Source organism: Phytobacter sp. RSE-02, assembly GCF_040578655.1.
In the GTDB taxonomy this organism is placed as follows: domain Bacteria; phylum Pseudomonadota; class Gammaproteobacteria; order Enterobacterales; family Enterobacteriaceae; genus Phytobacter; species Phytobacter diazotrophicus.
This window is the reverse complement of sequence record NZ_JBEULY010000008.1, coordinates 57672-115342: the sequence shown is the minus strand read 5'-3', so window position 1 is coordinate 115342 and position 57671 is coordinate 57672. Positions and strand designations below refer to the sequence as shown.

The 57671-nt window shown below is 52.8% G+C and carries 57 protein-coding genes (2 of these 57 cut by a window edge); 23 read left to right on the top strand and 34 right to left on the bottom strand.

Annotation, left to right across the window (positions count from 1 at the left end):
* From ABU190_RS17470 to ABU190_RS17455, 4 genes are all read right to left on the bottom strand, one after another.
* A protein-coding gene (locus ABU190_RS17470; RefSeq protein ID WP_354691964.1) for a sucrose-6-phosphate hydrolase crosses the window boundary here: on the bottom strand, window positions 1–470 show its 5' end (the start). 940 nt of this gene lie to the left of the window's left edge; the window shows 470 of its 1410 coding nt (coding positions 1–470); its start codon is at window positions 468–470; its stop codon lies beyond the left edge, outside the window.
* Window positions 470–1840 (bottom strand): sucrose-specific PTS transporter subunit IIBC, encoded by a 1371-nt coding sequence (locus tag ABU190_RS17465; RefSeq protein WP_039078053.1) that lies wholly within the window; start codon window positions 1838–1840, stop codon window positions 470–472. The genes ABU190_RS17470 and ABU190_RS17465 overlap by 1 nt, the downstream gene beginning before the upstream one ends.
* A gap of 69 nt (window positions 1841–1909) precedes the next feature.
* A complete protein-coding gene (locus ABU190_RS17460; protein ID WP_354691963.1) occupies window positions 1910–3427 on the bottom strand; it encodes a carbohydrate porin in 1518 nt (505 codons plus the stop codon).
* A 152-nt stretch (window positions 3428–3579) separates the two neighbouring features.
* Window positions 3580–4506 (bottom strand): aminoimidazole riboside kinase, encoded by a 927-nt coding sequence (locus tag ABU190_RS17455; protein ID WP_354691962.1) that lies wholly within the window; start codon window positions 4504–4506, stop codon window positions 3580–3582.
* Between the two features lie 274 nt (window positions 4507–4780).
* Between ABU190_RS17455 and ABU190_RS17450 the strand changes: the two genes are divergently transcribed.
* From ABU190_RS17450 to fucR, 4 genes are all read left to right on the top strand, one after another.
* The gene (locus ABU190_RS17450; RefSeq protein WP_110295754.1) at window positions 4781–5335 is read left to right on the top strand and encodes a thioredoxin domain-containing protein; all 555 of its coding nucleotides are present in this window, start codon (window positions 4781–4783) and stop codon (window positions 5333–5335) included.
* A gap of 74 nt (window positions 5336–5409) precedes the next feature.
* Window positions 5410–6279: a glutathione-dependent disulfide-bond oxidoreductase gene (gene yghU, locus ABU190_RS17445; RefSeq protein ID WP_193794375.1), complete on the top strand. Its 870-nt coding sequence runs from the start codon at window positions 5410–5412 to the stop codon at window positions 6277–6279.
* Window positions 6280–6413: 134 nt separating this feature from the next.
* Window positions 6414–7400, top strand: coding sequence for a sensor domain-containing diguanylate cyclase (locus ABU190_RS17440; RefSeq protein ID WP_354691961.1), 987 nt, complete (start codon window positions 6414–6416; stop codon window positions 7398–7400).
* The gene (gene fucR, locus ABU190_RS17435; RefSeq protein ID WP_354691960.1) at window positions 7397–8119 is read left to right on the top strand and encodes an L-fucose operon activator; all 723 of its coding nucleotides are present in this window, start codon (window positions 7397–7399) and stop codon (window positions 8117–8119) included. Before ABU190_RS17440 ends, fucR begins: the two co-directional genes overlap by 4 nt.
* On the opposite strand, the gene hybG is transcribed toward fucR, so the two are convergent.
* From hybG to ABU190_RS17385, 10 genes are all read right to left on the bottom strand, one after another.
* Window positions 8110–8364 carry a hydrogenase maturation factor HybG gene (gene hybG, locus ABU190_RS17430; RefSeq protein WP_071194558.1) on the bottom strand — a complete coding sequence of 85 codons (255 nt, stop codon included), beginning with the start codon at window positions 8362–8364 and terminating at the stop codon, window positions 8110–8112. The genes fucR and hybG overlap by 10 nt on opposite strands.
* A gap of 2 nt (window positions 8365–8366) precedes the next feature.
* Window positions 8367–8711 (bottom strand): hydrogenase maturation nickel metallochaperone HypA, encoded by a 345-nt coding sequence (gene hypA / locus ABU190_RS17425; RefSeq protein WP_071194557.1) that lies wholly within the window; start codon window positions 8709–8711, stop codon window positions 8367–8369.
* Complete coding sequence (hybE, locus tag ABU190_RS17420) at window positions 8704–9180, bottom strand: hydrogenase-2 assembly chaperone (RefSeq protein WP_354691959.1); 477 nt, start codon at window positions 9178–9180, stop codon at window positions 8704–8706. The genes hypA and hybE overlap by 8 nt, the downstream gene beginning before the upstream one ends.
* Complete coding sequence (locus tag ABU190_RS17415) at window positions 9173–9667, bottom strand: HyaD/HybD family hydrogenase maturation endopeptidase (protein WP_039078063.1); 495 nt, start codon at window positions 9665–9667, stop codon at window positions 9173–9175. The genes hybE and ABU190_RS17415 overlap by 8 nt, the downstream gene beginning before the upstream one ends.
* Entirely contained in the window at window positions 9667–11370 is a 1704-nt protein-coding gene (hybC, locus tag ABU190_RS17410; protein WP_039078064.1) for a hydrogenase 2 large subunit, read from the bottom strand. Before hybC ends, ABU190_RS17415 begins: the two co-directional genes overlap by 1 nt.
* A complete protein-coding gene (gene hybB / locus ABU190_RS17405) occupies window positions 11367–12539 on the bottom strand; it encodes a Ni/Fe-hydrogenase cytochrome b subunit (protein ID WP_039078065.1) in 1173 nt (390 codons plus the stop codon). The genes hybC and hybB overlap by 4 nt, the downstream gene beginning before the upstream one ends.
* Entirely contained in the window at window positions 12529–13512 is a 984-nt protein-coding gene (hybA, locus tag ABU190_RS17400) for a hydrogenase 2 operon protein HybA (RefSeq protein ID WP_132438597.1), read from the bottom strand. Before hybA ends, hybB begins: the two co-directional genes overlap by 11 nt.
* Window positions 13513–13514: 2 nt before the next feature.
* The gene (gene hybO, locus ABU190_RS17395; RefSeq protein ID WP_354691958.1) at window positions 13515–14642 is read right to left on the bottom strand and encodes a hydrogenase 2 small subunit; all 1128 of its coding nucleotides are present in this window, start codon (window positions 14640–14642) and stop codon (window positions 13515–13517) included.
* Window positions 14643–14868: 226 nt separating this feature from the next.
* Window positions 14869–15156 (bottom strand): DUF2623 family protein, encoded by a 288-nt coding sequence (locus ABU190_RS17390; protein WP_354691957.1) that lies wholly within the window; start codon window positions 15154–15156, stop codon window positions 14869–14871.
* 65 nt (window positions 15157–15221) lie between these two features.
* Window positions 15222–16871, bottom strand: a complete 1650-nt coding sequence (locus tag ABU190_RS17385; protein WP_354691956.1) for a methyl-accepting chemotaxis protein — start codon at window positions 16869–16871, stop codon at window positions 15222–15224.
* Window positions 16872–17966: 1095 nt separating this feature from the next.
* Here ABU190_RS17385 and ABU190_RS17380 point away from each other — a divergent pair.
* From ABU190_RS17380 to ABU190_RS17370, 3 genes are all read left to right on the top strand, one after another.
* Entirely contained in the window at window positions 17967–19007 is a 1041-nt protein-coding gene (locus tag ABU190_RS17380) for an aldo/keto reductase (protein ID WP_354691955.1), read from the top strand.
* A 214-nt stretch (window positions 19008–19221) separates the two neighbouring features.
* The gene (locus ABU190_RS17375; RefSeq protein WP_354691954.1) at window positions 19222–20448 is read left to right on the top strand and encodes a hypothetical protein; all 1227 of its coding nucleotides are present in this window, start codon (window positions 19222–19224) and stop codon (window positions 20446–20448) included.
* Window positions 20449–20474: 26 nt separating this feature from the next.
* Window positions 20475–21587 carry a phosphoserine transaminase gene (locus tag ABU190_RS17370; protein WP_039078071.1) on the top strand — a complete coding sequence of 371 codons (1113 nt, stop codon included), beginning with the start codon at window positions 20475–20477 and terminating at the stop codon, window positions 21585–21587.
* Between the two features lie 48 nt (window positions 21588–21635).
* Here the strand turns inward: ABU190_RS17370 and ABU190_RS17365 are convergent, their stop codons facing one another.
* Window positions 21636–22142 carry an ESA_00282 family adhesion-associated protein gene (locus ABU190_RS17365; RefSeq protein ID WP_039078072.1) on the bottom strand — a complete coding sequence of 169 codons (507 nt, stop codon included), beginning with the start codon at window positions 22140–22142 and terminating at the stop codon, window positions 21636–21638.
* A 103-nt stretch (window positions 22143–22245) separates the two neighbouring features.
* Here ABU190_RS17365 and ABU190_RS17360 point away from each other — a divergent pair, with 103 nt between their 5' ends.
* Entirely contained in the window at window positions 22246–22650 is a 405-nt protein-coding gene (locus tag ABU190_RS17360) for a hypothetical protein (protein WP_354691953.1), read from the top strand.
* A 1-nt stretch (window position 22651) separates the two neighbouring features.
* Entirely contained in the window at window positions 22652–23113 is a 462-nt protein-coding gene (locus ABU190_RS17355) for a cytoplasmic protein (RefSeq protein ID WP_232034375.1), read from the top strand.
* Window positions 23114–23307: 194 nt separating this feature from the next.
* Here the strand turns inward: ABU190_RS17355 and exbD are convergent, their stop codons facing one another.
* Both exbD and exbB read right to left on the bottom strand, forming a co-directional pair.
* A complete protein-coding gene (exbD, locus tag ABU190_RS17350; RefSeq protein WP_125123857.1) occupies window positions 23308–23733 on the bottom strand; it encodes a TonB system transport protein ExbD in 426 nt (141 codons plus the stop codon).
* Between the two features lie 6 nt (window positions 23734–23739).
* The gene (gene exbB, locus ABU190_RS17345) at window positions 23740–24474 is read right to left on the bottom strand and encodes a tol-pal system-associated acyl-CoA thioesterase (RefSeq protein WP_039078076.1); all 735 of its coding nucleotides are present in this window, start codon (window positions 24472–24474) and stop codon (window positions 23740–23742) included.
* Window positions 24475–24726: 252 nt separating this feature from the next.
* Between exbB and metC the strand changes: the two genes are divergently transcribed.
* Both metC and yghB read left to right on the top strand, forming a co-directional pair.
* Complete coding sequence (metC, locus tag ABU190_RS17340) at window positions 24727–25914, top strand: cystathionine beta-lyase (RefSeq protein ID WP_354691952.1); 1188 nt, start codon at window positions 24727–24729, stop codon at window positions 25912–25914.
* A gap of 131 nt (window positions 25915–26045) precedes the next feature.
* Window positions 26046–26705, top strand: coding sequence for a DedA family general envelope maintenance protein YghB (yghB, locus tag ABU190_RS17335; protein ID WP_039078078.1), 660 nt, complete (start codon window positions 26046–26048; stop codon window positions 26703–26705).
* A 39-nt stretch (window positions 26706–26744) separates the two neighbouring features.
* Here the strand turns inward: yghB and ABU190_RS17330 are convergent, their stop codons facing one another.
* A complete protein-coding gene (locus ABU190_RS17330; protein ID WP_354691951.1) occupies window positions 26745–27644 on the bottom strand; it encodes an AraC family transcriptional regulator in 900 nt (299 codons plus the stop codon).
* A gap of 193 nt (window positions 27645–27837) precedes the next feature.
* Between ABU190_RS17330 and yqhD the strand changes: the two genes are divergently transcribed.
* From yqhD to ABU190_RS17315, 3 genes are all read left to right on the top strand, one after another.
* Window positions 27838–29001: an alcohol dehydrogenase gene (gene yqhD, locus ABU190_RS17325; RefSeq protein WP_354691950.1), complete on the top strand. Its 1164-nt coding sequence runs from the start codon at window positions 27838–27840 to the stop codon at window positions 28999–29001.
* A gap of 101 nt (window positions 29002–29102) precedes the next feature.
* On the top strand, window positions 29103–29930 hold the full coding sequence (gene dkgA, locus ABU190_RS17320) for a 2,5-didehydrogluconate reductase DkgA (RefSeq protein WP_039078081.1): 828 nt from the start codon (window positions 29103–29105) through the stop codon (window positions 29928–29930).
* A 204-nt stretch (window positions 29931–30134) separates the two neighbouring features.
* Window positions 30135–31589: a DASS family sodium-coupled anion symporter gene (locus ABU190_RS17315; protein ID WP_107223709.1), complete on the top strand. Its 1455-nt coding sequence runs from the start codon at window positions 30135–30137 to the stop codon at window positions 31587–31589.
* A 46-nt stretch (window positions 31590–31635) separates the two neighbouring features.
* Here the strand turns inward: ABU190_RS17315 and ABU190_RS17310 are convergent, their stop codons facing one another.
* Window positions 31636–32106 carry a carboxypeptidase-like regulatory domain-containing protein gene (locus ABU190_RS17310; protein ID WP_354691949.1) on the bottom strand — a complete coding sequence of 157 codons (471 nt, stop codon included), beginning with the start codon at window positions 32104–32106 and terminating at the stop codon, window positions 31636–31638.
* Window positions 32107–32211: 105 nt separating this feature from the next.
* Here ABU190_RS17310 and ABU190_RS17305 point away from each other — a divergent pair, with 105 nt between their 5' ends.
* Window positions 32212–32745, top strand: a complete 534-nt coding sequence (locus tag ABU190_RS17305) for a DUF3828 domain-containing protein (protein WP_354035735.1) — start codon at window positions 32212–32214, stop codon at window positions 32743–32745.
* A gap of 97 nt (window positions 32746–32842) precedes the next feature.
* Here the strand turns inward: ABU190_RS17305 and ABU190_RS17300 are convergent, their stop codons facing one another.
* The 5 genes from ABU190_RS17300 to ABU190_RS17280 all read right to left on the bottom strand — a co-directional run bounded on the left by ABU190_RS17300 (window position 32843) and on the right by ABU190_RS17280 (window position 41008).
* Complete coding sequence (locus tag ABU190_RS17300; RefSeq protein WP_354691948.1) at window positions 32843–35131, bottom strand: YgiQ family radical SAM protein; 2289 nt, start codon at window positions 35129–35131, stop codon at window positions 32843–32845.
* A gap of 184 nt (window positions 35132–35315) precedes the next feature.
* Window positions 35316–36728 carry a cell division protein FtsP gene (gene ftsP / locus ABU190_RS17295; protein ID WP_039078083.1) on the bottom strand — a complete coding sequence of 471 codons (1413 nt, stop codon included), beginning with the start codon at window positions 36726–36728 and terminating at the stop codon, window positions 35316–35318.
* 69 nt (window positions 36729–36797) lie between these two features.
* Window positions 36798–37535, bottom strand: coding sequence for a 1-acylglycerol-3-phosphate O-acyltransferase (locus tag ABU190_RS17290; protein ID WP_039078084.1), 738 nt, complete (start codon window positions 37533–37535; stop codon window positions 36798–36800).
* A 174-nt stretch (window positions 37536–37709) separates the two neighbouring features.
* Complete coding sequence (parC, locus tag ABU190_RS17285) at window positions 37710–39968, bottom strand: DNA topoisomerase IV subunit A (RefSeq protein WP_039078085.1); 2259 nt, start codon at window positions 39966–39968, stop codon at window positions 37710–37712.
* Between the two features lie 173 nt (window positions 39969–40141).
* Complete coding sequence (locus ABU190_RS17280) at window positions 40142–41008, bottom strand: AraC family transcriptional regulator (protein WP_354691947.1); 867 nt, start codon at window positions 41006–41008, stop codon at window positions 40142–40144.
* 200 nt (window positions 41009–41208) lie between these two features.
* On the opposite strand from ABU190_RS17280, the gene ABU190_RS17275 reads away from it, so the two are divergent.
* Both ABU190_RS17275 and ABU190_RS17270 read left to right on the top strand, forming a co-directional pair.
* A complete protein-coding gene (locus tag ABU190_RS17275) occupies window positions 41209–41790 on the top strand; it encodes an NAD(P)H-dependent oxidoreductase (protein WP_047373098.1) in 582 nt (193 codons plus the stop codon).
* 30 nt (window positions 41791–41820) lie between these two features.
* Window positions 41821–42135 (top strand): putative quinol monooxygenase, encoded by a 315-nt coding sequence (locus tag ABU190_RS17270; protein ID WP_039078088.1) that lies wholly within the window; start codon window positions 41821–41823, stop codon window positions 42133–42135.
* A gap of 182 nt (window positions 42136–42317) precedes the next feature.
* Here ABU190_RS17270 and ABU190_RS17265 read toward each other — a convergent pair whose 3' ends face one another.
* The 3 genes from ABU190_RS17265 to uxuA form a co-directional block, all read right to left on the bottom strand.
* On the bottom strand, window positions 42318–42656 hold the full coding sequence (locus tag ABU190_RS17265; RefSeq protein WP_354691946.1) for a DUF1869 domain-containing protein: 339 nt from the start codon (window positions 42654–42656) through the stop codon (window positions 42318–42320).
* A 10-nt stretch (window positions 42657–42666) separates the two neighbouring features.
* The gene (locus tag ABU190_RS17260) at window positions 42667–42999 is read right to left on the bottom strand and encodes a DUF1971 domain-containing protein (protein ID WP_354691945.1); all 333 of its coding nucleotides are present in this window, start codon (window positions 42997–42999) and stop codon (window positions 42667–42669) included.
* Window positions 43000–43257: 258 nt separating this feature from the next.
* The gene (gene uxuA, locus ABU190_RS17255) at window positions 43258–44328 is read right to left on the bottom strand and encodes a mannonate dehydratase (protein ID WP_354691944.1); all 1071 of its coding nucleotides are present in this window, start codon (window positions 44326–44328) and stop codon (window positions 43258–43260) included.
* Between the two features lie 325 nt (window positions 44329–44653).
* Between uxuA and uxaC the strand changes: the two genes are divergently transcribed.
* Window positions 44654–46060 carry a glucuronate isomerase gene (gene uxaC, locus ABU190_RS17250; protein WP_354691943.1) on the top strand — a complete coding sequence of 469 codons (1407 nt, stop codon included), beginning with the start codon at window positions 44654–44656 and terminating at the stop codon, window positions 46058–46060.
* A 20-nt stretch (window positions 46061–46080) separates the two neighbouring features.
* The gene (locus tag ABU190_RS17245) at window positions 46081–47613 is read left to right on the top strand and encodes an MFS transporter (RefSeq protein ID WP_354691942.1); all 1533 of its coding nucleotides are present in this window, start codon (window positions 46081–46083) and stop codon (window positions 47611–47613) included.
* Window positions 47614–47661: 48 nt separating this feature from the next.
* On the opposite strand, the gene parE is transcribed toward ABU190_RS17245, so the two are convergent.
* From parE to nudF, 5 genes are read right to left on the bottom strand one after another with little or no spacing between them, the layout of a single operon-like run.
* A complete protein-coding gene (parE, locus tag ABU190_RS17240) occupies window positions 47662–49554 on the bottom strand; it encodes a DNA topoisomerase IV subunit B (RefSeq protein WP_271849769.1) in 1893 nt (630 codons plus the stop codon).
* A gap of 41 nt (window positions 49555–49595) precedes the next feature.
* Window positions 49596–50171 (bottom strand): esterase YqiA, encoded by a 576-nt coding sequence (gene yqiA / locus ABU190_RS17235; RefSeq protein ID WP_039078094.1) that lies wholly within the window; start codon window positions 50169–50171, stop codon window positions 49596–49598.
* A complete protein-coding gene (cpdA, locus tag ABU190_RS17230; RefSeq protein WP_039078095.1) occupies window positions 50171–50998 on the bottom strand; it encodes a 3',5'-cyclic-AMP phosphodiesterase in 828 nt (275 codons plus the stop codon). Before cpdA ends, yqiA begins: the two co-directional genes overlap by 1 nt.
* Window positions 50999–51022: 24 nt before the next feature.
* Complete coding sequence (locus tag ABU190_RS17225) at window positions 51023–51445, bottom strand: DUF1249 family protein (protein WP_039078096.1); 423 nt, start codon at window positions 51443–51445, stop codon at window positions 51023–51025.
* Window positions 51442–52074, bottom strand: a complete 633-nt coding sequence (gene nudF / locus ABU190_RS17220; RefSeq protein ID WP_039078097.1) for an ADP-ribose diphosphatase — start codon at window positions 52072–52074, stop codon at window positions 51442–51444. Before nudF ends, ABU190_RS17225 begins: the two co-directional genes overlap by 4 nt.
* Window positions 52075–52279: 205 nt before the next feature.
* On the opposite strand from nudF, the gene tolC reads away from it, so the two are divergent.
* The 3 genes from tolC to ABU190_RS17205 all read left to right on the top strand — a co-directional run bounded on the left by tolC (window position 52280) and on the right by ABU190_RS17205 (window position 55725).
* Window positions 52280–53725: an outer membrane channel protein TolC gene (gene tolC / locus ABU190_RS17215; protein WP_039078098.1), complete on the top strand. Its 1446-nt coding sequence runs from the start codon at window positions 52280–52282 to the stop codon at window positions 53723–53725.
* A 159-nt stretch (window positions 53726–53884) separates the two neighbouring features.
* Complete coding sequence (locus tag ABU190_RS17210) at window positions 53885–54559, top strand: DUF1190 family protein (RefSeq protein ID WP_039078099.1); 675 nt, start codon at window positions 53885–53887, stop codon at window positions 54557–54559.
* 5 nt (window positions 54560–54564) lie between these two features.
* Complete coding sequence (locus ABU190_RS17205) at window positions 54565–55725, top strand: glutathionylspermidine synthase family protein (protein WP_354692053.1); 1161 nt, start codon at window positions 54565–54567, stop codon at window positions 55723–55725.
* A gap of 51 nt (window positions 55726–55776) precedes the next feature.
* Here ABU190_RS17205 and ygiD read toward each other — a convergent pair whose 3' ends face one another.
* The gene (gene ygiD, locus ABU190_RS17200) at window positions 55777–56565 is read right to left on the bottom strand and encodes a 4,5-DOPA dioxygenase extradiol (protein ID WP_039078100.1); all 789 of its coding nucleotides are present in this window, start codon (window positions 56563–56565) and stop codon (window positions 55777–55779) included.
* 197 nt (window positions 56566–56762) lie between these two features.
* Between ygiD and zupT the strand changes: the two genes are divergently transcribed.
* Window positions 56763–57542 carry a zinc transporter ZupT gene (zupT, locus tag ABU190_RS17195; RefSeq protein ID WP_039078101.1) on the top strand — a complete coding sequence of 260 codons (780 nt, stop codon included), beginning with the start codon at window positions 56763–56765 and terminating at the stop codon, window positions 57540–57542.
* 22 nt (window positions 57543–57564) lie between these two features.
* Here zupT and ABU190_RS17190 read toward each other — a convergent pair whose 3' ends face one another.
* On the bottom strand, window positions 57565–57671 hold the 3' portion of the coding sequence (locus tag ABU190_RS17190; RefSeq protein WP_039078102.1) for a hypothetical protein. It continues 106 nt past the right edge of the window; only the last 107 of its 213 coding nucleotides appear in the window; the start codon falls outside the window, past its right edge; it ends in the stop codon at window positions 57565–57567.

Sequence of the window (57671 nt, the reverse complement as noted above, 5' to 3'; positions counted from 1 at the left end):
TGCCCGGTGTAGCCTTCCGGCAACGCGATAACGGGCCCCAGCTTATCAAACCCGCCTTCGGCGTTCTGCACCGCCAGACATTGCCAGGCCGTACGACCACCCCCGGCGAATTTCACGTTGCCGGTATAACACAGCGTCAGTGCGCCCTGGTTGTCGACCGCGCTACCGGAATAACAACCGCTGCGGTCATACTCCTCTTCCGGCATCAGCGCTATCGGCTCATGCTGCCAGTGCAGTAAATCCGCTGAACTCCAGTGCCCCCAGCATTTATGATTATGCTGACAGCCGAGCGGGTTCCACTGATAAAACAGATGAAACCGCCCCTGAAAATGGATAAAGCCGTTGGGGTCATTCAACAGCCCCGTCGCCGGGGCCAGATGCCAGGCCGGATAGTGACTGTCTCGCAGTGCTTTCGGTTGGCCTTTAAGTACTGACAGTAAAATCTTCGGCAACAGGGCTGATGGCGTCATTATTCGGAGTCCGTTTTGTATTTAAGCAGGTAAGAGATAACAAAGGCGACGCTGAAAGCAATCACCATCCCGATAGCATAATTCAGTAACGAGCTGGCCTGTACAATCGCCATGCCCGGAATGCCCGTTAACCCTACGGCTGTCATATAGACATGGACCGAGACCACCCAGGCACCGCCAACCGCCCCACCAATCAACGCTGCAATAAAGGGTTTTACAAAACGCAGGTTGATACCAAAAATCGCGGCTTCTGTAATGCCAAGAAGCGCCGAAAACGCCGATGGCAGGGTAATGGCTTTGATTTTGGCATCTTTGGTTTTGAACCACACCGCCAGACAAGCACCGCCCTGAGCCACGTTGGCCATCGCCCAGATAGGCAGCAGGAAGTTCACGCCAATGGACGGGTTGCCCAATAGCCCCGCTTCGATCGCATGGAAACTGTGATGCACGCCGGTAATGACAATCACCGAATAGAGACCGCCGAACAACAACCCTGCCAGCCAGCCGGCATGGGTGATGAGCGTGCTCAACACAAAGGAGATACCGTCACCCAGCGCACGCCCCGCCGGGCCGATGACCAGCAGCGCGACAAAACCGGTGATAATAACCGTCAAAAACGGCGTCAGAATCAGATCCAGCGCGTCAGGAATGACCCGGCGCAACTGTTTTTCCAGGACACTCATAAACCAGACGGCAAGCAGCACCGGGAAGACCGTGCCCTGATAGCCGATCATCGCCACTTCGATACCAAAAAAGTTCATGGTATGGAACCCGGCGGCTACGCCCCAGGCGTTGGTCAGCGCCGGGTGTGTCAGAATGCCGCCCAGCGTCGCGCCCAGGAAGGGGTTACCGCCAAATTCACGCGCCGCGGTGAAACCAATCAGGATAGGCAGAATAATGAACGCCGCCGAGCTGAACATATCCAGCATGATATAGAGCGCGTTTTCGGGATTGACCCAGCCGTAGGTTTTCACCATTCCCAGCAGCCCCATCAACAAACCCGACGCCACAATGGCTGGGATGATCGGGACGAAAATGTTCGACAACAAACGGGCCGCGCGCTGGAACGGATTCAGTTTGCGGGCAGCAATGGCTGCGGCCTCGGACTTGCTCGTTTCGCCAATACCCGCCTCTTTGATAAAGGCGGCATAGACTTTATTCACTACGCCGGTGCCGAAAATAATCTGCAACTGTCCGGCATTGCGAAAACAACCTTTCACCCCTTCAACCTTGCCGATCGCCGTGGTGTCTGCTTTGGCATCTTCCGCCAGAACCAGCCGCAGTCGCGTAGCGCAATGCGCTGCGCTGACGATATTGTCCTTGCCGCCCAGCAGCGGTAAGAGCGAGCGGGAAATCTGTTCAAAGTCCATATAAGCCCCTGTTTTATGGAAATTTGTAATAATTAGCGCGTCAAGAAGCCCCTTAACGGGGCTTCATTATCAGAACCAGGTTTCCATCTGCACGCCGAAGGTCCATTCGCCGCCAGACTTAAAGCCGTTGCTACCCAGAGCATCATCGCTGGCATAGTTGTCCAGCTTGTGATCCCAATCCATCCAGGAGGCGAAAAGACGCAGTTCCGGACGTTTCAGGAACTCACCCACATCACCTGCTTTCAATGTTGGCGCAACGGTGAGTTTGTAGAAGCTGCCGTTGACCGCATTCCGGCTGTTGTACCCCTCCGGTTTGAGATCCATATACTGATAGCTGCCTTCATACTGCATCTCGAAATTCTGCGTCAGTTCCTGTATCAGTCGCATGTTAACCGTCGCCCACTCGTAGCTGTCGCCTTTGACGTAACGGTCTTTGCTGCTCTGCGCCAGTACCGCAGGTGCAATATGCCAGCCGCCACCCAGTGGGGTCATGCCGTAGGTCGCCAGACGCCAGGTATCCGCCTGAGGTAACAGCGCGCCATCCGCCCCTACTGTTTTCACCTCAGCACCGAGGCCATGGCCGTAAAGCAGCGCGGTTTTCGACATCCCCTCACGCAAGCCATAGAAACTTTCGTTGTGCAGCCCTAACAGCGCATGGACCCCGGTGTTAGCCGCATCGCTTTTCACTTTGTTACCATCGAGGTCGAGGCGGTCGTTGTTGTCTTTTGCACGCATGCCGCTAACCATCGCCTGCACCGGGCCAAAGTAGTTGTTCAGCGTCAGGATGTAGTTCTGGGCATTATTTTCACTGTTTTCGATATCGCCAAAGGTGCGGCCATAGAGCGAGAAGTTGCTACGCGCGTTATCACTCCACTTCATGTCATAGATACCTGCGCCGGTCCCGGCGAGGAAAATCACATCCGAATCAAGCCAGTGAATATCGAAGTTATCGCGGTCAAAGCGTTTCCCGGCCCAGACGGTAGTGTCTTTAAACGCGCCGGTGAAGGTGGGCAGATGGCCCAGCTCGGTAAAGGCCTGACGCAGGTTGAGGTCGCTGCTCGATGCCGTCCAGTCGTTGTAGCTGCGCTGCCCGTCGGCCAGCATCACTTTAAAGCGCGTGGTGGCACCGTTAGCCAGCGTCTGTTTATGTTCAAAATTCATCTCAACATAGGTATCCGGCTCGTTGCCCAGACGGCCAACATTTCCACCCGTTTCACCGGCTGGCGTCATCCCTGGCCCACCCTGGGTTTTAGCCGCGGAGTCGCTCATCAGCAGCCCCGAACGGGCATAGCCATGGAACTCAAAGCCACCTTCCTGTGATGATTTCTGCTCCAGTTGTGTGGTGCGCTGCGCCACCTCAGCCGTGGTGGTCTGCGTTTTCTGCTGCTCGGTTGCCAGATTTTTTGCCTGTAACTCGGCGGCTTCTGCTCTTTTTTCTGCGTTAGTCGCCCGTTGTTCGGCGGCCTGTAAACGTTGTTCCAGCGCGGCAAGGCGCGCCTCGATACTGCTGGTCCCCGCCTCTGCTGCAAGGGCAGAACCCGAACCCATTAACAAACCAAGCGTGATAGCGAGCGTGCTTTTTCTCATTGTTTTTGCGTCCCTATGAAAGAGGTAAGAGTGCTGAATATTTTGCTAAACCGGTTTAGTCGCGAATCATAATCGTGGTTAATTTCAACCTGCAAACAAATTAGCTAAACCGGTTTAGTGAATGTGAGGAGGGTCGCAAATCGTTATGGAAATCAGCCCTGCGGCGCCATCAAAGCCGCAAGATGGGGTAGCGCGGTCATCGCCCCTTTCGCCGTGGTCGCCAGTGCACCGCATCGCTGCGCATACTTAAGGCCCAATGCCAGATCTGGCTCACTTTGGGGTAAACCTGTTTGCGCCAGTTGCCACAGTAACCCGGCCACAAAGGCATCACCCGCACCGGTGGTATCCACGCTTGCTACGGGCACGCTGGGGTAATGGAAAATGTCGCCCTGAAAGAGCGCCTGCACGCCAGCTTTGCCCTGGGTAACAAGTAACAGTTTGATCGCAAAACGTTCTGCCAGCGTTTTCATCGCGATACGTAAATCCGTGGAGGCCGTCATGAAAGCCAACTCTTCTTCTGAGAGTTTGACCACATCGGCCAGTGCGAAGGCACGCTCCAGACACCGCTGTAGCATCTGCGGATCCTGCCAGAGATCGGTACGAATATTAGGATCAAAACTGACGAAGCCGCCTGCTTCACGTATGCGCTGCATGGCGAGTAACGTCGTGGTCCGCGAAGGTTCAGCCGAGAGCGCAATAGAACAGCAGTGTAACCACTCCCCCTGCCGGAAGGCTGGCAAATCATCAGCCTGCAAGAAAAGATCGGCGCTGGGGCGCACCATGAAGGTAAAGGAACGCTCGCCTTCGTCATCGAGGGCGACGACAACGGTGGATGTACGCTGTGCCTCGTCAAAGGTCATATAATCCGTGTTCACCTTTTCCTGACGTAGCGTGTCGTACATAAATTTGCCAAAAGGATCCTGCCCCACCCGGCCGATAAAACCGCTTTTCCCTTCCAGCCGCGCAATGCCAACGGCGACATTGGCCGGGGCTCCCCCCGCGCACTGCATTAATCGCCCGTCGCCCTCTGGCAACAGATCAACAACGGCATCACCCAGACACCAGACTTGAGCTGACATGGTTTTCTCCCAGTAGAATGTATCGCTAAAATCTAATTAAACCGGTTTAGCAAAGCAAATCTATTCTGCTGCCAATGCAAAATGAGGTGCGCTACATCAACCGCAGGGTCTAGCCCGAAGGTCTGCTTGTGGCATTGGCTTTTTGGGCGGTTTAGCCGTCACTCCTGCCAAATTCATCAATTCCAGTGCCTCACGAAATCACATCCTGATATTCTCTTTGGTCATCGCAACGTTCACATCTGCCACAACATCGTGCTAACCATCAGGAGTCAACATGAGCCAACCGTTACATGCCGAGCCGCTGGTCTGGGGTCACGGCCCACGCACTTTTGAAGTTTTTCTGGAACCCACCTGTCCGTTCTCCGTGCGCGCGTTTAACAAACTGGATGCGCTGCTAAAAGAAGTGGGTGAAGACAAGGTGACGGTAAAAATCCGCCTGCAATCGCAGCCCTGGCATTTGTTTTCTGGCGTCATTGTGCGCTGCATTCTTGCCGCCTCCACGCTGCCCAATGGTCGCGATGCCGCACATAAGGTGATGCAGGCGGTTGCCGATCACCGGGAAGAGTTCGAGTTTACCGACCACTGCAGCGGCCCGAATATGGATGCCACCCCGCAGCAGATCATCGAGCGAATTGAAAATTATAGCGGCGTGAAGGTGAGCGAAGCCTTTGCGCGCCCGGAATTGCAGACGGAAATCAAATGGCACTGTAAGTATGCGCGCCAGAACGGTATCCACGTCTCCCCCACCTTTATGGTCAACGGCCTGGTACAGGCGGATCTGGGCAGCGGTGATGATATCAGCGCCTGGGCGGCGCGTATTCTGGCCTGATCGGAGCGGGGCAACACGCCCCTATCCGACGGCTGCTACACTGCTTCAATACCTTAACGAAAAGGCAGGTCAACATGTCAGAGAACACCTATCAGCCCCCAAAAGTCTGGACGTGGAATAAAGACAGCGGCGGCGGCGCGTTTGCCAATATTAACCGCCCCATTTCCGGCGCGACCCATGACAAAGAATTACCCGTTGGTAAGCATCCGCTACAGCTTTATTCGCTGGGTACGCCGAACGGCCAGAAAGTGACGATCATGCTCGAAGAGCTACTGGCGAAGGGCGTGAAAGAGGCAGAGTATGACGCCTGGCTCATCCGCATTGGTGAAGGCGATCAGTTCTCCAGCGGCTTTGTGGACGTGAACCCGAACTCAAAAATTCCGGCGCTGCGTGACCACTCCACCACCCCGCCAACGCGCGTATTTGAGTCCGGTGCCATTCTGCTTTATCTCGCAGAGAAGTTTGGTCACTTCCTGCCCAAAGACCCCGCAGGGCGGACTGAAACACTGAACTGGCTGTTCTGGCTGCAAGGCTCCGCGCCATTCCTCGGCGGCGGCTTTGGCCACTTCTATAATTATGCGCCGGTGAAAATCGAGTACGCTATCAACCGCTTTACGATGGAAGCCAAGCGACAGTTAGATGTGCTCGACAAACAGCTCGCAACACACAAATTCGTGGCGGGTGACGAATACACCATCGCCGATATGGCCATCTGGCCGTGGTATGGCAACGTGGTGCTGGGCAACGTTTACAACGCCGCCGAGTTCCTTGAAGCCAGTGGCTACCAGAATGTTCTGCGCTGGGCCAAAGAGGTTGCTGAGCGTCCTGCCGTGAAGCGTGGGCGTATGGTCAACCGTACCTTTGGTGAGCCGAGCGAACAGTTGCACGAACGCCACGATGCCAGCGATTTCGACACCCACACCGAAGACAAACGCAACGGCTAATCCCCCTCTTCCCGGACGGCAAGCGTCCGGGAATTCCTTTCCCAGGCCAGCCTGAGACTGTTTTTATCACATCGTATTTACAACCTCTTAGATAACCAGTAAGAATGCCTTTTATTTACCCATAATCACGCCAAATGTCTGAAAATGCGTTAAAACAGCAGATCCAGAATCTGAAAAAGCATAACGCCCGTCTGGTGCGAATTGCGCGTGATGCCCGTAACAAGCTCAGCGCGGCGCTGGATGGCACAGGGCTCTGTTTATGGCAGCTTGATGTGCCCAGCGGGAAACTGATTATCTACAACCGACGCTGGGGATCGATGCTCGGCTATCAGCCAAAAGAGCTCAGCGCCCACTTTGATGTCTGGAAAGAGCATCTGCATGAGGATGACCGCCAGCGCGTTCTCGATGCGTTTTACGACCACCTCAACGGCAAAACCCCGTTCTATGAAGCGCTGCACCGTATGCAGCATAAAAACGGCACTGTCACCTGGGTGCTGGACCGTGGGCGTGTCACTGACCGGAACAGCGACGGCAAGCCGTTAAAGGTCACCGGTACCCACATCGACATGACCAAAGAGAAGCAGTATGAAGAGCAGCTCGCGGCGCTGGCGAACCACGACCCGCTGACCGGGCTGGCGAACCGCCACGCGCTGATTCATCATTTCGATACGCTCAAGGCGGCTGGCCCCTTGTGCATAGCGTTTATCGATCTGGACGATTTTAAAGTCGTCAACGACACCTTTGGTCACCGTAGTGGTGATGAATTGTTGATACAGTTAAGTCGGCGCCTGCGTGAAGCCTGTCCGGAAGGCTCAGTGGTAGGGCGTCTGGGGGGCGATGAGTTTGTCCTGCTACTGCCGTTTGCGCTCAACAGTTTGCTTATCAACAGCACCGCGCATAATTGCCTGCACGCCGCGCTAACGCCCTTTGAGCTGGATAATGGCGAGGCACAGGTGGGAGCATCCATCGGTATTGATGAAGTACAGCGCGGCGACGATTTTGTTAACGCGCTACGCCGCGCAGACCAGTCGATGTATCAAATAAAACATACCGGTAAAAATGGGGCAGCCATTGGTCACACGCTGCTATCCCTTTCATACCGGCAGGCGGAACCCACATGAAAATGACACGCCAGGCTTCGTTGATTCAGCTACTGGCACAACATGAGACATTGACCACCGACGCACTCGCCGGACAGCTTGGCGTCAGCAAAGAGACCATTCGTCGGGATCTAAAAGCGCTACAGACGCAGGGAAAAATTGTGCGCCGCCACGGTCGGGCGCGATTACTTCACACGCCGCAACAGAGTGATGGCGAGCCGTTTTACGCCCGGCGTAAAAGCCATTATGCAGATAAAGCCGATATTGCCCGCCACGCCCTGAACTGGATTGAGCAAGGGATGACGCTGGCGCTGGATGCCAGTTCGACCTGTTTTCATCTGGCGCGCCAGTTGCCGGATATCCCCCTGACAGTCTTTACCAACAGCCTGCCCGTTTGCCAGGAGATGGCGCGCCGCCAGCATATCAATCTCATCTGCTCCGGCGGGCGGCTGGAGCGGCAAAATCGCTGCTACGTGAACCCGGCGCTGGTCACGATGCTGAAATCGCTTGAGGTCGACCTGTTTATTTTTTCCTGCGAAGGGGTGGATGCCAGCGGGGAGATGTGGGATTCAACGAAATATAACGCCACCTATAAAGCGCACCTTCTGCGTCGTGCAAATCAGTCTTTATTGCTGATTGATAAAAGTAAATTTTACCGGGCCAGCGAGGCGAAAATCGGTAATCTGGCGCTGGTCACCCAGATGATTACCGATGCCAAACCCGGTCTGGTTCATCTTTGAGGTTCGGTGAAATCCATATCCAGTTCGCGCAGGGCTTCCAGCGTCGCCAGGGCTTCTTCCTCATCAATCACGCTCATGGCAAACCCCACGTGCACCAGCACCCACTGGCCAAGCAGCGCGGCGGGTTCGCTTTCACACACCAGCATAATATTCACGTCGCGGCGAACGCCGCAGACATCGACCTGCGCCAGATGATGAGCGCTTTCACCGACGCTCACCACCTGGCCGGGCACACCAATACACATAGCTACTCCTGATCGACTTCGATACTTTTGATTTGCATGCCGCTGTCGTTTTCCCGCTGCAAGCCGGGGCTGTGGCAATGCGGGCACACCTCATCCCCGCTCACCTCAACGCTTTCGTTGCAGTTCCAGCACCAGGCCAGCGAAGGACGCTGTGAAAGGTGCAACTGACACCCTTCTGCCACCGTTCCCCGGCAGGTTATCTCAAAGCCAAAACGCAGGGCGCTCTCCTCGATACAGGCAAACGCCCCCAGTTCCAGCCAGACGCCCGTTACCCGCTTTGCCCCATGCTGCTGAGCCTGTTGTTCAAGGATCTCAACCAGGTTCTGGCACAGGGAAAGCTCATGCATACTCGCCGCCTTTAAGGCCAGCAAACAGGGCTCGGCGGCTGAACTGCGGGTCACGCACCGGCAGAGAAAGCACCATGCGCAGGCAATCCTGGGCCAGCGTTTTCCCTTGCCCGACGGAGAGATCATGCGCCAATGGCGACATCAGTGAACAGGCGCAGTACTGGGATATCCCATCCAGTTCACCGACGGTAAACATCATCTCGCCAAAGGGAAGTTGCAGGCCGATCTTCTCCCCCACTTTTCGCGGGGGCCAGCACTGATCCGGGCCGGGAAAGATAGCCAGGCTCAGCATCCAGGGCGTCAATACGCAGCCGATCCATTGCCCTTCAAACAACGTAAAGCCGGGGACAAAAACCGGCATAGTCGGATGTAAAAAGGGCAAATCCTGCATCTCATCTGTGGCAATGCGCGCAAACGCAGCTTCCACCAGTTCATGTGGGGAATGTTGAAAACCGAGGAAATCAGACATACGCGCGCTCCCGTAATGCCGGTGTTACGCCGGATTCCTGTAGCGCCATAAGTACCGCCTGTAACGCAGGCTCCAGGCTTGCCTCAACGATTGGCGTCAGCCCGATGTTCGGCTCCAGCGAGTGGGGAATCACCCCCACCAGGGTAATGTTATCCGGGAATTCGCCGGTAAAGCGCAGGGCGGAAAGGACATCAGATAGCCCCAACTGATGGGGCGAGATTTTATTGTTGAACAGCACCGGCACCTCTTCATCACGCAGGATAAGCAGCGCGCCCGGCTCGCTTTTGCGCGACACGATCGCATCAACGATGATCAGGTGGGTGCGATTCGCCATGGCTTCCAGCAACTCCATGCCCGCAGTGCCGCCGTCCAGCACCTCTACGCCTTCTGGCATAACATAACGCTGCTCCAGCGCTTCAATAACGCGAACGCCAATACCTTCGTCGCTCAATAAAATGTTACCGACCCCCAGTACCAAAATACGCATCACAGCACCTTCACCGAGACAACATCGTTACCGTCCGCGTCGACAACATGCACCGCGCAGGCCATGCAAGGGTCAAACGAGTGGATGGTACGCACCACTTCCAGTGGTTTATTCGCATCCGCAATCGGGGTGCCAATCAGCGACTGCTCATACGGCCCGATATCGCCATTAGCATTACGCGGACCGGCATTCCAGGTCGACGGCACTACCGCCTGGTAGTTGCTGATTTTGCCGTCCTTGATCACCATCCAGTGCGACAACATGCCGCGTGGCGCTTCCAGGAAACCCACCCCTTTAAACTCGCCCGTCGCCGGAATATCCGGTTTCACGAACGTCACGTGGTCGCCTTTGCCGATATTGGTAATCAGCGCCTTGTATTGATGCTGCAGGATATGCTGTAGCTCGCAGGCGTGAACGGTACGGCCAATCACGCGGCCAAGTGTGGAGTGCAACTGCTCGACGCCAAGGGTTTTCCCGGTAAGTTTCTGGTAGATAGCAATGATATCGTTAAGTTTTTCCCAGGTCGTTTCCCGTTTCGCGGCCAGCTTATTGAGCATGTTCGCCAGCGGGCCAACCTCCACGGTTTTGCCATAGAAGGTGGGGGATTTCACCCAACTGTATTTGCCCTCGTCCTGCCAGCCCGTATAGGCAGGCACGGTCGTCCCTTCCCACGGCGCCTGCGGCTCCTCATCTTTATACCAGGCATGTTTCGCGCTCTCCTGAATCCCCTTGATCAGGTATTCGTCACTGTGGGAAGTGATTTCACGGCGGGTAGCGAGGTCCCCGTTGGCAATGTAGCCGCCGGGGAAAAGGAAGCTGCCATTCTGGGCATCAGTAGGGAATTCCGGCGCGCTCAGATAGTTAACCGCGCCTTTGCCCATCGTCAGCCATTCCGGGTAGAACGCCGCGATCACCGCCGTATCGACCTTGTAAACCTGCTCGACAAAGTCTTCCAGGCGGTCAATAAAGGTTTTGATGTACATCAGGCGCTCAAGATTGAGCACGCCCAGCCCATCGAGGTTAATCGGGTTAGCCACGCCGCCAACCGCCAGGTTCTGGATATGCGGGCTTTTGCCACCAAGCAACGCCACCACGCGGTTGGCATCACGCTGACACTCCAGCGCCTGCAGATAGTGCGCCACGGCAATCAGGTTAATTTCCGGCGGCAGTTTCATTGCCGGATGTCCCCAATAACCGTTGGCGAAAATACCTAACTGCCCGCTGGCAACCAGCGCTTTGATTTTCTGCTGCACTTTGGCGAACTCTTCGGCGCTGTTTAGCGACCAGTTCGAGATGCCTTTTAGCAATGCCGACGCTTTTTGCGGATCGGCCTGCAAAGCCGAGGTGATATCTACCCAGTCGAGTGCGGAAAGCTGGTAGAAATGCACGATATGGTCGTGGGTGGTGTGCGCCGCCAGAATAATATTACGGATGTACTGAGCGTTTAGCGGCACATTGATTTTCAATGCGCTTTCCGCCGCACGCACCGAGGAAATCGCATGGGTGGTGGTGCAAACGCCGCAAATGCGCTGCACGATCATCCACGCGTCGCGCGGATCCCGCCCCTTCACAATCTCTTCCATTCCGCGCCACATGGTTCCCGATGCCCAGGCACGGGAAACCACGCCATTTTCAATTTCGCAATCAATGCGTAAATGACCCTCAATACGGGTCACCGGATCGATGGTGATACGTTGACTCATGCTTTACTCGCCTCATGGCTTTCTGATTGTTTTAACGGGGGAATTATGGGTAACAGGCGGATAAGTAGGATGTACGCGCAAATCTCCGTTGCCACAAAACCAATGGAAATGATCAGCTCTTCAGCCGTTGGGAAGTAGTGGTAGCCGTCACCGGGGTTGAATGCCAGCAAAGAGTAGGACAGACGCCACAGCGCACAACCCAGCAGCATACTCACCGCACCGGTAAACAGGAATCGGGCGTCGTTGCGCAGGCGCGGCACACGAAACACCACCAGCGGGAAAGCCAGCAGCAGTATTTCGGCCCAGAACATCAGGCTGTAACCATCCCCGGCAAAAGCGAACGACAGTTTGTTACGCCAGATAAGCTCGCCAAAGCGCGCCACCAGAAACAGCGCCAACAGCACGCTCAACGTACCGGTAAGTTTACTGAACAGGTGCCGTTCATCCGGCCCGTTTCCTTTTAACCCCGCCTGTAGCAAAGAACCTTCAAAAATGAGGATGGAGAAGCCCATAATAAACGCCGTCAGCAACGAGAAAAGCGGCAGCATTTCATAGCTTTGCCACAGCGGATGCACTTTGTGTCCGGCGGCAATCATCAGCGATCCCATTGACGACTGGTGCATGGTGGGCAGTAACGCACCCAGCGCAATGATGAAAAACATCACTTTATTGAGCCGTTTTAGCGACACCTTCCAGCCCAGACGCTCCAGCAAAGCAGGGGCAAACTCCAGCGCCATCACGCCGATATAAATCGTCATGCACACCGCGGTCTCAAACAGCACCGAGTTGACGTTAAAATGGCCCGGAATGTAGAAATACGGCAGGTTCCAGTAACGACCAACGTCGACGGTAATGGATAAGCCCCCCAGCGAATAACCGAACAGGCTGGCCAGCAGTGCCGGGCGCACCAGCGGATGATATTCGCCACGATTAAAGGCATAGACCATCCAGGCGAGCGCCCAGCCGCCACAGGCGAAACCGGTGCCGATGAGCAAGTCGAAGGCGATCCAAATCCCCCACGGGTACCCGCCATTCAGGTCGGAAACGGATCCCAGACCGAAAACCAGGCGCTTGAGGATGAACAGCCCGCACAAGACGATCAGCGGCCCAAACATATAGATCGGTTTACTGAGTAACTTTCCGCCAAGCGGCTGCGGATCATGATGCATCGTCATCCCCTCCCTTATGGTCATCGCTTCGGGTATGGCGATACACCAGCGCGGTCAAACCCGCAAGAACGGCCAGCGGCAACATCATCCCCTTGTACACCGTATGCTGAATGTTTTCTGAACGCGCACCGGTCGAAACATCATCCAGCTCCGGCAAGCCCAGACAGGTATAAGGCACGCCCGTCAGCACCATAACCTGCGTGCCTCCCCCTTCATGCTCGCCATAAAGGTGCGGATGATATTTCGGGACTTCGCGAACGTTAGGATCGTTGGCATCCAGCGTCTGGCGCGGGTAAGGATATTCACTGCCGGGTTGCAGTTTCAGGCGCTTCTGCGCCTCGGCCAGCAACGCTTCGCGCGTACCGAAAATCACCGCGCCGGTTGGGCAGACTTCGACACACCCCGGCAGCCCCCCTTTGTTGAGCCGCTCCACGCCCGCCTGATTACAGAGCTCACATTTATGCAGCGCGCCGAAGGGGTTGTTGTAATCGTACTTCGGCACGTTGTAGGGACAGGCAACCATGCAATAGCGGCAGCCGGTACAGACGCTGGCGTCGTAATGGACGATGCCGGTTTTGGGATCTTTTTTCAGGGCCGAAACCGGGCAGACAGAAACACAGTTCGGGTCAACGCAGTGCATGCACTGTTTTTTGATGTAGGCATAACCGTCTGTCGGCTGATCTTTATGCTGCGCCGTACCGCTACGCCACACCTGGATAATATTGTTGGTATAGGGGGTGAGTTTGGCATTATTCGACCAGGTCTGTTCGCCCTGTGGGTTACGTGCCGGGAAGTTGATGTCCTGACAGCGGGTGACGCACGCCTGGCAACCGACGCACAGGGTGGAGTCGTAGAGCATTCCCCACGCGCCCGGTATCGCCGGGCGGTTATGCACAGCGGCGGAAACGGGTAGTGCTCCCCCCGCCAGTAGCGCTCCGCCGGAGGCCACCTTCAGAAAGTTACGTCTGTTCACGGTCACTCTCCCTGTGAGTCAGCGTTGTTTTTCTTTTGCTGGCGGCCCAGCTCGCGCACCGTCATTACCCCTACGCCTGCCAGTAATCCAACCACACCACCCAGCAGACCGACAGCGGAAGCCGACATCACGCCGCCTTCTTTGCTGTTCACCTGTGGCTTATCAACGCGAGGCGTGGTGTTTTCAACATGCGCCAGTTGGTGGATGCCTTTGTGGAAGCCAACGCCCTCTTCGTTACAGCCATAGCAAGGGTGACCAATGGAAACCGGCCAGACACCGCCCACGTCGCAGAATTGCAGCGTTGAACAGTTGCCCCAGGTTTCAGGACCTTTACATCCCAAATGGTAGAGGCACCAGCCTTCACGATGCCCGTCATCGCCAAACTCTTTGGCGAAGCGTCCGGCGTCGAAATGGGGACGCCGCTCGCAATGCTCGTGAATCAGGCGGCCATAGGCAAAGAGCGGACGGTTTTTCGCATCAAGCTTCGGCGGTTTGCCAAAGGTAATGATGTGCGCCACCGTGGCGAGGAAATTGTGTGGGTTCGGCGGGCAGCCTGGAATGTTAATCACCGTTTTACCTGGGAGCACCTCTTGCAGACCCACCGCCCCGGTGGGGTTAACCCCGGCTGCGGCCACACCGCCCCATGCAGAACAGGAACCAATCGCGATAATCGCCGCGGCATTTTCTGCCGCTTTACGGATATGGTCGATAATCGGTTCGCCCGCCACCATGCAATAAATGCCGTTGTCTTTAAGCGGAATCGAACCGTCTATCACCAGAACGTACTGCCCTTTATAGGTTTCCAGAGCGTGGTGTTTGTTCTCTTCGACCTGGTGACCAAACGCGGCGCTCAGTACTTCGTGGTACTCCAGCGAGATGGTTTCCAGCACGAGGTTTTCAACGGTGGGATGCGTTGCGCGAAGCAGCGATTCAGTACATCCAGTACACTCCTGCGCGCCAATCCAGACCACGGGCGGGCGCTTGCTCTGTGTAACGGCTTGCGCCATCTTCGCAGCAGCAGTGCTGCTAAGCCCCATCGTGGCTGCCAGTGCGGTACAAAGCTTCATAAAATCGCGACGATTAATGCCGCAGGAGGTAAAAGAAGTCAGTTGAGGAATTTCGTCGGCCATGCATTGTCATTCCTTTGCCAAAAATTAGCCCTGTTTTTACACTGGATTCAGGCAATGGGTGTGCGCGTGCGATCAAGTAATCATACAAAAAGTGTGTCTATACGAACGAAACATTCAATATCAGCGTGGTATGTCACAAAGTACAGGGTGTTTACACAAGGGATAAAAACGAAGAAAGCCACGCAGAAGCGTGGCTTTCTAAAAGGGTCAAAGGGTGCCGGTATGCTTAGCGTTCGGCCCGATAGCCAGCCATAAAAAAACGCATCACCGTGCCGGAATGGCTCTCACGGAAAAAATCCATGATCATCTCTTTATCCAGCCCATAACGGCGCGTCAGCACGCCAGCCTCCCAGGCACTCAGTTGCCTGTCACCGGTTTTTTCGAACATACGATGCGAAAAACCGAGCACAAAACCGCGTTTATAGTCAGAACAAAAATGCGCGACCCTACTGGCTTCATCCGCCCGTGTTGCCTTAAGCCCTGCCATCAACCCTTTGCCAAAATGGTTTTCCATTCTTACTGCCCTCAACCGATATATACATAACTATATAGCGATATTTTGAGCAGTAACAGTGTTATTTAAAACGAGACCCATTCATCTGACGAAGAAGCGGCTTTCTTAGCGGTACCGCGCAAGACAGGTGTTTTCACTGCTGTCGGCGCCGCGACATTGACCTGCTCATTAGCTGACAAACGGAACTGTTGTACAGAACGCTGCAACTCTTCTGTTTGTACCTCAAGCGCCGCCGCTGCAGCAGAAATTTCTTCTACCAGCGAGGCGTTCTGCTGGGTGACGCTATCCATCTGGGTGATGGCGACGCCTACCTGCGAAATGCCTTTGCTCTGCTCCGCAGATGCGGCGGCAATCTGTTTCATGATGGTGGTCACTTCGGTAACCGCACGCAGAATGCCTTCCATCGTAGTGCCGGTGTCATTGACCAGTTTGGCGCCTTTCTCCACGCGGGTAACGGAGTCCGCGATAAGCGATTCGATTTCTTTCGCCGCGCCTGCGCTTCGGCTGGCCAGGTTACGCACTTCGCCAGCAACGACCGCAAAGCCACGCCCCTGCTCACCCGCACGAGCAGCTTCGACAGCGGCGTTAAGTGCCAGGATATTGGTCTGGAAGGCGATGCTATTAATCACCGTGGTGATTTCCGCAATTTTCTTCGAGCTTTGAGAGATGCCATCCATTGTGCTGATAACTTCCTCTACCAGCGCGCCACCCTTACTTGCCGTTGAGGAGGCGACATCGGCCAATTCACTAGCCTGGCTGGCGTTATCGGCGTTCAGTTTCACCGTTGCCGTCAGTTGTTCCATGCTGGCCGCCGTCTGTTCCAGCGCTGCCGCCTGCTCTTCGGTACGGGAAGAGAGATCATTGTTGCCGCTGGAAATCTCGGTCGCGCCGCGCCAGATATTCTCACTACCGTTACGGATAGAGCTGACCGCATCTCGCAGGCTATCCTGAGTCGCACGCAGCAAGGGCACGACACGTCCTACGCAATTGCGGCCAAAATCGGGGATTGGCTGGCTAAGGTCACCCTGCGCCATTTTCGTGAAGTGAGCACGGATGGCATCCAACGGTCTCACCAGCATCGTCACCAGGTAGCGGTCGGTGAATAGCAGAATCAGTAACCCCAGCACCATTGCCACGATAATAATCGCACGGGTGATGTGGGTCTGGCTGTCAACCATCACACGGGTTTCGTCAAGACTGACACCTGCCGCTTTATTAAAGCTGTCAGTGGTTGCGCCAAATGCCCGACTCAATGCAGGGGTCACGTTGTTTGCCTGCTGACGATAGGCTTCAACCGACCCTTGTTGGGCCGCCTGCATCTGCGGTGTGATGCCCTGATCAAGCAGTGCCTGCCAGGCAGCGATGACCTGTTCCGATACCTTCGGATCCATAGGTCCCGGAGAGATAGCTTTAAACTCGGTAAGTTTTTTCGCCATGCTCTCAAGCGACTGCTGTGCAGGGGCAAAATCGACTGCACCGCCTGCGCTTTTTGCCTCCATCGCACGACTAAGGCGCGTAACAAAACGGAAGTATTGGTCATTGCCCTGGCTAAGCAACGTCATCTGTGACACAAGCTGGCGATCAACTTCATTGCCATCTGCCACTTTTGAAAGAGAGAAAACGCTATACAAACCGACACCGGACCACAACAGGCCAAAAATGCCCAGGATCACCAGCATGACGATTCGGATAGTAAAGTTTTGAAGCATACGCATAATTATTTCCTTGCAGTGAAGGGACATGCTTACTCGGAATTGAGAGTTAATTCCTTTATCGGCAACATTTAGGAAATTTGTATAGTTCAAAGTAAAAAATTGATCACAAAATGGGCAATATTTGTCCATATCCCATCGTGGTTTACCTTCACTTATGGATGTTATTTTCTGAAAACAAGGTGCGGTATCTCATTCATTTTTTAAGGTTAGCAACCTAACTAAACCCTATGTAACTGCTTTATATTATGAGAGAAATTTATTGATGAGTTATTAGATCTGCAATTGAAATTAAAATTCAAAACGTTTTTTACAAATAAAATAAAAATTAAAAAAATATCTGAGAAAATATTATAAATAAACAACAAAAGACACAATAAAGGAAAAACAAAAAACCAGCCCTGAAGTAAAAATTAAAAACAACAATACAAGAATCATAATATAATATAAAAATAATCATTAACCATGCTGCCATAAATAAAATCAAAGAGACAATAACCATACCATTTGTAATGTTAATGCGTTTTTTGTTACCCGTAATGGTGACAAAAGGCGGTTTCCACCGTGACGTGCAGAGAGAATGATAACCTTCTGATTGAAATGCGATAAATCGTACAGCGCAATGCTTTGAAAGTGACACTGCGCAGGCAGGATTACGGGAAGCGTGGAAAACCAACGGTTATTTCGATCATATTCAATAAATATAATTTATCGTTTGTCCGTCTCATAACAACAATGGTTCGCGAACGTCATAGCCTAAGAATTTTCTCAGAAAATTTGCGCATCTTCCGGAAAAGCTCGTATGTCGCACCACCGCCAGCCCTGTCGATATGAAGCATTTGCGCAAGCCTATTTTACCTTGCCGTAACGTCTTGAACACAATATAACCTCAACGCCCAGAGCCCCTTCGCCGGAGTTCAGTGTCGACAATCTATTTCAGCACCTGACAACCTCAAAAAACAAATAATCGCACGACGTTATCATTAGAAAGAAGAACACTAACGAAGAGATTTTTTTATCCCGTCGAGAGCACGTCACCAGAACCGTTATAGAATAAAAACACTGTTTCGACCTTACATCTACAAGAAAGGAGACATCATGCCCTGGTTTGCCAACCCTGCTCGCTATGAGCAGATGCAGTATCGTTACTGCGGTAAAAGCGGCCTGCGCCTGCCCGCACTGTCGCTGGGTTTGTGGCACAGCTTCGGCCATGTTCAAGCCCTTGATTCCCAGCGGGCGCTGTTACGTAAAGCCTTCGATTTAGGCATCACCCATTTTGATTTAGCCAATAACTACGGTCCGCCTCCGGGTAGCGCGGAAGAAAACTTTGGGCGTTTGCTGCGTGAAGATTTCACCGCTTACCGCGATGAGTTGATCATATCCACCAAAGCAGGATATGACATGTGGCCCGGCCCTTACGGTTCCGGCGGCTCCCGTAAGTACTTACTCGCCAGCCTCGATCAAAGCCTGAAACGCATGGGGCTGGACTACGTCGATATCTTCTATTCGCATCGTGTCGATGAGAATACGCCGATGGAAGAGACCGCTGCCGCCCTGGCACAGGCCGTACAGAGCGGCAAAGCGCTCTATGTCGGTATCTCCTCTTATTCAACGCCGCGAACCCAGACAATGGTAGCGCTGCTGCACGAGTGGAAGATTCCCCTGTTGATCCATCAGCCTTCTTACAACTTGCTTAACCGCTGGGTCGATAAAACCGGCTTACTGGATACGCTCGACGCCAACGGCGTTGGCTGTATTGCCTTTACCCCGCTGGCACAGGGATTGCTGACCGGAAAATACCTTAACGGGATCCCGGAAGGTTCGCGGATGCAGAAAGAAGGGAAGAAGGTTCGCGGCCTGTCGGAAAAAATGCTGACCGAAGCCAACCTCAGCAGCCTGCGGCTGCTCAATGAGATGGCCACCGCGCGTGGGCAATCCATGGCCCAGATGGCCCTGAGCTGGCTGCTGAAAGACGACCGTGTCACCTCCGTGTTGATCGGCGCAAGCCGTCCGGAGCAACTGGAAGAAAACGTGCTGGCGCTAAACAATCTAACATTCAGTGAACACGAACTGGCGCAGATCGATAAGCATGTTGCCGACGGTGAACTCAACCTCTGGCACGCCTCCTCCGATAAGTAAAAATGAAGGGGGCACAGTTCCCCCTTCTTTTATTACCATTCAGGTGGTTTATCGGCATTTCATAGAAAAATTCGCACTATTTACCCCAGCAATGACGCACTTTCCGAGGGTAACTCTCGTTATCCCGCTTTTTATCCCCGCTAATCACCGCATTGCCATCTGGTCATTTATAGCATCATAAGTCATATCGACTGTATAACCAGAGGCACTCAGTATGTCGTTAACGTCAGAGCCGGAAGCTCAATCGTTGCCATTCCTGGGAATGGCGCCGTTTTTACGTATGAGCATCGCAGGTATTGACTTCTCCTCTATGGCACAAGAAATGATCGCCCTTGCGGAAAAAGCACCGGAAGATGCGACCCTGTGGATGAACCTTGCCACGGCCATGATGAGCCTGAAACATGAAGAGTTAGGTCTGCAAATTCAAAACCAGGCGCTGCAGATGCAACGCGTTTACCACTGGCATGCGCGTCAGCCAACGAAACTGCGTGTACTGATGCTGATGGTGCCGGGTAATCTTTCGGCCAATATTCCGCTCGACTGCCTGCTTGAAGATAGCGACGTCGATCTCATCAATTACTATGTTGATCCCACTGCGCCGCATCCGTTGACGTCACCCGTGCCGGAACATGATCTGGTGATGGTGGCGATTGGTGCCAGCGACGAACAAAGTGCCGTTTTGCAGCGCCTGGAGAATGTTCTGCGCGACTGGCCTACGCCGGTCCTGAATCCGCCTCAAAACGTCCCCAATTCTGAACGCCACAACGCCAGTATCCTGCTGCAAAATGTGCCCGGTCTGGTGATCTGCCCGGCGCTGCATATCGGCCGCCAGTCCCTGCAATCTGTGGCAGCGGGAGAGAAGTCCGTCTCCGATATCGCCGAAGATCACGCCTTTCCGATTATTCTGCGCCCGGTCGGCAGCCATGGTGGTCATGGTCTACAAAAAGTGGAAAACCGTGAGGCCGTCGCGTCCTATCTGCAGCAGAACGACGAGGATACGTTTTTCTTGTCCCGTTTCGTGGATTACAGCGGTGACGACGGTCTGTTTCGCAAAATGCGCCTGGTGCTAATCGACGGCAAAGCGTATGCCTGCCATATGGGCGTGTCGTCCAACTGGATGATCCATTACGTCAACGCAGGGATGTACGAAGACGAAAACAAACGCGCTCAGGAGGCTCGCTTCCTGAACGAATTCGCTGATTTTGCCGCACGCCACCGTGATGCACTGGACGCAATTAGCCAGCGCACGGGTCTTGAGTACATCGGTATCGATTGTGCCGAGACGCAGAACGGCGAACTGCTGATTTTTGAAATCGATCCGGCGATGGTCGTGCACGCCATGGACGACGAAGTGATGTTTCCCAACAAGCAGATTCATATGCATAAAGTCAAAACTGCGATGCGGGAAATGTTGTTACAACGGGCCGGTAAAACGCTCTAACCCATTTATGCTACACAGGTATGAACATGTCATTGAATCCGAATAACGCACTGAACTTCTCCGGCGGCCCGGGCGCGCTGCCCGAGGTGGTATTAAACCAGGTCCAACAGGCGATCATTAATGTCCCTGAGGCGGGGCTGTCCATTCTTGGTATCAGCCACCGTTCAGACTGGTTTGAAAATGTGGTGCGTGAAACCGAAAACAATATCCGCACGCTGTTAGGCCTGCCTTCCAACTACCATATCCTGTTCCTGCAGGGTGGTGCGACACAGCAGTTCTCTATGGTCCCAATGACCATGCTGCGGGGGAAAAAACACCCGGCAGAATATTTTGATACCGGCTACTGGAGCCGTAAAGTTGTAACCGAGGCCATGCGTGAAGGCCCGGTTCGCGTCATCTGGAGCGGTGAGGAACATGGTTATCGCCGTCTGCCGACCGATGAAGAGTTAGATTTTTCGCCGGACGCTCCGTACATTCACTATGTCTCTAACGAGACGGTAGAAGGTCTGCAGTTCAATCGTATTCTGGGCCGCGACGACGTGCCGCGCGTCTGTGACATGTCTTCTGACTTTTTGTCTAAGCCATGTGAGGCCGATAAATTCTCGCTGATTTATGCCCATGCGCAGAAAAACATTGGTCCGGCAGGCGTTACCATCGTACTGGTTCGTGACAGCGTGGTACAAAACGCCCCGGATAACCTGCCGTCATTCCTGGATTATCGCCGCCAGGTTGAGTCACACTCGAACTTCAACACCCCGCCGGTCTTCGCAATTTATGTTGTACTGCTGGTCACACGCTGGCTGCTCAATGACGTTGGTGGGCTGGAAAACATGGCTCAAATCAACCAGCAAAAAGCGAAATTACTGTATGGCCTGATTGACGGCAGCAATGATTTCTACCGCCCATGGGGTGAAGCGGCTTTCCGTTCTGATATGAATGTTGCGTTCAATTTGCCGACGAAAGAGCTGGAAGCGTTGTTCCTGAATGAAGCGACAGCCGCTGGATTCTCCGGCCTTGGCGGTCACCGCGCGATTGGCGGCGTACGCGCTTCAATCTATAACGCGCTGACGCTCGGTGCGGTAGAGAAACTGACCGGCTTTATGGAAGATTTCCGCTTTAAACACCACGCGAAATATTGATTCGCCAGCTCCACTGCTGCTCCGGCAGCAGTGGAGCGTCACGACAGGTTACACCTGTGCCGGGTCTATCTCCGGGCGCTGATATTCCGGCCATACCAGCACGACCAGTTCCGGGTAGGCCTCCATGCTGAACTCGCGAAAACACTGGCGCAGGTTCAACACATCAAGGTCAGAGTGCATCACTTTTTCGCCGTTTAAACAGCGCTTTTTAATATTGTCATAATACTTGTAGACGGCAGAATTGAGATCGCTGCAACGGCGCTGCGCCTCAAATAACCCAGGTACACTATTTATCTCCGCCATGTTCATGCGTTTAATCGTCGCATGAAGAAAATCGATATATTCATGATTTACACGCCAGTACCACACCGGGGTAATGGCATTCATTAGCATTGCGAAATGGTCTTCGCCCTCCTCTTTAGACAGAGGCTTAGCTTGCGGCGCCAACGTTTCAGTTTCAGCTATGGACGGCTTTTTATTGTTTTCGCGCATCAATAAAAGTACGCCACCCGTTAACAGCAATAAAATGACAACAGAATAATAAATACTGTTCATATGCAGGCTCCATTTTTTTTGATTTTAAAAGTGCGCCATGATATTGTCAACGAACCTCACGCCTGAACTTCGCCTACCTTATTGATATTAAAGGATATTAGAAATGCTCCCCGAGAATCTTGTCCCGGCTCGATTTCACATTTCCGTTACGGAAACAGAACCGGGAGAAGCAGAAAAAGACACTAATTTAACTCAGGGAAAAAGAACGCTCTCTGATTATGCCAGCGATATATTAGCGAATGCCAATCATACCGGTCAGTCGCGGAATATGTTGCTTGAAGAGCGCGATCGTCATATAAAAGATCGATTATATCGTGTGGTAAAAATCGAAACTTTTGCCCGCCTGCTGAACGATTTGCAAGCCGAAGGCGAGATTGATGCACAGACATTAAGCCAAATAATTTCCGAAAAGACCAAACAAATTAATGAAGCTGGAAATGAAATTTGGCTTAATCTCATTACCCGCGAAAAAGATACGCCTTTGTTTTATAAGCTAGGGGATGAATGACGTGGAGAAAATAGATAATAACGACGTTTATTTGACTTTAGACAATCAACCCAGCGACGAATTTATCTTAAAGCAAAATATTGATGCACTGATTCAGAGTAAAAACGCCACCATACAGCGCATTGCCCATGAGCTCATCTCTATCCCTGCGGCCCTTGTACGATTAAAGTGGCAAAATCGCCGGGAAATCTATGCCTTTCAGGTAAAAGAAGAGATCTATGGTGCGACCATAAACGCTATCGTGGAGGAGCGCCCTGAACTGCTGGAAAAAATAATGGCCAGGCTGGAAGCCAATTACCAGCATATCCTTGCCAGAGAGACAGCAACACTGCGCATCAGCCGTAAGCTTGCCGATGAAGAATATCGTACCGCGGTTGTGACGACCGTTGCGCCTGAGGAAAAACCTGCGTCAGAAGACGCGGCAACGCCCCTCACGTCAGAGCCTGCGCAAGCAGCGAAATAACCTTATAATCCTTCCCCTTATTACCAATAATTATTCACCTCATTTGGCTATTTCCTGAATAACCCCTGTTTTTATTGGCTTATGCATTGTTACATTAACATCCCTTAAAATAAGGTGTTATATCGTCGGCTGAGTGGCGCCCTGAAAACAAAAAGGCCGACCCGCAGGCCAGCCTTAATAAGCAAACGCGAAGGTTACTTCGCGGCTGCAACCTCTTCGCCGACCAGGCCAATTTTGAGATAGCCCGCGCGATGCAGAGTATCCATCACCTTCATGATGGTTTCGTAATCAACAGTCTTATCCGCACGGAAGAAGACCGTCGTGTCTTTCTTCCCTTCGGTGATGGCATCAAGCTGAGTCACCATCGTTTCGTCAGTCACCGGATCGTTACCAATGAACATGCTGTTATCCGCTTTGACGGACAGGTAAATGGGTTTTTCCGGACGCGGCTGCGGCTGACTGGTGGAAGCCGGCAGATTAACTTTCACATCTACCGTTGCAAGCGGCGCAGCCACCATGAAGATAATCAGCAGAACCAGCATAACGTCGATAAACGGCGTTACGTTGATTTCGTGCATTTCGCCGTTATCGTCGAGGTTTTCGTTAAGACGCATTGCCATGGGGCATCAACCTACTCGTAGTTTCTGGGCGGCGTGAACGGGTTTTGCAGCGGCGCTGGCAGCCAGATCCAGATCGCGGCTTTGCAGCAGCAGAACCTGTGCGGCAACATCACCCAGCGTCGCTTTATAACCGCCGATCATGCGGGCGAAGATGTTATAGATAACCACCGCAGGAATCGCCGCCACCAGACCGATCGCGGTAGCCAGCAACGCTTCCGCGATACCCGGTGCAACCACAGCAAGGTTAGTGGTCTGCGTCTGAGCAATACCAATGAAGCTGTTCATGATGCCCCATACGGTGCCAAACAGCCCCACGAACGGGGAAATAGCGCCAATCGTCGCAAGATAACCATTACCACGGCCCATATGACGGCCCGTAGCGGCAACGCGACGCTCAAGGCGAAAACCCGTACGCTCTTTAATACCTTCGTTATCTTCGCTACCCGCGGACAACTCCAGCTCATTTTGGGCTTCGTTAATTAACTGCGTGCTGAGGCTTCTGGCATGGAAAGCGGAGGCGATGTCACTGGCCTGATCCAGCGAACGGGCATCAGCCAGCAGTTGCTGTTCACGTTTAAGACGGCGTTTATGCGCAATCATCTCAGCACTTTTACTAAAGAAGATTGCCCAGGTGACCACTGATGCCAAAATCAACCCGATCATCACAATTTTTACTACGATGTCGGCATGTTGATACATACCCCAAACGGAAAGATCCGCCTGCATCAAATTATTACCCACTGTGTATCTCCACGACGCATATCACAAAATCTGAGCATAATAATATCAAAACATCGTCGAATTGATAGTAGTTCTCATTAGTATTTACATACTGCCGCAATATTCCCGCTTTTTCCTTGCGCTCACGCAGTAAAAAAGTTTCATCGCCGAATATTCATAAAATTTTATGCTTTATCAGAACAGGCACCGATGCATCGTCCGGCATTCATGGTAGTCTGGACATCCAGACGTATAAAAACAGGTTAGGCGAACATGACGGCGAAGCATATTGATACCGCTCTGGTGAACGCGGGGCGCAGCAAAAAATACACGCAGGGTTCGGTGAATAGTGTCATTCAACGGGCTTCCTCCCTGGTTTTTGACACTGTCGAAGCGAAAAAGCAGGCCACGCGTAATCGCGCAAAAGGCGAGCTTTTTTACGGGCGTCGCGGCACGCTGACTCATTTCTCGTTACAGGACGCCATGTGTGAGCTGGAAGGCGGTGCGGGCTGTGCCCTTTTTCCGTGTGGCGCTGCGGCAGTGGCAAATACCATTCTGGCGTTTGTAGAACAGGGCGACCATATCCTGATGACCAATAGCGCCTATGAGCCAAGCCAGGATTTTTGTACAAAGATCCTCACCAAACTCGGCGTGACCACCAGTTGGTTTGACCCGATGATCGGCTCAAGCATTGTGCGTCTGATTCAGCCCAATACGAAAATCGTGTTCCTCGAATCCCCTGGCTCCATCACCATGGAAGTTCATGACGTACCGGCAATTGTGCAGGCGGTCCGAAGCGTTGCGCCAGAGGCGATCATTATGATCGACAATACCTGGGCGGCAGGCATTCTCTTTAAAGCCCTTGAATTCGATATCGACATTTCTATTCAGGCAGCGACCAAATACCTGATTGGCCACTCTGATGGGATGATCGGCACAGCGGTTTCCAACGCCCGTTGTTGGGATCAACTGCGTGAGAATGCCTATCTGATGGGGCAAATGGTCGATGCGGATACGGCGTATATGACCAGCCGTGGCCTGCGTACCCTTGGCGTACGTCTGCGGCAGCATCATGAAAGCAGTCTGAAAATCGCCGAGTGGCTGGCTTCACAGGCGCAAGTCGCACAGGTTAACCATCCGGCGCTGCCCGGGAGCAAAGGTCACGAGTTCTGGAAGCGCGATTTTAGCGGTAGCAGCGGCCTGTTTTCCTTCATTCTGAACAAGCGTCTTAACAATGAAGAGCTGGCGGCCTATCTCGATAATTTCTCACTGTTCAGCATGGCCTACTCCTGGGGTGGGTATGAATCATTAATTCTGGCAAATCAACCGGAACAGATCGCGGCTATTCGTCCAGATGGCGGCGTGGATTTTAGCGGTACTCTGATTCGCGTTCATATTGGTCTGGAAGATGTTGATGATTTAATTGAAGATTTGGCCGCTGGTTTCCAGCGTATCGTTTAAATTGTTAACTGCCGGTTGAAAATTCTGATTACGCTAGCAGAATACTCTGTATTAATTGCGCCTGGGATCAAGGTGTTTCGGGCGATAAGCAGGTACAATAGCCTTCTCTAAGCGGTACCACAGGAAAGTCCATGGCTGTAATTCAAGACATTATCGCTGCGCTCTGGCACCACGACTTTGCAGCGCTGGCGAACCCACATATTGTTGGCGTCGTCTATTTCGTGATGTTTGCCACACTCTTTTTAGAAAACGGATTGCTTCCGGCCTCGTTTTTACCTGGGGACAGTTTGCTTTTATTGGCTGGCGCACTGGTGGCGCGTGGTTGCATGGACTACCTGTCGACACTCCTGATCCTGACGTCTGCCGCCAGCCTGGGCTGCTGGTTAAGCTACCTGCAGGGACGTTGGTTGGGGAATACGCGAGTGGTGAAGAGCTGGCTGGCGCAGTTGCCGGAGAAATATCACCAGCGCGCAACCTGCATGTTTGACCGTCACGGTTTGCTGGCGCTGCTGGCCGGGCGCTTCCTGGCTTTCGTGCGTACTCTGTTGCCAACCATGGCTGGCATTTCAGGCTTGTCCAGTCGCCGCTTTCAGCTTTTCAACTGGCTCAGTGGCCTGCTGTGGGTCGGCATGATCACCACGCTGGGCTATGCCATTAGCATGATCCCCTTCGTTAAGCGCCATGAAGATCAGGTGATGACATTCCTGATGATTCTGCCACTTTTCCTGCTGGTCGCCGGGCTGGTGGGTACGCTGGCCGTCGTGATTAAGAAAAAATACTGCAGCGCCTGATACCTTTCCTTTTTCCTTCTCCTAAAAGGAGAAGGAAAATCATCCCGCTTGCATCATGCGAATTCTCGCAGCATCTTCCCCCGGCGTGACGCCAAAATAGCGTTTAAACTCGCGGCTGAATTGCGACGGGCTCTCATACCCCACACGAATGGCCGCAGCACTGGCTTTCATACCATCATGGATCATCATCATTCTCGCTTTGTGCAGGCGGTAGCTTTTAAGGTACTGCAACGGCGAGGTGCTGGTCACCGACTTAAAGTTATGGTGAAACGCCGAGACGCTCATATTGGCTTCCGCCGCCAGTTCGTCGACGCTCAGGTTTTCCGTGTATTGGCTCTCAATGCGTTTCAGCACCCGGCTGATTAAGCTGAAATGGGTCTGGCGGCTAACCAGCGCCAGCAGTGCGCCGCCACGCGGTCCAGTGAGCACGTGATAGAGCAGCTCGCGAATGATCTGTTTTCCCAGAATACGGGCATCCAGCGGGCGTTCCATCACGTCGAGTAAACGTTCCGCCGCACACAGGATCTCTTCGGACAGGGTGGCAGAGTTGATACCGCTTGCCGCCATCGCAGGCTGAAAAGATTCATCCTCGCCAATATCCATCAGCAGCTCCTGTAGCTGCAGAATGTCGACGTTAAGGCGTAACCCCGCCAGCGGAACCTCCGGCGTTGCATAGGTCTCACACTCAAAGGGTAAGGGTACGGTAAGCAGTAAATATTCATTGGTATCGTAGCGAAATACACGCTCGTTGATATAACCAATCTTATGGCCGGAGAAGAGAAAAACGATCCCCGGTTGATACATTACCGGCGTGCGGGTTCCCGGTTCAGTACCATAAAGTAAACGGATATCCGGAAGCAGCGTACTGAGATAGTTTTCATTATTTTTCAGTAGCTTTACTTTTTTCGTTAGCGCCTGGCAAATCTCGTCACGGTTCATAGCTCGCCGCTCCTTCACAGTTTTTCGACCGCTACAGTGTGCAATCTTTTGTGCGGTTTCTCCAGTAAGCTGGAGAAACAGGCAAGACATCGGCAGAAATGTGCATTGAGAGGAAAGCCCACCACGGCCACAATTATTGCCATCGGGCAGCATACTGCCTGCTCATCAATCACCCACATAAAGGGAACGAGCAATGAACAACTTTAATCTCCATACCCCTACCCGCATCCTGTTTGGTAAAGGCGCAATTGCCGATTTGCGTGAACAAATCCCGGCTGACGCTCGCGTCCTGATTACCTACGGCGGCGGTAGCGTGAAGAAAAACGGTGTGCTGGATCAGGTGTATAGCGCGCTGGAAGGTCTGGATGTGCGGGAATTCAGCGGTATCGAACCCAATCCGTCTTACGAAACGCTGATGAAAGCCGTCAAAATCGCGCAGGATGAAAAAATTACCTTCCTGCTGGCGGTCGGCGGCGGCTCAGTGCTGGATGGCACCAAATTCATCGCTGCAGCGGCGCATTACGCAGAAGGCGTAGATCCGTGGGAAATTCTGCAAACCTACGGCAGCAAAATCAGCAGCGCAATCCCGATGGGTTCCGTGCTGACGCTGCCGGCAACCGGCTCCGAATCCAACAAAGGCGCGGTTATCTCCCGTAAAACCACTGGCGATAAACAAGCGTTTATGTCTGAACACGTTCAGCCGATTTTTGCCGTGCTGGATCCGGTTTATACCTACACTCTGCCACCGCGCCAGGTCGCTAACGGTGTTGTGGACGCCTTCGTGCATACCGTCGAGCAATATGTCACTTACCCGGTAAACGGCAAAATCCAGGATCGTTTCGCTGAAGGCATTCTGCTGACGCTGATTGAAGAAGGTCCGAAAGCGCTGAAAGAACCGGAAAACTATGATGTCCGCGCCAACGTCATGTGGGCGGCCACCCAGGCGCTAAACGGCCTGATTGGTGCGGGTGTGCCGCAAGACTGGGCGACCCATATGCTCGGCCATGAACTGACGGCAATGCACGGTCTTGATCATGCCCAGACGCTGGCGATAGTACTCCCTGCCCTGTGGAATGAAAAACGCGACACCAAGCGCGCCAAACTGCTGCAATACGCAGAACGCGTCTGGAATATCAGCGAAGGTTCTGAAGACAGTCGTATCGATGCCGCTATTGAAGCAACCCGTGGTTTCTTTGAGCAGATGGGTGTGCCGACGCGTCTGTCCGGTTACGGTCTGGACGGCAGTTCTATCCCTGCATTGCTGGCAAAACTGGAAGAACATGGCATGACAAAACTCGGTGAACATCAGGATATTACTCTTGAAGTCAGCCGTCGCATTTACGAAGCGGCACGCTAAGCTTTTTACTCCGCTGCCTTTCGTTTTTGGACTTTTCGTCCAGACTTAATGCACACAACCTTACCGGGACTTGTCCCGGTAAGCTCATACAGGAGGAATGCATGACACATCCAACCGTGATTAAGCTTTCGGACGGCAACCTGATGCCGCAGCTGGGTCTTGGCGTGTGGAAAGCGGGCAATGAGGAAGTGGTTTCCGCCATTCACAAGGCGCTGGAAGTGGGCTATCGCTCTATTGATACCGCTGCCGCGTATAAAAATGAAGATGGCGTCGGCACGGCATTAAAAAGTGCAGGCGTTGCGCGTGAGGACCTGTTTATTACCACAAAACTGTGGAATGACGATCAGAAACGCCCACAGGAAGCATTGCAAGAAAGCCTCGATAAACTGCAGCTCGATTATGTTGATCTCTACCTGATGCACTGGCCGGTTCCGGCTATTGATCACTATGTTGAAGCCTGGAAAGGAATGATCAAACTCCAGGAACAGGGGCTGGTGAAGAGCATTGGGGTATGTAATTTCCAGATTCATCATCTGCAGAAACTGATTGATGAGACGAACGTGACCCCGGTTATCAACCAGATTGAACTGCACCCTCTTTTGCAGCAGCGCCAGTTGCATGCCTGGAATGCCACGCACAAAATCCAGACCGAATCCTGGAGCCCACTGGCACAGGGCGGCGAAGGGGTATTTGACCAGAAAATTATCCGCGAGCTGGCGGATAAATACGGCAAGACCCCTGCACAGATTGTGATTCGCTGGCATCTGGACTGCGGTCTGGTTGTGATCCCGAAATCCGTCACTCCGGCGCGCATTGCCGAAAACTTTGACGTCTGGGATTTCCGTCTCGATAAAGACGAGCTGGCCGAAATCGCTAAACTCGATCAGGGTAAACGTCTTGGCCCTGACCCGGATCAGTTCGGCGGCTAATGGCTTTTACTCTCCACCCGCCCGGCGTCCATGCCGGGCTTTTTTTGCTCTGAAATCAGAAACATCAGGAAACAATTTAACCCTATTCTTATTGTGTATTTGTTCACATTTGTAGCGCAGCATAATTTATGCTGAAACTACATAATCACTTGTAATGATTATTTATTCGCGATGTTTATTTACACCATGAATAGGGATGACTTTATGGCCGAAAAAACCACGTCAGGAGTCCGATGGCTCCCTTTAATTATTATCGTTGCTATCGCCACCGGCCTCTGGCAAGTAGCCCCTCCGGAAGGACTCAGCGCCCAGGCCTGGCATTCAGCTATTGTCTTTGTCGCAACCATTGCCTCGATCGTCGCGAAGGTGCTGCCTATTGGCGCTGTCGGCATCATCGGCATCACCGTGTTCGCCCTCACCTACGCCGCGGGTGATAAAACCGCTAATGGCGCTATCCTCACGGCATTAAGCGAGCTGAACAGTTCACTTATCTGGCTTATCGTCGTCGCCTTTATGATCGCCCGTGGTTTTATCAAGACCGGGCTTGGTCGACGCATCGCACTACAAATGATCCGCCTGCTCGGTAAGCGCACGCTTGGGCTGGCATACGGTCTGGCGTTTGCCGATCTGATCCTCTCCCCCGCCATGCCAAGTAATACCGCGCGCTGCGGTGGGGTCATCTACCCGATTGCCGACTCACTGGCCCGCAGCTTCGACTCTCGTCCGGAAGATGAATCGCGTAGCAAAATTGGTACCTTTCTCATTACCTGTATCGGCAACGTTAACGATGTCACCGCCGCGCTGTTTATGACCGGCTATACCGGTAACCTGCTGGCGGTGAAGCTGGCGGCAAACGCAGGCGTCACGCTGACCTGGGGCGGCTGGTTTATCGCCGCGCTGGCCCCCTGCGTTGTCTCCTTGCTTATCGTGCCGGTGCTGGTTTACTGGATAACGCGTCCCGAAATCAAACACACCCCGGATGCCCCCGTCCTGGCGCAGCGTGAGCTGGCATTGATGGGGAAAATGAGCCGCGGCGAATGGCTGATGCTCGGCACCGTCCTGCTTCTGCTAATACTGTGGATCTTCGGCGATGCGCTGGGGGTGGACCCGACAACCGCATCTTTTGTTGGCCTGTCGGTACTGTTACTTTCCGGAGTACTGAGCTGGGAAGATGTGAAAAGCGAGAAAGGGGCCTGGGATACGCTGATCTGGTTTGCGGCGCTGCTGATGATGGCGAACCAGTTGAAAAAACTGGGCTTCACCACCTGGTTTGGCGGCGTGATTGGTGAAAGCATCGGAAACGCAATGGGCGGCACCAGTTGGGTGATTGTACTGTTGCTGCTGAATGCCGCCTATTTCTATACCCACTACTTTTTCGCCAGCGGTAATGCGCAAATCGCCGCACTGTACGCCGTCTTCCTCGGCGTGGGTATTCACCTGAATATTCCCGCCGCGCCAATGGCGCTGATGCTGGCGTTTACCAGTAGCCTCTATTGCTCACTGACGCAGTACACCCACGCACGCGGTCCGATTCTGTTTGGCGCCGGTTACGTGCCAACAGGCACCTGGTGGCGAACAGGGTTCTTGATTAGCCTGTTCAACCAGGCTGTGTTTATGACCATCGGCCTTGTCTGGTGGAAAATGCTGGGGCTGTACTAATTAGTCCTTTTAGCCCGGCCTGAGTGCCGGGCTGATTTCCACCGACTCACTCAGCCGTGCGGGATGCCTGTATTTCTTTATACGGTACCCGCTGGCAGATATCCGGCGTTGTGCCCTCTTTATCCGTTGGCAGTTGCGTTTCAGGTAGCGTACACAGTACACCCACTTCCGACGGACCCGAGCCGTAAGGTCCACTCAGCCCGTATGAGAGCAACACATCGTATTGCTGCCCCTGCGCACTGATAAGCAAGCGGGAAAGGTTAATCTTGTCGATTGGCCCAATGGGTAAAAAGAACGACCATTCATGCTCGCCTGCAAAAGCGAAGAAGCCCTTGCTATCGGTTACGGTGCTGGCCCCTGGACGATAGCTTTTCAGCGTAATAGTGGCCGCAGGTAGAGGTTTTCCGCTGCTATCCACCAGGCGGCCTTCCAGTGCGGGTTGAGACTGGGTGTATGCCACACACCCGCTTTGCAATAGCGCTAAAAGCGCGATACTCGGCCAGAATCGTGTTGCCATCACTCGCTCCTTGAATTCAGATAAACATCTCTTCGTATATGAAGACTTACGCCTGCACAAAGGCAATGCTACTCTGGGTACAGTGCCCCACAAGAAGAATCGACTATGCGAAAACTATTGGTATTGCTTTTTATTTGCAGCTTTTCCGCGTTTGGTGAATCTCCTCAGCGTAGCGTGGAATTGCTTTATCAGCACTATAAGGATAATCAAGCCGGGGTCATTTTTGATGCTTCCGGCAAGGATCAGGTGATTTCCAGTCGGCTCATGAAAGAGGTCGCAGAGGATCAGAGGCTGACGGCGGAGGGAGATGTAGGCTATTTGAATTACGATCCTATCTGCGGTTGCCAGGATTATGACAACCTGGTGCTGGAGCAGGTCGATATCGTGCCCCATGATAGCCAGCACGTTGACGCGGTGGTCCGCTTCCGCCCATTCAGCGATGGGCCGGAGACCGTTACACAGACGCTCTCTCTGGTGGATGAAAACGGCCGCTGGCTGATTGACGACATCGTCAATGAAACCCAGAGCTTATACCAGGGGATTAAAGAGTATAACCGCGAACGACAGCAGGAAGCGCTGAGCGATAAAGCGGACGAAAAACATGTCACCAGCGCACCTTCTTCCCAGCCTTCTCCCTAGCAGAGTGGCAGGCAAGTTAGCGCGTTCCCGGATGCGGCGCTAAACGCCTTACCCGGGCTACAGCCCCTCTCCCGAAGGGTAAGGGCCAGGTGAATCGTTAGCTCGCCTTACGCTTCACCGCTTTTTTCGCGTTATCGTTTTTCATTACGCCGCTTTTCACCGCGCCACTCTTCACAGTACCCGTTTTCACAGCATCACTTTTAACTGCGCCGTTTTTAGCAACGCCACGCTTTGCGGTTTCGCCGCGTGTGGAGCCGTTCTGACGCTGATGAACAATCGGAGTGTGTTTAGTCAGCGCCGGACGGGTATTACGATTCTGACGACGCGCTTCACGCATTTCATCCAGCGTCGGGGCCGGTACCAGACAATCGCGACGTGAACCAATCAGGTGCTTTTTACCCATCTCTTCCAGCGCCTGACGGATCATCGGCCAGTTCGCCGGATCGTGGTAACGCAGCAGCGCTTTATGCAGACGACGCTGTTTGTCGCCCTTCGGCACCACCACATCTTCACTTTTATAACCAATCTTACCGAGCGGGTTTTTCCCGGTGTAATACATGGTCGTTGAGTTAGCGAGCGGTGACGGATAGAAGTTCTGCACCTGGTCGAGGCGGAAACGGTGGCGCTTGAGCCACAGCGCCAGATTGACCATATCCTCATCGCGCGTACCAGGGTGAGCAGAGATAAAGTAGGGGATCAAATACTGCTCTTTACCGGCCTGCTTCGAGAAGGTATCAAATAGCTCTTTGAAACGGTCATAGCTCCCCATGCCCGGTTTCATCATCTTCGACAGCGGCCCTTCTTCGGTATGTTCCGGGGCGATCTTCAGATAGCCACCCACGTGGTGCGTCGCCAGCTCTTTGATATAACGCGGATCTTCTACGGCGATGTCGTAACGTACCCCGGAGGCGATCAGGATCTTTTTGATGCCTTTCAGATCGCGTGCGCGGCGGTACAAATTGATCGTCGGCTCATGGTTGGTATCCATGTGCTGGCAAATATCCGGGTACACACAGGACAAACGGCGACAGGTTTGTTCCGCGCGCGGCGACTTACAGCGCAGCATGTACATGTTGGCCGTTGGGCCACCCAGATCGGAGATGACGCCGGTAAAACCCGGAACCGTGTCGCGAATAGCTTCGATCTCGTTAATGATCGAATCTTCCGAACGGCTCTGAATAATGCGCCCTTCGTGTTCGGTTATCGAACAGAAGGAACAGCCACCAAAGCAGCCGCGCATAATATTGATGGAGAAACGGATCATTTCGTACGCCGGAATACGGCTGTTACCGTAGGCCGGATGCGGAACACGCTTGTACGGCAGAGCAAAAACACTGTCCATCTCTTCGGTAGAAAGCGGAATCGCTGGCGGATTAATCCAGATGTAGCGATCGCCATGTTTTTGCATCAGTGCACGAGCACAGCCGGGGTTGGTTTCATGATGCAAAATACGCGAAGCGTGGGCATACAGCACTTTGTCGCTTTTGACCTTCTCAAAGGAGGGCAGCAACACGTAGGTTTTTTCCCACGGTTTCGGACGCGGTGGCTGAACAACGACAGCTTTCGCTTCGGCTTTCTTCGGCTCGACAGGTTTGTTATCCGCGCACGGCAAATCTTCACCGTAGGGATGCGGAATCGGGTCGATTTTACCCGGCATATCAATAATACGTGAATCCACGCCGCTCCAGCCCGGCAGCGCTTCTTTCACCATGATCGCGGTGTTACGGACATCGCGAATCTCTGAGATAGGCTCGCCCTGTGCCAGACGGTGCGCCACTTCCACCAGTGGACGCTCACCGTTACCGAACATCAGCATGTCGGCTTTAGAGTCCACCAGCACCGAACGGCGCACGGTATCGGACCAGTAATCGTAATGGGCGGTACGGCGCAGGCTCGCTTCAATGCCACCGAGGATCACCGGCACATCTCTCCAGGCTTCTTTGCAACGCTGGGTATACGCAAGCGTCGCGCGATCCGGACGTTTACCCGCCACGTTATCCGGGGTATAGGCATCGTCATGGCGTAGCTTACGATCCGCCGTATAGCGGTTGATCATCGAGTCCATGTTGCCTGCGGTCACGCCGAAGAACAGGTTTGGTTTACCCAGACGCATAAAGTCGTCTTTGCTGTTCCAGTCCGGCTGGGCAATGATGCCAACGCGAAAGCCCTGAGCTTCGAGCATACGACCACAGATAGCCATACCGAAGCTCGGGTGATCGACATACGCATCGCCGGTAACCAGAATGATGTCGCAGCTATCCCAGCCGAGTTGATCCATTTCATCGCGGGACATAGGTAAAAACGGAGCCGGACCAAAGCAGGCCGCCCAGTACTGGGGCCATGAAAAAAGGTCGCGATCCGGCTGGATCAGGGATATTGCGCTCATCTTGCTTCCAAAAAAGTGGCAAAAAAATAAACAAAGGGCGTGGATTATACGCTGGATCAATACATGAAATGAAGGAATATGTGTGGGGTTTTCGCCTCAGAACCCGAAGAGGATATAGCCCGGATAAGGCGTTTACGCCGTCATCCGGGAACGCTGTCGGGCGACAGAGTAGCATTCATATCGACTAGGCCGCCGGATTCACCAGCAACTGCCCGATCGAGCCGCGATCCGCCATCTCCAGGGTCTGACTGCCATACTGGAACGGGAAATGCGGCCATGACGGTTGCCCGTAATAGACCAGTAACTCCACCTGGCCATCAACCCACACGGTATCTTTCCAGCCACGATCTTCCGGGAACGGCATTGCGCCATTGACGTTACGCACCTGGAACTGTACGCCTTCCATATGGAATGATTGCGGCATGTCCGCACGCACTGTCCAGCGCTCCCAGGAGCCCTGCTGAGCGGTAATGTCGATACGCTGCGGATCCCACAGTTGCCCGTTGATCCCCGGATCGCTGCCCAGTGTAATATCGCGGCTGCGCACAGGCGTACCGGTCATGATGTCCGATGGCAAAAGTCGCATCGGTAAGGTATCGGTGACCAGTGGCAACAGTCCGGTAGGCCGCAACGTCAGTACGAGGGTGGAAATCAAAATACTGGAGGGCTCAAAAAAGCCGCGCAGACGATCCATGATGCCAGCCGCTTCACCGCAGGTGACAGAAACCTCATCACCGTTGGTCATATCAACCAGCACCTCACGACGTTCACCCGGCGCCAGCGCCAGTTGCTTGATCGACACAGGAACAGGCAAAAACCCCTGATCACCGGAGATCACATGCAGGGGACGTCCGTCACTCATCTGCAACTGATAACGACGAGAATTTGAGGCATTGAGCAGACGTAAACGCACCCAGCCGCGCGACACCTCGACAAACGGGCTTTGCGCGCCGTTGACCATCAGGGTATCGCCGACAAAGCCGCCGCTGCCTGGCTCGCTGTATTCCGGCGTACCAAAATTATCCAGCCGTTTATCCTGGATAATAATCGGGAAATCATCCACACCGTAGTGGTTCGGAATGGGCAGCGATTTACTGACGTCATCTTCCACCAGCCACATTCCGGCGAGGCCATTGTAAACCTGCTGTGCGGTACGGTTCGGCGTGTTGGCATGATACCAGAGCGTGGCGGCACTTTGGCGGATCGGCAGCACTGGCGCCCAATCATTATTCGCAGTCATCATCCGCGCGGCGCCGCCAATTAATGGCCCAGGCACTTGCAGCCCGCTCACCGTCATAGAGACATTTTCTGCCAGACGGTTGCTGTAAATCATTTTGACGTCATCGCCGCTCCAGACCCGGATAGTCGGCCCAAGATAACGCCCGTTAACCCCCCAGACCTGCGCGCGCGTTCCGGTGGCAAATGACCAGTGCGTACGCTGAAGAGTCAGGAAAAGCGGCTGCCCGCGACGGGATTCAATTAACGGAGGTATCGGCAGCGGCGGTTGCTGCCCGGCGGCGTTCGCCCTCAGCGGTATCGCGCCTGCGCAGAATGCAGCCCCGGATACCTGAATAAATTGACGCCGACTGAGTGACATAGTTGCTCCGTGTAAAAACTGAATAAACCGCGCGGGAAATCATTTCCCGGCATCAATATAGCAAAAGGATTAGACCCTTCCTGTGGCCTCGCGCTCAGCCACTTCTTTGTCCAGCTCATCGATTTTCGTTTTCATCAGCTCATGGCAATGCGCGGCCAGTTCACGAATCTGATCTTTACCGTAACCGGTGGTATCAATGGGTGGCAGCATTTCGACAATCACCAACCCGTTTTTCAGGCGGTTAAGATTGATTTTATTCGACGTACCAGAGACACAAACCGGAATGATCGGCACGCCAGCGGCAATGGCTGCGTGGAACGCCCCCGTTTTGAACGGCAGCAACCCACGCCCACGGCTGCGGGTACCTTCCGGGAACATCCAGACAGAAATATTGCGCTTCTGAATATGTTTCACCACCTGTGCAATGGTGCCGTGCGCCTTTGCCCGGTTATTACGATCAATCAGCAGGTTGCCCGTTAACCAGTAAAGCAAACCAAAAAACGGCACCCACAGCAGACTCTTTTTGCCGACGGTGACGGTTGGCGGTTGAACGATGTTAGACGCGGTGACCATATCGTAGTTGTTCTGGTGATTCGCGATATAGATAGCCTTGCCATGCTGCTCGTAACCCTGCGGGAAACGCTTTTCGACCTTTAAACCAAATACCGGAGCCAGGCGGCCAAACATATGCCCGAAGGTAGCAACATGCTTCGGATTACGTGGGCTGAACAGGCAGTAAAGAGAACCAAAGACACACACCAGAATGGAATAAATAACAACGATGATGAAGCGAACAATAAATAGCATAGCTACCTCGAAAACCCATCCCTATGTGCATAAACACTAGCCTGCAACACTCAGGCCTGGTTAGATGCGGGGTCGTAAAAACGTATTGTTAATCGCAACTCTGGAATAAACAACGCTTTTACGGGAAAAATTAGTCATTCCCCCAACGATGTGTGGGGGATGAATGCAGAACAATTACTCTTCGCTGTTTCCGACGCTGGGGCGGGACGGTGAATCAATCTCAACGCGGTCGATACGCTGCAAGCCGCGCATCAGCGTCCCGCGACGGCCACGTTCTCCCTGCACTTTCTGCAGTTCTTCCGGGCGCAGTTTGATTTTACGTTTACCCACATGAATCGTCAGCGTGCTCTGCGGCGGCAGCAGGTAGAGATGCGCCAGGCCGTCTTCGCCTTTGGCGGCTTCCGCCGACGGAATGCCGATTATCTTGTTGCCTTTGCCTTTTGACAACTGCGGCAGATCGCCCACCGGGAACATCAGCATGCGGCCTGCCGTGGTGATCGCGAGCAGCATATCCGCGTCGTTTTCAATTTCCAGCGGCGGCATCACACGGGCGTTGTCCGGCAGACTGATCAGCGTCTTACCCGCACGGTTGCGCGCCACCAGATCGTTGAATGTGCAGACAAAACCGTAACCGGCATCGCTCGCCATCAGCAGCTTCTGGTCTTCGTTGGTCATGACCATATGCTCAACAACGGCACCCGGCGGCAGGGTCAGTTTACCGGTTAACGGCTCCCCTTGCCCACGCGCGGAAGGTAACGTGATCGGGTCAATGGCATAGCTGCGCCCGGTCGAGTCGATGAAGACCACCGGCTGATTGCTCTTGCCCTTCGCCGACGCTTTCCAGCTATCGCCCGCTTTGTAGCTTAAGCCCTGTGCATCAATGTCATGGCCTTTGGCGCTACGTACCCAGCCCATTTGCGACAGTACGATAGTCACTGGCTCAGACGGCTGCATATCGTGTTCGTTCATCGCTTTCGCTTCTTCGCGTTCATGCAGCGGTGAACGGCGGTCGTCGCCAAAGGCATCAGAATCCGCCTGCAGCTCTTTCTTGAGCAGATTATTCATCTTGCGCTCAGAGGCAAGGATAGCCTGCAGTTGATCGCGCTCTTTTGCCAGCTCGTCCTGCTCGCCGCGGATTTTCATCTCTTCGAGTTTGGCGAGGTGGCGTAATTTCAGTTCGAGAATGGCTTCGGCCTGGGTCTCGCTGATGCCAAACCGCGACATCAGAACCGGCTTCGGCTCATCTTCGGTGCGAATAATATGAATCACTTCGTCAATATTGAGGAATGCCACCAGCAGGCCTTCAAGGATATGCAGGCGCTTGAGCACTTTCTCCAGACGATAATTCAGGCGACGACGTACCGTATCGCGACGGAAAGTCAGCCATTCGGTGAGGATCTCCAGCAGGTTTTTCACCGCCGGACGTCCGTCCAGACCGATCATGTTGAGGTTAATACGGTAGCTTTTTTCCAGATCGGTGGTGGCAAACAGGTGATTCATAACCTGCTCCATATCCACGCGGTTGGAGCGCGGCACAATCACCAGACGGGTCGGGTTTTCGTGGTCGGACTCATCGCGCAGGTCATCCACCATCGGCAGCTTTTTGTTGCGCATCTGGGCGGCAATCTGCTCCAGTACGCGCGCGCCGGAAACCTGGTGCGGCAACGCGGTAATCACCACGGCGCCGTCTTCTTTTTTCCACACCGCACGCATACGTACGGAGCCGCGACCGTTCTCATAAATTTTACGGATCTCCGTTCGCGACGTGATGATTTCTGCTTCGGTCGGGTAATCCGGCCCCTGAACGATATCCAGAATCTGGTCGAGGGTGGTTTTCGGCTGTTCAATCAGGGTGATCGCCGCTTTTGCCACTTCACGCAGGTTATGCGGCGGGATATCGGTCGCCATCCCGACCGCAATCCCGGTGGTGCCGTTTAGCAGAATGTTTGGCAGGCGCGCAGGCAGCATCTTCGGCTCCTGCAGCGTACCATCAAAGTTCGGAACCCAATCCGCCGTCCCCTGCCCCAGTTCACCCAGCAGCACTTCGGCGTATTTGGACAAACGGGATTCGGTATAACGCATTGCGGCGAAGGATTTCGGGTCGTCCGGCGCCCCCCAGTTCCCTTGCCCGTCAACCAGCGGGTAACGATAGGAGAACGGCTGTGCCATTAAGACCATGGCTTCGTAACAGGCGCTGTCGCCGTGCGGGTGATATTTACCCAGTACGTCGCCCACGGTACGGGCGGATTTTTTGAATTTGGCGCTGGCGCTCAGCCCCAATTCAGACATAGCGTAAACAATGCGACGCTGAACAGGTTTCAGGCCATCACCGATAAACGGCAACGCACGGTCCATGATGACGTACATGGAATAGTTCAGATACGCGTTTTCCGTAAATTCATGTAGCGCAAGGCGCTCTGCCATATCGCTCATTAAGTGTGATTCCTCAACATGTGCGTCCGCCTTTTCGGCGGCAATATTGCCGCAGATACTACCCTATCTGTGACGTTAAGGCATAGTGATGCGCGTACAAAACCCATCGCGCCGGGGGACTTTCGCCTGTTCAGGCATCTGGCGGCCACCGAAGGCTGGTGGCCGCGTCAGGCTTACACGAGGGGAAGGTAGATATCGGTCTTGAGTTCGTGCTCAGGCACCTGATGCACAAAATTCAGATAGTGGAAAAAGACCGGGAAATCGCGCACGGTTTCGCCACTCTCCGGCAGCCAGTGCCGAAAGAGGTGATACACGCTCTCTCCCACGGAGTCGAGCGAGCCATGATGACGGATGACTGCGCAGCGCCCGCCGGGGATTTCGCCATTTTCTACGCCAAACGTATTTGCCGGTACTGCCTGCTCCACGGCCGCACAAATATCAAAGCGGAATGCGTCGGCAGGCACTGACTCGGGATCGTCCCATGCAATACCGTATGTCGGATAACGCTCAACCGGCGAAAGACCGCTACTTCGCCGCCACTCAATAAATGTCGCGGCGCTGGCATTCACCTGCGCCGGGTCGCCCCGGTGTTTTAGCATCGCCACTGGCGTGGTCGGAAACAGGACTATGTTGATCTCTTTCATCGTTCGCTCCTGAGAAACGTTTTTCGGTACGCGTTGGTGCCAGTTCACCCAGTCCGGTTCAAGACGAAACTGACGGGGACTGGCGCCTAACGCCGTTTTGAAGGCGCGACTGAACGACTCCGGATTTTGAAAACCCGCATCCAGGGCGATATCGATAATTTTATCGTGCGGATTAAACGCCAGCCGCCATGAGGCGTGACGCAGCCGCAGCCACTGGATATAGCGATAAAGCGGCATTCCGCTCCAGGCTGTAAACATCCGGTGAAAGTGAAAAGGCGAGCAGTGCGCAATCGCACTCAATGCCTCCAGTGATAAGGGCTCATCCAGATGACGTTCAATGTAGTGACAAACCATTCTGAAACGTGCTGAATAAACCGCCTTACGCGTGTCGTTCATCGCATCCTCCTGAGGCGCTACTTTGGCGGTTCGACGAAGGTTAATCCTGACCGATCTTGCGCAATACGCGCAGTCGTTTCAGTCCCACTCCGAAAGCGATTATTGCTTTAAATGCAAAAGTCTTTGCACGCTTTGCCAGTTTTGTCATTGACGCATGCGGGATAAAATTACCGGCATTAACGTTTCGCTAAGGACAAAAAATGAGCAATATCCTGATTATCAACGGCGCAAAAAAATTCGCCCACTCTAAAGGTCAACTCAATGACACCCTCACCTCTGTCGCCGAAAGTTTTCTGCGCGATAACGGACACGCAGTAAAAAGCGTACGTACCGACGGTGATTATGATGTTAAAGAAGAAGTGCAGAATTTTCTCTGGGCCGATGTGGTTATCTGGCAGATGCCAGGCTGGTGGATGGGCGCTCCCTGGACCGTAAAAAAATACATGGACGATGTGTTTACCGAAGGCCACGGCTCGCTGTATGCCAGCGATGGGCGTACCCGTTCTGACGGCGCGAAAAAGTACGGTTCCGGTGGTCTGATTCAGGGGAAAAAATACATGCTTTCTCTGACCTGGAACGCACCGCTTGATGCCTTTACCGATGAAGAGCAGTTCTTCCATGGCGTCGGCGTTGACGGTGTTTATCTGCCGTTCCACAAAGCGAATCAGTTCCTTGGGATGGAAGCTCTGCCGAGCTTTATCGCGAATGACGTGATCAAAATGCCAGATGTGCCGCGTTATATTGAGGAATATCGCAAGCATCTTGCGGAGATTTTTGCTTAACTGTGAAGCTGGACTTAGAAGGAGTTAACCATGTTGACAGTGATTGCTGAAATTCGTACCCGTCCTGGCCAGCACCATCGCCAGGCGGTCCTTGATCAATTCGCAAAAATTATCCCGACTGTGTTGCAGGAAGAGGGTTGCCATGGCTATGCGCCGTGGGTTGACCATGCCGCAGGCGTCAGTTTCCAGACGAGCGCACCGGACTCCATTATCATGGTGGAAAACTGGGAGAGCGTGGCGCATTTAGAAGCGCATCTGCAAACGCCACATATGAAAGCCTGGAGCGAAGCCGTGAAAGGCGATGTGCTGGAAACGCATATCCGCATTCTGGAGCAAGGGGTTTAATCCCCTCGTCGCATCCTGATCTTATTTCCGGGTTTCCCGGATGCGGCGTAAGCGTCTTGTCCGGGCTATACACAGGATCGGCGATACGCTTGTAATTAACCCTGTGAGATAAAGGCTATAAATTTTCATCTCACAGGGGTAAATCACGATGACAGCATCCTTCATACGACATCAAAAGCGATTCACCATCCGCAGACGTTGGTCTCTTCGTCAGACTCATAGCCACGCACGATGTTGATCAGATCTTTGACCGCATCCGCTGCCACAGTGGCATCGTTCAGCTCCGCCAGCGCAGAGAAATCTTTATCGACTGACACGCCGTTGTTGTTATTGGTCACTGTCAGGATAAAACCCTTCTCGCTTGCGCTCTTATCCGCCAATTTTTCAACCAGCTCAGCCACCGCCGCAACGGCGATATCCGGCACATAGAGCGCCATCGGTTTCAGATACACTTTTTCTACCGTTGTTTTGTTGCCACGGTTTGTGACGGCCAGTGAATAGCCTTTGTTTTCCGTTGTCATGACATCCCCCTCAACCTTCTATCAGTACGTTGGGATCGACCCAAAAATCGACGTTGAATACCGTATCGTCTGATAGCGCTTCAATGCGGTGCCACTTTTCTGCCGGAAATACGCCAAACTGTCCGGCTTCGATGGTCATTGTTTCCACCGGTTGCGGGCTGGTTTCATCGGCATAGCCGTAATAGCGAATCGCCCCCTGCATAACGCACAAGCGTGGATTTACCCCCTGGCGCGTACCGGCATCCAGATGCCGCTGCCAGATAGAGGCGGGGGCGGTCTCTTTAGTCCATAACGGTGTTGAGCGCACGTGCACATAATGTGTTGGTATAACAATGCGTTGCATGTTTCATCCTTAATAAAATATGCGTCGGTTGAAACGATATATTGCAAATAAAATACACCTTTAAAGTGAGAATAAAAGTGTTGAAGCGGCGTTGTACGCCATGAGGAGTAGAGGGGGAGTAGACCGGGAAGAAGAGAGATAACGGTTATGAAAAAGCGCAGCCGGGACATCCGGTTGCGCCGTAAAACGCCTTATTCAGGCGTGCCTGATTTCAGAACCGCAGGGATCTGGCGAGGCAATACCGCCAGTTTCAGAACATTACGCCGACTGTTTTTGCAACGCTTCCCACAGGCCCACCAGGTAAGTGACACCCAGCGCGCGATCGTATAATCCGTAGCCCGGACGACCGGTTTCCCCCCAGATAAAACGGCCATGATCCGGGCGAATATAACCATCAAAACCATTGTCGTGCAGTGCTTGCATCACTTTGTACATATCCAGAGATCCGTACTGTGACGGATGTGCGCACTCATAAAAGTCTTTATCCTTAATCAGTTTAATATTACGCACATGGGCAAAATGAATACGCTTGCGACGGGTAAATTCAGCCAGAATCTCGTAGACATTATTTTCAGGGTCTTCTGCAATTGACCCCGTGCACAGAGTGATGCCATTGGCTTCTGAATCGACGGCGTTGCAGAGCCAATCCAGATCCTGACGATTTTTGACAACGCGCGGCAGGCCGAAAATAGAGTACGGCGGATCGTCCGGATGAATTGCCATTTTGACACCAACGTCTTCACAAACCGGAATGACTGCCTTGAGAAAATAAACTAAATTTTCCCGTAATTTTTCGTCGTCGACACCTTTATAACTGGCAAATAATTTCTGTACCTGCGCCAGACGTTCTGGTTCCCACCCAGGCAGTGCAAAGCCGTTTGAATTACTGAGCACCTCACTCACCACCTCTTCCAGGCTTTTATCAATATCCTTTTTCTCAAAGGCCATGGTCAGGGAGCCGTCTGGCAGAACGTAGTTCATGTCCGTCTTCATCCAGTCAAAAACAGGCATGAAGTTGTAGCAAATGACCTTCACACCAAATCGCGCCAGATTGCGAATGGTTTGCTGGTAATTTTCAATGTAACGATCGCGGCTCGGTAGACCAATTTTGATGTCATCATGAATATTAACGCTCTCGATGACTTCCATTTTCAGGCCGGCGGCAGTGGCCTGGCCGACCAGCGCTTCAATCTTATCTTCGGGCCATATTTCACCCACCGGGATGTCGTACAACGCACCGACAACCCCTTCTACGCCCGGAACCTGACGAATATATTCCAGAGAAACTTTGTCCTCTGTTGACCCAAACCACCGCATTGTCATCTGCATAGAACAACCTCAACCCGAATGAGCAAAAATATCTACCATACTAGTAGCTGATAAGCAGTACAGTAAAACGATGGGCTTTAATAATCAATAGATTTTCTGAATCAATAATCAAGGTTAAATAGATTAAACAATATGTTAAGCATCCGTTAATAATCGAAACACAAATACAGTTAAAACACTATTTCAAAATTTGACCCCCTTCACATAATTAAAAACTTATCTGGTATGGTAGTAGACTGAACGGTTTTTAGGTATACCGTAAATACAGCTCAGTTATTACTTTTACAAAAATTCCTTAGGTTAAAATTTCAGGAGCAAGTCAATCATGACGTTGATTAACGACGATTTTATGATTAACAGCAAAGCAGGAAAAACGCTCTATACGCGCTATGCGAAGAAGCAACCAATACTGGATTATCATTGTCATCTTGAAGCCCGGGACATTTTCGAAAACAAACCTTTTCGCGATATAACCCAGCTCTGGCTTGAAGGTGATCACTACAAATGGCGAGCCATGCGCGCCAATGGCATTCAGGAAAAATATATTACAGGCCATGCTTCTGCTGAGGAGAAGTTTGAAGCCTGGGCTAAAACGGTTGAATCCAGCTTTGGTAACCCGTTATATCACTGGACACATCTTGAACTCGCCACCTATTTTGATATTCACACCCCGCTAAACAGTAACAACTGGCGTGAGGTGATGAATGAATGTAACAATAAATTAAAAAACAGTGATTTTTCACCCCGCGCACTTATTTCTCGGTCAAATGTTGAAATTATTTGCACGACGGATAAACCCCTGGATGATTTGAAATATCACCAACTTCTTAAAAATGAGAAAGGGTTTGCTACGCGCGTACTACCGACATTTCGTCCCGATGAATTATTCGAAGCGGATCCCATCCGGTTTAGCCAATTTATCACTCAGCTCGCTGAAATAAGTTCAGTCAATATTACGCATTTTTCATCATTCATTGCTGCGATTGCCGCGCGTATCGATTTCTTCCATGAGGTTGGCTGTCGTATTTCCGATCATGGCCCGGTAGAAGTGAGCTACCAGCGCGTCAGCGATGAACAAGCAGAGGCGCTTTTTGCGGCCAGAATGGCGCAACAAACACTTTCCGCCGAAGGGATGCAGGCATGGAACAGCATTATCTTTGTAAAACTCGCTGCTCTCTATAAGCAAAAAGAGTGGGCAATGCAGATTCATTTCGGTGCTATCCGAAATAATAATATGCCGCAATATCACGCTATTGGTATTAATAGTGGCTTTGATTCAATTGCCGACCAACAGAACCTGGCTGCGAATTTAAATGCCCTGCTTAACGCAATGGCGGAAAATAATGGTCTGCCTAAAACCATTCTCTATAATTTAAACGCTGGCTATAACGATATTGTAGCCTCGGCATTGGCTAATTTTCAGAGTGGCGAAGAAGGGATTAAATCACCCATGCAGTTCGGTTCTGGATGGTGGTTTAACGATACCCAACGTGGCATGGTCAATCAATTAATGACTCTGGCCGATCAAGGGTTACTTGCCAATTTTATTGGCATGCTTACGGATTCCCGTAGTTTTGTGTCTTATACCCGCCATGATTATTTCAGACGTATTCTTTGCAATCTTATAGGCGGTTGGGTGGATCGGGGCGAAGTACCAGAAGATATGGATATTTTATCCAGTATGATCAAAGGAATTTGCGCTGACAACGCCCGTTCTTATTTCAATTTCTGATTTTATAATCGAGATAAAACATGAAGAATTCAGAAAGAAAAATTACCATACCTGTCAGTATCGGTTATGGCCTTACCGATATCATGGGTGGTGGTGCTTTTACCGTCATTGGCGCATGGCTATTATTTTATTACACAACGTTTGTGGGCCTCTCGCCATTAGAAGCTGCTTCCATCGTAGCTATAGCGCGAATTGTCGATGCTATTATCAGTTTGTTCATGGGAACATTCACAGACCATTTTTATAAAAATACCCTTGGTAAGAAATTTGGTCGCCGCCGATTTTTCCTGCTGATTGGTTCACCGTTAATGCTGGTTTATGCCCTTCTTTGGCTTAATGGTATGAACTACTGGTTCTATCTCAGCGTATATCTTGCCTTTGAAATTATCGCTGCCATGGTGCTTATCCCTTGGGAAACGCTGCCCTCTGAAATGACCAAAGATTTCAACGCCAGGACAAAACTTTCTACGGGGCGTATGTTTCTTTCTGCAACGGGAACCTTTCTCGCCACATTTATTCCGGGGCTGCTCATTGGCTACCTCGGCGAGAAGAGTGCCGAAGCTTATCTGATAAACGGCATCGTATTTGCCGTGGCTTTTATGGTTTGCGTATTTATCTCGTGGAAAGTGACATGGGAGCGCGAATTAACGCCGGAAATGCTTGCCGAACTGGAAAGCGATCGCTCAGCTTCACGGGTCAATATTCTGGGCCTTTTTAAAGACTACTTATCAACGCTGAAAGTGAGAGCCTTCCGTAAACATCTGGCCATCTATCTGCTCTCGTTTACCGCCAAAGACATTTACAATACCGTTTTCGTCTTTTTCTGCGTCTACTGCCTGCAAGTTTCCTCCGCGTTTGCGGGAAGCCTGCTGTCGATGAGTATCATCGGTCTGCCCGTTACGCTGGTGGCCGGTTTCGCTATCATCAAATTTGGCCCATCAAAACTTTATGTTTTTGCCTACAGCACGATGATGCTTTGCCTTGGCGGTATTCTGCTGATTTATCTCTTCCCGACGGAGCAAAAAGCCCTGTTGCTGATTATCCTGGCCGGTTTGTACCAGGTCGGTCGTTGTGTTCTGGAATTTACCCCGTGGAATGTCTTCCCGTTTATTCCGGATATTGATGAGATGATTACGCGCCAGCGCCGTGAAGGTCTGTTTGCAGCGGTGATGACCTTCTCTCGCAAAACCACCGTCGCTATCGCAACCTTTGTTGTCGGTTTTATTTTGCAGGAGGGCGGTTTTGTAAAAGGCAGCCAGGTCCAGCCAGAACAAGCAGTGCATACCATTGCCATGACACTGTTTATCGGTACCGCAGGTTTGCTGGTTCTCGCCTTATGGCAGGCTCTGACCTTCCATTTGAATAAACAGACTCACAAAATGTTTGTTGATGAAGTAGATAGACTGAAAAAGAATGGTTCACGTGCCGCAGTAACACCTGAAACACGCAGCATTGTGGAAGATCTGACTGGGGTAAAATATGAAAAACTCTGGCCGGAAATTGCCCCTGAAACACAGCCCCTTTCGTCGAAACAGAAAGCGATAATGGACTAACTGAGGCAAACACTCTTCAGGCCACCAGGCCTGAAGAGTCTCAGTGGCTTAAACTTCAATATCCGCCATATCACCTTTTTCCTGCAGCCAGTTGCGACGATCTTCCGAACGTTTCTTGGCCAACAGCATATCCATCATTGCATTTGTCCGCTGATCATCGTCATCACTGATGATGAGCTGCACCAGTCGGCGAGTGTTAGGATCAAGCGTCGTTTCGCGCAACTGCATCGGGTTCATTTCACCCAGACCTTTAAAGCGCTGCACGTTTGGCTTGCCTTTCTTACGCTTAAGCTGCTCCAGCACACCCGTTTTCTCTTCTTCGGTCAGGGCATAGTAAACTTCTTTGCCCAGATCGATACGATACAACGGCGGCAGAGCAACGTAGACATGACCGTTCTTCACCAGCGTGCGGAAATGTTTCACAAACAGCGCGCACAGCAGCGTCGCAATGTGCAGACCATCCGAGTCAGCATCCGCCAGAATACAGATCTTGCCGTAACGCAACTGGCTCAGATCGTCACTGTCCGGATCGATACCGATCGCCACAGAGATATCATGCACTTCCTGCGAAGCCAGCACCTCATCAGAGGAGACTTCCCAGGTATTCAGGATCTTACCTTTCAGCGGCATGATCGCCTGATATTCACGATCGCGCGCCTGCTTGGCAGAACCGCCCGCCGAGTCACCTTCCACTAGGAACAGCTCGGTACGGTTGAGATCCTGAGCGGTACAGTCAGCGAGTTTGCCTGGCAGCGCCGGGCCACTGGTGAGCTTTTTACGCACCACTTTCTTCGCGGCACGCAGGCGACGCTGGGCGCTGGAAATCGCCATTTCCGCCAGCATTTCTGCGGCCTGCACGTTCTGGTTCAGCCACAGGCTAAAGGCATCTTTCACTACGCCGGAAACAAAGGCCGCACACTGGCGCGATGACAGACGCTCTTTGGTCTGCCCGGCGAACTGCGGATCCTGCATCTTCACCGACAACACATATGCACAGCGTTCCCAGATATCTTCCGCCGAGAGCTTCACGCCGCGCGGCAGAATATTGCGGTATTCGCAAAACTCACGCATCGCATCGAGCAACCCTTGACGCAAACCGTTTACATGAGTACCGCCCTGCATGGTAGGAATCAGGTTGACGTAGCTTTCTGTCAGCAACTCACCGCCTTCCGGCAGCCAGAGCAGTGCCCAATCCACGGCTTCGGTTTCAGCCGCAAAGTTGCCAATAAACGGTTTTTCCGGCAGCGTCGGCAGGCCATTTACCGCTTCGGCAAGATAGTCATTCAGACCGTCCTGATAGCACCAGCGCTGCTCGGCGTTGTTCACCTCATCTTTAAAGGTGATTTCCACGCCAGGGCACAGCACAGCTTTCGCTTTCAACAGATGGCTCAGGCGGGAGACGGAAAAACGCGGGCTGTCGAAGAACTTCTCGTCCGGCCAGAAATGGACGCTGGTACCGGTCGCGCGTTTCGCGCAGGTCCCGACAACCTTGAGGTCACTGACCTTCTCGCCATTTTCGAAAGCGATATTGTAAATCTGACCGTCACGCTTCACGTTCACTTCCACGCGGCGAGACAGGGCGTTGACCACAGAAATCCCTACGCCGTGCAAGCCACCGGAGAACTGATAGTTCTTGTTGGAAAACTTGCCGCCAGCGTGCAGACGACAAAGAATCAGCTCGACCGCAGGTACCCCCTCTTCCGGGTGAATATCCACCGGCATACCGCGACCATCATCAATGACTTCGAGAGATTGATCGGCGTGCAGAATGACATCCACGCGCTTCGCGTGGCCTGCCAGCGCTTCGTCCACGCTGTTATCAATAACTTCCTGACCAAGATGGTTGGGACGGGTGGTATCGGTATACATCCCCGGACGGCGGCGAACCGGCTCAAGCCCGGTGAGTACCTCTATGGCATCAGCGTTATAGGATTGCGTCATGGTGTGTTCGTAGATAGTGACCGCTTCGTTTCCCGGCGGGCTCAATGGAGCCCAAGGAAATCGACAATCTGTGTGAAATGATTCTCAAAGCCCACAAATGCATGGTTACCGCCCTCTTCTACCGTCTGACGACATGCGTCGTAATACGCCACGGCCTGGCGGTAATCCAGCACTTCGTCCCCTGTCTGTTGCAGCAACCAGATTAAATCCGGCGCGTCCAGCGGGTCGACCTGCATCACTTTGAGCTCGTAAATATGGCGAGACTCTAGCACATATTGCTCCCCGGTGTAGGGGTTCTCGTTGTTACCGAGGAACTCTGCCAGCAATTCAAACGGGCGAACGGCAGGATTCACCACTACCGCTGGCAGCGTAAAACACTGAGAGAGCCAGGTTGCGTAGTAGCCCCCAAGGGACGAACCGACAATACCCAGCGGCTGCCCGCCATGTTGCATCACCAACGATTCCAGCAGTTCCGCAGCCTGCGCCGGGTAAGCGGGTAACTGGGGAACGACAACGTTGATATCAGGGTAATGTTCAGCCAGCCAATGACGCAACTGCGTCGCTTTCGCAGAACGCGGCGAGCTGTTAAAACCATGCAAATAAAGGAGCGTGGCCATCAGTATCCTTCTGACGCGGTATCCGGGTTGAACCGCGTGCATTGCAAACGACAGACCTCAGTTTGCAGGCTTCCGTCCGGGTACAGATCCAACCAGCGCCAGCCCGGCGCGATTGTGTCGAGCGTGAAATTGGCACAATGCGGTTTAAACTGCACGCAGGTCGATGGCGTCGCTAACAGGCGGCGGCCATTCCAGTTGAGGTCCAGCTCCTGGTGAATATGCCCGCATAACAGGTAGCGAACATGTGGGAAACGCGCCAGCACGTTATCCAGCTCTGCGGCATTGCGCAGGCTGTGTTGATCCAACCAGCTACATCCCGAAGGCAACGGGTGATGATGTAACAATAGCAGCGTATGACGTTCAGGACTGGCACTCAGTTTTTTTTCCAGCCAGTCGAGCTGGAATTCACTCAACTCACCGTGCGGAACGCCAAATACCTGGCTATCAAGCAGGAGAATTTGCCAGTTATCGCCAGTGATTACCCGTTTGGATGAGGAGATTCCTGCTTCCTGCAGTGCGGTATACATCGCCGGCTGAAAGTCATGATTGCCTGGCAGCCAGACACAAGGCGCACCGAATCTTGCGATGCCCTCAGCAAAATGCTGATAAGCCGCAGCGGTCTGATCCTGCGCCAGGTCGCCCGTGGCGACAATCAAATCACACTCACGCTGCTGGGCCTGAATGGCATCCAGTACGGCCTGATAGCTTTCCCAGGTATTCACACCTAACAACGTTTCATGTTTTTCGGCAAACAGGTGAGTGTCTGTAATTTGTAATATCCTGACTCTGGCCCCACCAGCCAGAGGAAGGTTTAACAGGCTTTCCAAATGGTGTCCTTAGGTTTCACTACGCTAACAAACCGGAATCGCCATTGCTCCATGTGCTAAACAGTAACGTAGCCAGTCGGCCAGAAACTGATTAATTTGATGCTTTTCGTCGCGTTGATGCAACTTTTTATTCGGATAATCATAACGCGCTTTAAAACGAAAGATCTGCTGACTCGAACACACTTCGGCTACCATCGCGTCGTGATACAGGCGCACTGTCATTGATGGCAGGCTCCAATAGCTGACTGCGGGCAGGGTCTGTTCGATTTCCACAAGCGTAGTGTAGCGGGTGGACTCGACAATCGTTAACCGGTATTGCGCATTCGCCACCTGATAGCTCACTGTTTCGCCTGCCTCGTCGTTACGCGGCAACAGGCGGCGGAGCTGCGCGAAATTGGTCTCGCACAGGCGCATCATTTCAGGGAAGTCAGGTGTATAACGCTTCATTTTTTCCACTCGTTTCGTAAGCTCTCATAATGCAGTTGCAGCCATTGCAGGGCGATGACAGACGCTGCGTTGTCGATTTTCCCCTCTTCTACCAACTGATAAGCCTGTTCCCGGCTCACCACATGAACACGAATATCTTCGTTTTCATCCACCAGACCGTGAATACCTTCGGCCTGCGTGGCGTCCACTTCGCCAACCAATATGGATAAGCGCTCGCTGGTGCCCCCAGGGCTTGCCAGATAGCTCAACATCTTTTTTACCCGCCCCACGGTCAGCCCGGCTTCCTCTACCGCCTCACGTCGAACGACATCTTCAACAGACTCGCCCTCTTCGATCATGCCGGCCACCATCTCCAGCAACCACGGGCTTTCGCTGGTATCAAACGCAGCAATGCGAATCTGTTCTACTAACACCACTTCATCCCTTACTGGGTCAAAGGGTAGCAAGACTGCAGCGTGACCGCGTTCAAAAATTTCGCGCCGTACCTCACCGCTCATCTCACCATTGAACAAACGATGACGAAAACGGTAGAGTTCGAGCGAAAAAAAACCGCTATAGAGCGTTTCCCGTGCAATAATTTCTACATCGTTTTTTGTGAAAGTCACAGCAGAGGTTTCTGGCTTACTCATGCGGATATCCTGTTATTAATTAATGTTGATTTTGTGGTTTTCAAGCCTGTTTGACTGCCGTTTAAAGCGCCATGTGATAGATTGGGGCAAATTTACGTCGGATGGCACTTTACGCCAACCTTCAGCGGTGGCGCTCTCTGTTAGAATCGGCGAATATTTCTGAATTTAGATCAGCGCTATTCATGCTTCACAACAAGGAATGCAAATGAAGAAATTGCTCCCCATTCTTATCGGCCTGAGCCTGACAGGTTTCAGTGCTATGAGCCAGGCAGAAAACCTATTGCAGGTTTATCAGCAGGCGCGTTTAAGCAACCCCGATCTGCGTAAATCCGCCGCCGATCGTGATGCAGCTTTCGAGAAAATTAACGAAGCGCGCAGCCCGTTACTGCCACAGCTGGGTTTGGGTGCGGATTACACCTACAGCAATGGCTATCGCGACAGCAATGGTGTGAACTCCAACGCCACCAGCGGCTCCCTGCAGCTTACGCAAACCTTGTTTGATATGTCCAAATGGCGTGCGTTGACGTTACAGGAAAAATCCGCAGGCATCCAGGATGTGACGTACCAGACCGATCAGCAAACGCTCATTTTGAATACTGCCACCGCTTATTTTAACGTATTAAGCGCGATTGACTCGCTCTCTTATACCGAAGCGCAGAAACAGGCTATCTACCGTCAGTTAGACCAAACTACCCAGCGTTTTAATGTGGGTCTGGTTGCGATTACCGACGTACAGAACGCCCGTTCACAGTATGACACCGTACTGGCTAACGAAGTGACCGCCCGTAACAATCTCGACAATGCCGTCGAGTCACTGCGTCAGGTCACCGGTAATTACTATCCGCAGTTGGCATCACTGAACGTTGATGGCTTCAAAACAGACAAACCACAAGCGGTGAACACACTGCTGAAGGACGCAGAAAGCCGCAACCTGACGTTGCTGCAGGCACGTCTGAGCCAGGATCTGGCGCGTGAGCAGATTCGCCAGGCGCAAGATGGTCATCTGCCGACGCTCGATTTGACCGCGTCTACTGCGGTATCGAATACTTCTTACAGCGGCTCCCGTACCAACAGCGCCCAGTATGACGACAGCAAAATTGGTCAGAATAAAGTGGGCCTGAGCTTCTCCCTGCCGCTGTATCAGGGCGGGATGGTGAATTCGCAGGTGAAACAGGCACAGTACAACTTTGTTGGCGCAAGCGAGCAACTGGAAAGCGCACACCGCAGCGTTGTACAGACCGTTCGTTCCTCCTTCAATAACGTGAATGCCTCCATCAGTAGCATCAACGCGTATAAACAAGCCGTTGTTTCTGCGCAAAGTTCTCTGGATGCGATGGAAGCAGGTTACTCCGTGGGTACACGTACCATTGTGGACGTACTGGACGCAACCACCACGCTGTATAACGCGAAGCAACAACTTTCCAGCGCGCGTTATAACTATCTGATTAACCAGTTGAATATTAAATCTGCTCTCGGCACCCTGAATGAACAGGATCTACTGGCGCTGAACAACACACTGGGTAAACCTATCTCTACCTCGCCAGAAAATGTGGCACCGGAAAACCCAGAGCAAGAAGCTCGCGTTGAGAAGATGGCAAACGGACAGGCTCCTCAGACACAGCCGGCCAGCGTGCGCAAAACAACGCATTAATTCTTTTTTCCCATTATTATCGTACGGGGGCATACAGCCCCCGTTTTTACGTAAGGCAACGTAAAGATCCCCCCTGCTGACCCGCCTCCTGCTTCATTTTCAGACACTCATCCACTATCCTGACCTTTTATTAATACCTGTGGGTCTCGGAAGACAAATATGAAACGGACAAAAAATATTAATCATGCGATGTTTCGCAAAAGCTGGGGCGCGCGTCACCTGACACCCGTAGCGCTGGCCGTGACTGCCGTCTTTATGTTGGCAGGGTGCGAACAAAACGATGAAACAGTAAAAATGTATCAAAATGCCGATGACTGTGCTTCGGCGAACCCGGACAAAAGCGCCGAATGTAAAACCACCTATGACAATGCGCTGAAAGAAGCAGCGCGTACCGCGCCGAAATATGCATCGCGCGAGGATTGCGTCGCTGAGTTTGGCGAAGGTCAGTGTCAGCAAGCTCCTGCTCAGGCAGGTATGGCGACGGAAAACCAGGCGCAGGCACAACAGTCTGGTGGCAGTTTCTGGATGCCGCTGATGGCGGGTTACATGATGGGTCGCCTGATGGGCGGCGGCGCGGGTTATGCCCAGCAGCCGTTGTTCAGCTCCAAAAACCCGGCCAGCCCGGCCTATGGTCAGTACACCGATGCCAGCGGCAAAAGCTATGGTGCAGCCCAGCCTGGCCGTAGCGCAACGGTTTCGAAAACCGCGATGGCACCAAAACCTGCAACGACCTCCACCATCACGCGTGGCGGTTTTGGTCAGTCCGTGGCCAAACAAGCCGCCTCTATGCAGCGTAGCGCCAGCGGCACCTCAACCCGTTCAATGGGCGGCTGATGACCATGGAAAGAATCAACATTGTCGAACGTCCCGACTGGCGCGAGAAAGCCACCGAGTATGGTTTCAACTTTCACACCATGTATGGCGAGCCATACTGGTGTGAAGATGCCTACTACAAGCTGACGCTCGCCCAGGTGGAGAAACTGGAAGAGGTCACCGCCGAGCTCCATCAGATGTGTCTGCAGGTTGTGGACAAGGTTATCGCCAGTGACGAATTGCTGGCGAAATTCCGCATTCCAAAGCACACCTGGGGCTTTGTACGTCAGTCCTGGAAAACCGGGCAGCCGTCGCTTTATTCACGCCTTGACCTGGCGTGGGATGGCACCGGCGAACCGAAGCTGCTGGAAAATAATGCCGATACACCAACCTCATTGTATGAAGCGGCATTTTTTCAATGGATTTGGCTGGAAGATCAGATAACCGCTGGCAAGCTGCCGGAAGGCTGCGATCAATTCAACAGCCTGCAGGAAAAACTTATTGAGCGTTTTGCAGAGCTACGCGAACAGCATGGCTTTAACCTGCTGCATTTCGCTTGCTGTCGCGATACCGTTGAAGACCGGGGTACCGTGCAATATCTGCAAGACTGCGCCGCAGAAGCGGATGTGGCCAGCGAGTTTCTCTATATTGAAGATATTGGCCTGGGGGAAAAAGGGCAGTTTACCGATCTGCAGGATCAGGTGATCAGTAATCTGTTTAAGCTGTACCCCTGGGAGTATATGCTGCGCGAAGACTTCTCGACCAAGCTGGAAGATGCAGGCGTTCGCTGGCTGGAACCGGCATGGAAGAGCATTATTTCGAACAAAGCGCTCCTGCCAATGCTGTGGGAGATGTTCCCTAACCATCCGAACCTGTTACCCGCCTGGTTTGCCGAAGATGCTCACCCGGAAATGGAAAAATACGTCATTAAGCCTATCTTCTCTCGCGAAGGGGCAAATGTGTCCATTATCGAAAACGGTAAAACGGTAGAAGAAGTGGAAGGCCCATACGGTGAAGAAGGGATGATCGTCCAGCAGTTCTGTCAGTTACCCAGGTTTGGTGACAGCTACACGCTGATTGGCAGTTGGCTGATTAACGATCAACCCGCGGGTATTGGTATTCGTGAAGACCGGGCGTTGATCACCCAGGATCTGTCACGTTTCTATCCGCATATTTTTGTGGAGTAACGTGCGACAAGGAGCCCTGGGTGCGCATACGCTTCCCGGGGCTACAAAGCCTTAGCCTACCTGCACCGACAGCATACTCAGGCTGCCCATTTCCAGACCGTCTACCGGAATCGAGATATTCTCCACCCCATCCCACGCCCCCAAAACATAGAGCAGCGGCAGGAAATGGTCCGGTGTAGGGTTAGAAAGCGAACCACCTTCATGCTCCATATAATTGACCAGCGGATGCTGTTCGGTCGGCCCTTTCCATGTCAGGTTATTCTTCACAAATTCGTTGAAAGCGGTCGCCCACGGATAAGGCGAGCTATCGCCATGCCAGCGTGCCGTACGCAGGTTATGCACCACGTTACCGCTCGCCACCAGCATTATGCCTTCATCGCGCAGTGCCGCCAGCTTACGCCCTACTTCCATATGCCATGCCGCTGGTTTGGTACTGTCGATACTCAATTGCACCATCGGGATATCGGCATTCGGATACATTTTAATCAACACGCCCCAGGAGCCGTGGTCAAAACCCCAGGCTTCTTTATCCAGAGTGACCGGCACGGGCGACAGCAGTTCAACCAGATGCTGGGCCAGCGCAGGCGAGCCCGGTGCCGGGTAATGGGTGTCATACAATGCCTGAGGAAATCCCCCAAAGTCATGGATTGTCTGCGGCGCTTCCATCGCGGTTACCCCGGTACCACGCGTAAACCAGTGCGCTGAGACAACCACAATAGCTTTAGGACGCGGCAGTGTTTCGCCAAGCTGAGCCCAGGCGCGGGTATAAACGTTATCTTCCAGAACATTCATCGGGCTGCCGTGGCCCAAAAACAGTGCTGGCATGCGAGGTGCAGACATGATGATATCCTTACTGAGTGTGTCATATTTAATGAAGACACATTACGCTTATTCATCGGGTGATGAACTCAGATAAGCATGATGAAGATATTCAGAATTTTTGAATGTAAGAATTGCGTAAAGGTGATGCGGCGGCCTCGCTTTGGAACCCATTAATATTTAACATTAATGAGAAGCATTATCATAAGGAGTGATACATGTCAGCCCCACTGATTCTGACGTTACTTGCCGGCGCTGCTACCTTTATCGGCGCCTTTCTGGGGGTTCTTGGCCAGAAACCGTCAAACCGTGTACTGGCATTTTCGCTGGGATTTGCCGCCGGCATTATGCTGCTTATCTCCCTTATGGAGATGCTGCCAGCCGCACTGGCTACCGAAGGTATGTCACCCATGCTGGGCTATGGCATGTTCGTCATCGGCCTGTTGGGCTACTTTGCCCTTGACCGTATGCTCCCCCATGCACATCCGCAGGATTTAATGCAGGGTTCGTGCTCGCAGCACCCGGTCCCCCGCAAGATCCAACGTACGGCGATCTTATTGACGCTGGGCATCAGCCTGCATAACTTTCCGGAGGGGATCGCCACCTTTGTGACGGCCAGTAACGACCTTGAACTCGGTTTCGGTATTGCCCTGGCGGTAGCCTTGCATAATATTCCAGAAGGTCTTGCCGTTGCCGGACCGGTTTATGCGGCAACGGGTTCAAAACGAACGGCAATTTTTTGGGCGGGGATATCCGGCTTTGCCGAGATTCTCGGTGGGGTTCTAGCCTGGCTGATTCTGGGAAGCCTGGTCTCCCCGATGGTGATGGCGGCGGTCATGGCAGCGGTTGCCGGCATTATGGTCGCGCTCTCTGTTGATGAACTGATGCCGCTGGCTAAAGAGATAGACCCCAACAACAACCCAAGCTATGGCGTGCTTTGCGGGATGTCAGTAATGGGCCTTAGCCTGGTTGCGCTGCAAACGATGGGATTTGGTTAATACAATCAGGCGTTGCTCGCGCCTATTGAGCAACGCCGCTTTCAGAAGCCGCTTCGGGTTTCGCCTGCCCTTGCTCATTTGCTTGCATGGACTGGATAATCTTTAACGCGCGCTGGTAGCCTTCCTGTT

Coding starts and splice junctions, on each gene's coding strand:
- ABU190_RS17365 (WP_039078072.1), bottom strand. CDS start 22,142: ATGAACAGTATTTATTATTCTGTTGTCATTTTATTGCTGTTAACGGGT.
- ABU190_RS17205 (WP_354692053.1), top strand. CDS start 54,565: ATGGAAAGAATCAACATTGTCGAACGTCCCGACTGGCGCGAGAAAGCC.
- yqhD (WP_354691950.1), top strand. CDS start 27,838: ATGAACAACTTTAATCTCCATACCCCTACCCGCATCCTGTTTGGTAAA.
- ABU190_RS17305 (WP_354035735.1), top strand. CDS start 32,212: ATGCGAAAACTATTGGTATTGCTTTTTATTTGCAGCTTTTCCGCGTTT.
- hybG (WP_071194558.1), bottom strand. CDS start 8,364: ATGTGTATTGGTGTGCCCGGCCAGGTGGTGAGCGTCGGTGAAAGCGCT.
- ABU190_RS17210 (WP_039078099.1), top strand. CDS start 53,885: ATGAAACGGACAAAAAATATTAATCATGCGATGTTTCGCAAAAGCTGG.
- ABU190_RS17380 (WP_354691955.1), top strand. CDS start 17,967: ATGCCCTGGTTTGCCAACCCTGCTCGCTATGAGCAGATGCAGTATCGT.
- yghU (WP_193794375.1), top strand. CDS start 5,410: ATGTCAGAGAACACCTATCAGCCCCCAAAAGTCTGGACGTGGAATAAA.
- hypA (WP_071194557.1), bottom strand. CDS start 8,711: ATGCATGAGCTTTCCCTGTGCCAGAACCTGGTTGAGATCCTTGAACAA.
- dkgA (WP_039078081.1), top strand. CDS start 29,103: ATGACACATCCAACCGTGATTAAGCTTTCGGACGGCAACCTGATGCCG.
- hybE (WP_354691959.1), bottom strand. CDS start 9,180: ATGTCTGATTTCCTCGGTTTTCAACATTCCCCACATGAACTGGTGGAA.
- exbD (WP_125123857.1), bottom strand. CDS start 23,733: ATGGCAATGCGTCTTAACGAAAACCTCGACGATAACGGCGAAATGCAC.
- ABU190_RS17415 (WP_039078063.1), bottom strand. CDS start 9,667: ATGCGTATTTTGGTACTGGGGGTCGGTAACATTTTATTGAGCGACGAA.
- ABU190_RS17450 (WP_110295754.1), top strand. CDS start 4,781: ATGAGCCAACCGTTACATGCCGAGCCGCTGGTCTGGGGTCACGGCCCA.
- ABU190_RS17315 (WP_107223709.1), top strand. CDS start 30,135: ATGGCCGAAAAAACCACGTCAGGAGTCCGATGGCTCCCTTTAATTATT.
- zupT (WP_039078101.1), top strand. CDS start 56,763: ATGTCAGCCCCACTGATTCTGACGTTACTTGCCGGCGCTGCTACCTTT.
- parC (WP_039078085.1), bottom strand. CDS start 39,968: ATGAGCGATATGGCAGAGCGCCTTGCGCTACATGAATTTACGGAAAAC.
- ABU190_RS17260 (WP_354691945.1), bottom strand. CDS start 42,999: ATGCAACGCATTGTTATACCAACACATTATGTGCACGTGCGCTCAACA.
- parE (WP_271849769.1), bottom strand. CDS start 49,554: ATGACGCAATCCTATAACGCTGATGCCATAGAGGTACTCACCGGGCTT.
- ABU190_RS17375 (WP_354691954.1), top strand. CDS start 19,222: ATGTCGTTAACGTCAGAGCCGGAAGCTCAATCGTTGCCATTCCTGGGA.
- tolC (WP_039078098.1), top strand. CDS start 52,280: ATGAAGAAATTGCTCCCCATTCTTATCGGCCTGAGCCTGACAGGTTTC.
- ABU190_RS17390 (WP_354691957.1), bottom strand. CDS start 15,156: ATGGAAAACCATTTTGGCAAAGGGTTGATGGCAGGGCTTAAGGCAACA.
- fucR (WP_354691960.1), top strand. CDS start 7,397: ATGAAAATGACACGCCAGGCTTCGTTGATTCAGCTACTGGCACAACAT.
- ABU190_RS17360 (WP_354691953.1), top strand. CDS start 22,246: ATGCTCCCCGAGAATCTTGTCCCGGCTCGATTTCACATTTCCGTTACG.
- ABU190_RS17330 (WP_354691951.1), bottom strand. CDS start 27,644: ATGAACCGTGACGAGATTTGCCAGGCGCTAACGAAAAAAGTAAAGCTA.
- ygiD (WP_039078100.1), bottom strand. CDS start 56,565: ATGTCTGCACCTCGCATGCCAGCACTGTTTTTGGGCCACGGCAGCCCG.
- ftsP (WP_039078083.1), bottom strand. CDS start 36,728: ATGTCACTCAGTCGGCGTCAATTTATTCAGGTATCCGGGGCTGCATTC.
- ABU190_RS17280 (WP_354691947.1), bottom strand. CDS start 41,008: ATGAACGACACGCGTAAGGCGGTTTATTCAGCACGTTTCAGAATGGTT.
- yghB (WP_039078078.1), top strand. CDS start 26,046: ATGGCTGTAATTCAAGACATTATCGCTGCGCTCTGGCACCACGACTTT.
- ABU190_RS17460 (WP_354691963.1), bottom strand. CDS start 3,427: ATGAGAAAAAGCACGCTCGCTATCACGCTTGGTTTGTTAATGGGTTCG.
- metC (WP_354691952.1), top strand. CDS start 24,727: ATGACGGCGAAGCATATTGATACCGCTCTGGTGAACGCGGGGCGCAGC.
- ABU190_RS17370 (WP_039078071.1), top strand. CDS start 20,475: ATGTCATTGAATCCGAATAACGCACTGAACTTCTCCGGCGGCCCGGGC.
- hybC (WP_039078064.1), bottom strand. CDS start 11,370: ATGAGTCAACGTATCACCATCGATCCGGTGACCCGTATTGAGGGTCAT.
- ABU190_RS17225 (WP_039078096.1), bottom strand. CDS start 51,445: ATGAAGCGTTATACACCTGACTTCCCTGAAATGATGCGCCTGTGCGAG.
- ABU190_RS17245 (WP_354691942.1), top strand. CDS start 46,081: ATGAAGAATTCAGAAAGAAAAATTACCATACCTGTCAGTATCGGTTAT.
- ABU190_RS17440 (WP_354691961.1), top strand. CDS start 6,414: ATGTCTGAAAATGCGTTAAAACAGCAGATCCAGAATCTGAAAAAGCAT.
- ABU190_RS17265 (WP_354691946.1), bottom strand. CDS start 42,656: ATGACAACGGAAAACAAAGGCTATTCACTGGCCGTCACAAACCGTGGC.
- ABU190_RS17270 (WP_039078088.1), top strand. CDS start 41,821: ATGTTGACAGTGATTGCTGAAATTCGTACCCGTCCTGGCCAGCACCAT.
- ABU190_RS17455 (WP_354691962.1), bottom strand. CDS start 4,506: ATGTCAGCTCAAGTCTGGTGTCTGGGTGATGCCGTTGTTGATCTGTTG.
- uxuA (WP_354691944.1), bottom strand. CDS start 44,328: ATGCAGATGACAATGCGGTGGTTTGGGTCAACAGAGGACAAAGTTTCT.
- hybO (WP_354691958.1), bottom strand. CDS start 14,642: ATGGCCGACGAAATTCCTCAACTGACTTCTTTTACCTCCTGCGGCATT.
- ABU190_RS17290 (WP_039078084.1), bottom strand. CDS start 37,535: ATGCTATTTATTGTTCGCTTCATCATCGTTGTTATTTATTCCATTCTG.
- ABU190_RS17275 (WP_047373098.1), top strand. CDS start 41,209: ATGAGCAATATCCTGATTATCAACGGCGCAAAAAAATTCGCCCACTCT.
- uxaC (WP_354691943.1), top strand. CDS start 44,654: ATGACGTTGATTAACGACGATTTTATGATTAACAGCAAAGCAGGAAAA.
- ABU190_RS17385 (WP_354691956.1), bottom strand. CDS start 16,871: ATGCGTATGCTTCAAAACTTTACTATCCGAATCGTCATGCTGGTGATC.
- yqiA (WP_039078094.1), bottom strand. CDS start 50,171: ATGGCCACGCTCCTTTATTTGCATGGTTTTAACAGCTCGCCGCGTTCT.
- hybB (WP_039078065.1), bottom strand. CDS start 12,539: ATGCATCATGATCCGCAGCCGCTTGGCGGAAAGTTACTCAGTAAACCG.
- ABU190_RS17310 (WP_354691949.1), bottom strand. CDS start 32,106: ATGGCAACACGATTCTGGCCGAGTATCGCGCTTTTAGCGCTATTGCAA.
- nudF (WP_039078097.1), bottom strand. CDS start 52,074: ATGAGTAAGCCAGAAACCTCTGCTGTGACTTTCACAAAAAACGATGTA.
- ABU190_RS17300 (WP_354691948.1), bottom strand. CDS start 35,131: ATGAGCGCAATATCCCTGATCCAGCCGGATCGCGACCTTTTTTCATGG.
- ABU190_RS17465 (WP_039078053.1), bottom strand. CDS start 1,840: ATGGACTTTGAACAGATTTCCCGCTCGCTCTTACCGCTGCTGGGCGGC.